Annotated in this window: 54 protein-coding genes and 3 pseudogenes (2 of these 57 cut by a window edge); 21 read left to right on the top strand and 36 right to left on the bottom strand. The window is 57.7% G+C overall.

Features of this window, described 5'->3' with window-relative positions:
- From G9Q84_RS01045 to G9Q84_RS01020, 6 genes are all read right to left on the bottom strand, one after another.
- Nucleotides 1-335, bottom strand: partial view of an amino acid ABC transporter permease gene (locus G9Q84_RS01045; RefSeq protein ID WP_032891809.1) — the beginning only. It extends 412 nt beyond the left edge of the window; the window shows 335 of its 747 coding nt (coding positions 1-335); it begins with the start codon at nucleotides 333-335; the stop codon falls past the left edge of the window.
- A gap of 193 nt (nucleotides 336-528) precedes the next feature.
- The gene (locus tag G9Q84_RS01040) at nucleotides 529-1455 is read right to left on the bottom strand and encodes a glutamate/aspartate ABC transporter substrate-binding protein (protein WP_032891807.1); all 927 of its coding nucleotides are present in this window, start codon (nucleotides 1453-1455) and stop codon (nucleotides 529-531) included.
- Nucleotides 1456-1769: 314 nt separating this feature from the next.
- The gene (glpD, locus tag G9Q84_RS01035; RefSeq protein WP_095183948.1) at nucleotides 1770-3308 is read right to left on the bottom strand and encodes a glycerol-3-phosphate dehydrogenase; all 1539 of its coding nucleotides are present in this window, start codon (nucleotides 3306-3308) and stop codon (nucleotides 1770-1772) included.
- Nucleotides 3309-3586: 278 nt separating this feature from the next.
- Nucleotides 3587-4342, bottom strand: a complete 756-nt coding sequence (locus G9Q84_RS01030) for a DeoR/GlpR family transcriptional regulator (protein WP_032891803.1) — start codon at nucleotides 4340-4342, stop codon at nucleotides 3587-3589.
- Nucleotides 4343-4425: 83 nt separating this feature from the next.
- Nucleotides 4426-5931, bottom strand: coding sequence for a glycerol kinase GlpK (glpK, locus tag G9Q84_RS01025; protein ID WP_032891801.1), 1506 nt, complete (start codon nucleotides 5929-5931; stop codon nucleotides 4426-4428).
- Nucleotides 5932-6012: 81 nt separating this feature from the next.
- Entirely contained in the window at nucleotides 6013-6867 is an 855-nt protein-coding gene (locus tag G9Q84_RS01020) for an MIP/aquaporin family protein (protein ID WP_032891800.1), read from the bottom strand.
- Between the two features lie 327 nt (nucleotides 6868-7194).
- On the opposite strand from G9Q84_RS01020, the gene ybaK reads away from it, so the two are divergent.
- Complete coding sequence (gene ybaK, locus G9Q84_RS01015) at nucleotides 7195-7665, top strand: Cys-tRNA(Pro) deacylase (protein ID WP_032891799.1); 471 nt, start codon at nucleotides 7195-7197, stop codon at nucleotides 7663-7665.
- 135 nt (nucleotides 7666-7800) lie between these two features.
- Here ybaK and G9Q84_RS01010 read toward each other — a convergent pair whose 3' ends face one another.
- The gene (locus tag G9Q84_RS01010; protein WP_099601217.1) at nucleotides 7801-8910 is read right to left on the bottom strand and encodes an ABC transporter ATP-binding protein; all 1110 of its coding nucleotides are present in this window, start codon (nucleotides 8908-8910) and stop codon (nucleotides 7801-7803) included.
- On the bottom strand, nucleotides 8907-9827 hold the full coding sequence (argF, locus tag G9Q84_RS01005) for an ornithine carbamoyltransferase (protein WP_032891794.1): 921 nt from the start codon (nucleotides 9825-9827) through the stop codon (nucleotides 8907-8909). The genes G9Q84_RS01010 and argF overlap by 4 nt, the downstream gene beginning before the upstream one ends.
- Nucleotides 9828-10260: 433 nt before the next feature.
- Here argF and G9Q84_RS01000 point away from each other — a divergent pair, with 433 nt between their 5' ends.
- The gene (locus G9Q84_RS01000; RefSeq protein WP_181642751.1) at nucleotides 10261-12369 is read left to right on the top strand and encodes a molybdopterin oxidoreductase family protein; all 2109 of its coding nucleotides are present in this window, start codon (nucleotides 10261-10263) and stop codon (nucleotides 12367-12369) included.
- 77 nt (nucleotides 12370-12446) lie between these two features.
- Nucleotides 12447-12785, top strand: coding sequence for a Grx4 family monothiol glutaredoxin (grxD, locus tag G9Q84_RS00995; RefSeq protein ID WP_032891789.1), 339 nt, complete (start codon nucleotides 12447-12449; stop codon nucleotides 12783-12785).
- A 79-nt stretch (nucleotides 12786-12864) separates the two neighbouring features.
- Here grxD and bfr read toward each other — a convergent pair whose 3' ends face one another.
- Nucleotides 12865-13335 (bottom strand): bacterioferritin, encoded by a 471-nt coding sequence (bfr, locus tag G9Q84_RS00990; protein ID WP_017526353.1) that lies wholly within the window; start codon nucleotides 13333-13335, stop codon nucleotides 12865-12867.
- Nucleotides 13336-13536: 201 nt separating this feature from the next.
- Complete coding sequence (locus G9Q84_RS00985; RefSeq protein ID WP_010564137.1) at nucleotides 13537-13755, bottom strand: bacterioferritin-associated ferredoxin; 219 nt, start codon at nucleotides 13753-13755, stop codon at nucleotides 13537-13539.
- 243 nt (nucleotides 13756-13998) lie between these two features.
- Between G9Q84_RS00985 and G9Q84_RS00980 the strand changes: the two genes are divergently transcribed.
- A complete protein-coding gene (locus tag G9Q84_RS00980) occupies nucleotides 13999-14601 on the top strand; it encodes a peroxiredoxin (RefSeq protein WP_003172097.1) in 603 nt (200 codons plus the stop codon).
- A 66-nt stretch (nucleotides 14602-14667) separates the two neighbouring features.
- Here G9Q84_RS00980 and rnt read toward each other — a convergent pair whose 3' ends face one another.
- Nucleotides 14668-15339, bottom strand: a complete 672-nt coding sequence (rnt, locus tag G9Q84_RS00975; RefSeq protein ID WP_032891788.1) for a ribonuclease T — start codon at nucleotides 15337-15339, stop codon at nucleotides 14668-14670.
- Complete coding sequence (gene pyrC / locus G9Q84_RS00970) at nucleotides 15336-16382, bottom strand: dihydroorotase (protein ID WP_032891786.1); 1047 nt, start codon at nucleotides 16380-16382, stop codon at nucleotides 15336-15338. Before pyrC ends, rnt begins: the two co-directional genes overlap by 4 nt.
- A gap of 156 nt (nucleotides 16383-16538) precedes the next feature.
- Between pyrC and G9Q84_RS00965 the strand changes: the two genes are divergently transcribed.
- From G9Q84_RS00965 to G9Q84_RS00955, 3 genes are all read left to right on the top strand, one after another.
- Nucleotides 16539-17447 carry a flagellar protein MotY gene (locus G9Q84_RS00965; protein WP_032891785.1) on the top strand — a complete coding sequence of 303 codons (909 nt, stop codon included), beginning with the start codon at nucleotides 16539-16541 and terminating at the stop codon, nucleotides 17445-17447.
- 129 nt (nucleotides 17448-17576) lie between these two features.
- Complete coding sequence (locus G9Q84_RS00960) at nucleotides 17577-18794, top strand: argininosuccinate synthase (RefSeq protein WP_012722490.1); 1218 nt, start codon at nucleotides 17577-17579, stop codon at nucleotides 18792-18794.
- Nucleotides 18795-19419: 625 nt separating this feature from the next.
- The gene (locus G9Q84_RS00955; protein ID WP_032891784.1) at nucleotides 19420-20052 is read left to right on the top strand and encodes a response regulator transcription factor; all 633 of its coding nucleotides are present in this window, start codon (nucleotides 19420-19422) and stop codon (nucleotides 20050-20052) included.
- An 83-nt stretch (nucleotides 20053-20135) separates the two neighbouring features.
- Here G9Q84_RS00955 and G9Q84_RS00950 read toward each other — a convergent pair whose 3' ends face one another.
- The 5 genes from G9Q84_RS00950 to metG form a co-directional block, all read right to left on the bottom strand.
- The gene (locus tag G9Q84_RS00950; protein ID WP_032891782.1) at nucleotides 20136-20318 is read right to left on the bottom strand and encodes a PA3496 family putative envelope integrity protein; all 183 of its coding nucleotides are present in this window, start codon (nucleotides 20316-20318) and stop codon (nucleotides 20136-20138) included.
- A 107-nt stretch (nucleotides 20319-20425) separates the two neighbouring features.
- Nucleotides 20426-21064 carry an endonuclease III gene (gene nth / locus G9Q84_RS00945; protein ID WP_032891781.1) on the bottom strand — a complete coding sequence of 213 codons (639 nt, stop codon included), beginning with the start codon at nucleotides 21062-21064 and terminating at the stop codon, nucleotides 20426-20428.
- 150 nt (nucleotides 21065-21214) lie between these two features.
- Nucleotides 21215-22171, bottom strand: a complete 957-nt coding sequence (rsxB, locus tag G9Q84_RS00940; protein WP_099601219.1) for an electron transport complex subunit RsxB — start codon at nucleotides 22169-22171, stop codon at nucleotides 21215-21217.
- Nucleotides 22168-22338, bottom strand: a complete 171-nt coding sequence (locus tag G9Q84_RS00935; RefSeq protein ID WP_177434246.1) for a hypothetical protein — start codon at nucleotides 22336-22338, stop codon at nucleotides 22168-22170. The genes rsxB and G9Q84_RS00935 overlap by 4 nt, the downstream gene beginning before the upstream one ends.
- A gap of 117 nt (nucleotides 22339-22455) precedes the next feature.
- On the bottom strand, nucleotides 22456-24507 hold the full coding sequence (gene metG, locus G9Q84_RS00930) for a methionine--tRNA ligase (protein WP_122680286.1): 2052 nt from the start codon (nucleotides 24505-24507) through the stop codon (nucleotides 22456-22458).
- A 172-nt stretch (nucleotides 24508-24679) separates the two neighbouring features.
- Between metG and apbC the strand changes: the two genes are divergently transcribed.
- Nucleotides 24680-25774 (top strand): iron-sulfur cluster carrier protein ApbC, encoded by a 1095-nt coding sequence (gene apbC, locus G9Q84_RS00925; protein WP_099601221.1) that lies wholly within the window; start codon nucleotides 24680-24682, stop codon nucleotides 25772-25774.
- A 497-nt stretch (nucleotides 25775-26271) separates the two neighbouring features.
- Here apbC and fdxA read toward each other — a convergent pair whose 3' ends face one another.
- From fdxA to G9Q84_RS00905, 4 genes are all read right to left on the bottom strand, one after another.
- Nucleotides 26272-26595, bottom strand: coding sequence for a ferredoxin FdxA (fdxA, locus tag G9Q84_RS00920; RefSeq protein WP_095183956.1), 324 nt, complete (start codon nucleotides 26593-26595; stop codon nucleotides 26272-26274).
- A gap of 142 nt (nucleotides 26596-26737) precedes the next feature.
- Complete coding sequence (gene mutS / locus G9Q84_RS00915; RefSeq protein ID WP_181642750.1) at nucleotides 26738-29329, bottom strand: DNA mismatch repair protein MutS; 2592 nt, start codon at nucleotides 29327-29329, stop codon at nucleotides 26738-26740.
- Nucleotides 29330-29536: 207 nt separating this feature from the next.
- Nucleotides 29537-29863: a DUF2388 domain-containing protein gene (locus G9Q84_RS00910; RefSeq protein WP_032891774.1), complete on the bottom strand. Its 327-nt coding sequence runs from the start codon at nucleotides 29861-29863 to the stop codon at nucleotides 29537-29539.
- Between the two features lie 466 nt (nucleotides 29864-30329).
- The gene (locus G9Q84_RS00905) at nucleotides 30330-31244 is read right to left on the bottom strand and encodes an FkbM family methyltransferase (RefSeq protein ID WP_181642749.1); all 915 of its coding nucleotides are present in this window, start codon (nucleotides 31242-31244) and stop codon (nucleotides 30330-30332) included.
- Nucleotides 31245-31484: 240 nt separating this feature from the next.
- Between G9Q84_RS00905 and G9Q84_RS00900 the strand changes: the two genes are divergently transcribed.
- From G9Q84_RS00900 to recX, 6 genes are all read left to right on the top strand, one after another.
- A complete protein-coding gene (locus G9Q84_RS00900) occupies nucleotides 31485-32219 on the top strand; it encodes a LexA family transcriptional regulator (protein WP_095184318.1) in 735 nt (244 codons plus the stop codon).
- Nucleotides 32220-32813: 594 nt separating this feature from the next.
- Nucleotides 32814-33158: a phage holin family protein gene (locus G9Q84_RS00895; RefSeq protein ID WP_032891769.1), complete on the top strand. Its 345-nt coding sequence runs from the start codon at nucleotides 32814-32816 to the stop codon at nucleotides 33156-33158.
- 21 nt (nucleotides 33159-33179) lie between these two features.
- Nucleotides 33180-33626, top strand: a complete 447-nt coding sequence (locus tag G9Q84_RS00890) for a hypothetical protein (RefSeq protein ID WP_242461382.1) — start codon at nucleotides 33180-33182, stop codon at nucleotides 33624-33626.
- A gap of 188 nt (nucleotides 33627-33814) precedes the next feature.
- A complete protein-coding gene (locus tag G9Q84_RS00885) occupies nucleotides 33815-34315 on the top strand; it encodes a CinA family protein (protein ID WP_032891768.1) in 501 nt (166 codons plus the stop codon).
- Between the two features lie 84 nt (nucleotides 34316-34399).
- Nucleotides 34400-35458, top strand: coding sequence for a recombinase RecA (recA, locus tag G9Q84_RS00880; RefSeq protein WP_032891767.1), 1059 nt, complete (start codon nucleotides 34400-34402; stop codon nucleotides 35456-35458).
- A gap of 8 nt (nucleotides 35459-35466) precedes the next feature.
- Nucleotides 35467-35934 (top strand): recombination regulator RecX, encoded by a 468-nt coding sequence (gene recX, locus G9Q84_RS00875; RefSeq protein WP_181642748.1) that lies wholly within the window; start codon nucleotides 35467-35469, stop codon nucleotides 35932-35934.
- 210 nt (nucleotides 35935-36144) lie between these two features.
- Here the strand turns inward: recX and G9Q84_RS00870 are convergent, their stop codons facing one another.
- Together G9Q84_RS00870 and G9Q84_RS00865 are read right to left on the bottom strand one after the other, a co-directional pair.
- A complete protein-coding gene (locus tag G9Q84_RS00870) occupies nucleotides 36145-37257 on the bottom strand; it encodes an LOG family protein (protein WP_181642747.1) in 1113 nt (370 codons plus the stop codon).
- A gap of 291 nt (nucleotides 37258-37548) precedes the next feature.
- Nucleotides 37549-37983: a PA3611 family quorum-sensing-regulated virulence factor gene (locus G9Q84_RS00865; protein WP_032891764.1), complete on the bottom strand. Its 435-nt coding sequence runs from the start codon at nucleotides 37981-37983 to the stop codon at nucleotides 37549-37551.
- A gap of 179 nt (nucleotides 37984-38162) precedes the next feature.
- On the opposite strand from G9Q84_RS00865, the gene G9Q84_RS00860 reads away from it, so the two are divergent.
- The 3 genes from G9Q84_RS00860 to G9Q84_RS00850 all read left to right on the top strand — a co-directional run bounded on the left by G9Q84_RS00860 (nucleotide 38163) and on the right by G9Q84_RS00850 (nucleotide 40223).
- Nucleotides 38163-38882 carry a tRNA-uridine aminocarboxypropyltransferase gene (locus G9Q84_RS00860; RefSeq protein WP_032891762.1) on the top strand — a complete coding sequence of 240 codons (720 nt, stop codon included), beginning with the start codon at nucleotides 38163-38165 and terminating at the stop codon, nucleotides 38880-38882.
- Between the two features lie 252 nt (nucleotides 38883-39134).
- A complete protein-coding gene (gene erdR, locus G9Q84_RS00855) occupies nucleotides 39135-39785 on the top strand; it encodes a response regulator transcription factor ErdR (RefSeq protein ID WP_032891760.1) in 651 nt (216 codons plus the stop codon).
- A 75-nt stretch (nucleotides 39786-39860) separates the two neighbouring features.
- On the top strand, nucleotides 39861-40223 hold the full coding sequence (locus G9Q84_RS00850; protein WP_032891758.1) for a diacylglycerol kinase: 363 nt from the start codon (nucleotides 39861-39863) through the stop codon (nucleotides 40221-40223).
- Between the two features lie 3 nt (nucleotides 40224-40226).
- On the opposite strand, the gene G9Q84_RS00845 is transcribed toward G9Q84_RS00850, so the two are convergent.
- The gene (locus G9Q84_RS00845) at nucleotides 40227-41153 is read right to left on the bottom strand and encodes a LysR family transcriptional regulator (protein WP_026013711.1); all 927 of its coding nucleotides are present in this window, start codon (nucleotides 41151-41153) and stop codon (nucleotides 40227-40229) included.
- Nucleotides 41154-41276: 123 nt separating this feature from the next.
- On the opposite strand from G9Q84_RS00845, the gene fpr reads away from it, so the two are divergent.
- On the top strand, nucleotides 41277-42056 hold the full coding sequence (fpr, locus tag G9Q84_RS00840; protein WP_003189055.1) for a ferredoxin-NADP reductase: 780 nt from the start codon (nucleotides 41277-41279) through the stop codon (nucleotides 42054-42056).
- A gap of 150 nt (nucleotides 42057-42206) precedes the next feature.
- Here the strand turns inward: fpr and tsaA are convergent, their stop codons facing one another.
- From tsaA to G9Q84_RS00810, 6 genes are all read right to left on the bottom strand, one after another.
- On the bottom strand, nucleotides 42207-42902 hold the full coding sequence (gene tsaA, locus G9Q84_RS00835) for a tRNA (N6-threonylcarbamoyladenosine(37)-N6)-methyltransferase TrmO (protein ID WP_032891757.1): 696 nt from the start codon (nucleotides 42900-42902) through the stop codon (nucleotides 42207-42209).
- Nucleotides 42903-42905: 3 nt separating this feature from the next.
- Nucleotides 42906-43367, bottom strand: coding sequence for a YehS family protein (locus G9Q84_RS00830; protein WP_032891756.1), 462 nt, complete (start codon nucleotides 43365-43367; stop codon nucleotides 42906-42908).
- A gap of 67 nt (nucleotides 43368-43434) precedes the next feature.
- Complete coding sequence (locus G9Q84_RS00825) at nucleotides 43435-44145, bottom strand: rRNA pseudouridine synthase (protein ID WP_032891755.1); 711 nt, start codon at nucleotides 44143-44145, stop codon at nucleotides 43435-43437.
- 71 nt (nucleotides 44146-44216) lie between these two features.
- Nucleotides 44217-44690 (bottom strand): GNAT family N-acetyltransferase, encoded by a 474-nt coding sequence (locus tag G9Q84_RS00820; protein ID WP_032891753.1) that lies wholly within the window; start codon nucleotides 44688-44690, stop codon nucleotides 44217-44219.
- Between the two features lie 103 nt (nucleotides 44691-44793).
- Nucleotides 44794-46134, bottom strand: coding sequence for a 30S ribosomal protein S12 methylthiotransferase RimO (gene rimO, locus G9Q84_RS00815; RefSeq protein ID WP_046384502.1), 1341 nt, complete (start codon nucleotides 46132-46134; stop codon nucleotides 44794-44796).
- A gap of 195 nt (nucleotides 46135-46329) precedes the next feature.
- The gene (locus G9Q84_RS00810; protein WP_095183977.1) at nucleotides 46330-46707 is read right to left on the bottom strand and encodes a c-type cytochrome; all 378 of its coding nucleotides are present in this window, start codon (nucleotides 46705-46707) and stop codon (nucleotides 46330-46332) included.
- 356 nt (nucleotides 46708-47063) lie between these two features.
- Between G9Q84_RS00810 and G9Q84_RS00805 the strand changes: the two genes are divergently transcribed.
- The 3 genes from G9Q84_RS00805 to G9Q84_RS00795 all read left to right on the top strand — a co-directional run bounded on the left by G9Q84_RS00805 (nucleotide 47064) and on the right by G9Q84_RS00795 (nucleotide 50654).
- Nucleotides 47064-48965: a potassium transporter Kup gene (locus G9Q84_RS00805; protein WP_032891749.1), complete on the top strand. Its 1902-nt coding sequence runs from the start codon at nucleotides 47064-47066 to the stop codon at nucleotides 48963-48965.
- A 125-nt stretch (nucleotides 48966-49090) separates the two neighbouring features.
- The gene (locus G9Q84_RS00800; RefSeq protein ID WP_032891746.1) at nucleotides 49091-50197 is read left to right on the top strand and encodes an NADH:flavin oxidoreductase/NADH oxidase; all 1107 of its coding nucleotides are present in this window, start codon (nucleotides 49091-49093) and stop codon (nucleotides 50195-50197) included.
- Nucleotides 50198-50468: 271 nt separating this feature from the next.
- Nucleotides 50469-50654 (top strand): hypothetical protein, encoded by a 186-nt coding sequence (locus tag G9Q84_RS00795; protein WP_032891743.1) that lies wholly within the window; start codon nucleotides 50469-50471, stop codon nucleotides 50652-50654.
- Nucleotides 50655-50705: 51 nt separating this feature from the next.
- Here G9Q84_RS00795 and G9Q84_RS00790 read toward each other — a convergent pair whose 3' ends face one another.
- The 6 genes and pseudogenes from G9Q84_RS00790 to G9Q84_RS00780 all read right to left on the bottom strand — a co-directional run.
- The gene (locus G9Q84_RS00790) at nucleotides 50706-52331 is read right to left on the bottom strand and encodes a glucan biosynthesis protein D (RefSeq protein WP_032891741.1); all 1626 of its coding nucleotides are present in this window, start codon (nucleotides 52329-52331) and stop codon (nucleotides 50706-50708) included.
- A gap of 363 nt (nucleotides 52332-52694) precedes the next feature.
- Nucleotides 52695-52841: pseudogene (locus tag G9Q84_RS29680) on the bottom strand (hypothetical protein); the annotation flags it as partial.
- 192 nt (nucleotides 52842-53033) lie between these two features.
- A pseudogene (locus G9Q84_RS29675) lies at nucleotides 53034-53162 on the bottom strand (hypothetical protein); the annotation flags it as partial.
- A 202-nt stretch (nucleotides 53163-53364) separates the two neighbouring features.
- Nucleotides 53365-53502 (bottom strand): annotated as a pseudogene (locus G9Q84_RS29670) (hypothetical protein); the annotation flags it as partial.
- 522 nt (nucleotides 53503-54024) lie between these two features.
- A complete protein-coding gene (locus tag G9Q84_RS00785; protein WP_181642746.1) occupies nucleotides 54025-55887 on the bottom strand; it encodes a flavin monoamine oxidase family protein in 1863 nt (620 codons plus the stop codon).
- A 68-nt stretch (nucleotides 55888-55955) separates the two neighbouring features.
- Nucleotides 55956-56118 carry the end of a gamma-aminobutyraldehyde dehydrogenase gene (locus tag G9Q84_RS00780; RefSeq protein ID WP_181642745.1) on the bottom strand. Its footprint extends 1262 nt past the window's final position, so the window shows 163 of its 1425 coding nt (coding positions 1263-1425); its start codon lies off the right edge, out of view; its stop codon occupies nucleotides 55956-55958.

Raw genomic sequence — 56118 nt, 5'->3', positions numbered from 1 at the left:
AGGTAGGCCGAGGTGGTCGGGTTCAGGTCTTGTTTGTACCAGTCCTGCAGGTTTTGCGGCAGCAGGTCGGGTATCAGGAAATACCAGATGAACAGCTGAACCAGCAGCGGCACGTTACGAAACAGTTCCACGTAGCAGGTCGCGATGCCCGATACGAGGCGGTTTGGCACAGTGCGCATGACCCCCAGAATGGAGCCCAGCAGCAAGGCGATAATCCATGCCACGACAGCGATGGCAATGGTCCAGCCCAAGCCGGCGATGTACCAGTCGAGATAAGTCTCGCTGCCCACGCCGGTGGACTTGAAGAACACGCCCCAGTCCCAGTTGTAATTCATTAGGGTCTCCCCTCGAGATCGATCGATGTACAAGCACCCGCTTGGGGAAAATCCATTCCCTCCTGGCGATGAACGCCAGGCACACACGATCGGCTCGAAAACCGCCAGGTCGAGTGTTCCAAGTTAAATCCAGCAGGTAATTACAGACGCCTGAGGGAGGGTTGCTCCCTCAGGAGATAAGGTTAGATCAGTGTCAGATTTTTACGTCAGGCGCTGGCTTGTCGCTTGGGTTGGCGATCAGCTCTTTAACCTTGTCACTCATTGGGAAGTTCAGGTTCAGGCCTTTAGGTGGAATCGGGCTCTCGAACCATTTGCTGTAGATCTTGTTGATTTCACCGGATTTGTACAGGGCGGTGATGGCGCCATCTACGGCTTTCTTGAAGTCTGGATCGCCTTTGCGAACCATGCAGGCGTAGGCTTCGAAGGACTGTGGAGTACCGGTGATTACCCAATCATCCGGCTTCTTCGCCTTGGCTTCTTCGCCGGCCAGCAGGGCGTCATCCATCATGAACGCAACGGCGCGGCCGCTTTCGAGCATTTGGAAGGATTCGCCGTGGTCTTTGGCGGAAATGACGTTCATGCCCATCTGCTTGTCAGCGTTCATCGCTTTGATGATGCGCTCGGACGTGGTGCCAGCGGTGGTCACGACGTTCTTGCCTTTCAGGTCGGCAAAGTCGGCGTAAGACGGCTTGCCGTCCTTGTCTTTCTTGACCAGTAGGCGGGTGCCGATTTCGAAGATGTTGACGGTGAAGTCGACTTGCTGAGCGCGCTCGGCATTGTTGGTGGTGGAGCCGCACTCAAGGTCCGCAGTGCCGTTCTGGATCAGCGGAATACGAGTTTGCGAGGTGACCAGGTTGTACTTGGTCTTCAGGTCGGGCTTGTTCAGGTCTTTTTTCAGTTGCTCGACGACAGCTACTTGGATGTCGTGGGAGTAGCCAACCGGTTTGCCCGAACCATCCGCGATGTAGGAAAACGGAATGGAGCTGTCGCGGTGCGCGAGGGTGATGGTGCCGGAGTCGTTGATTTTCTTCAGTGTGCCGGTGAGTTCGGCGGCAAAAACTGGAGTGCTGATCAGAGCAGCAGCGATAGCTGCGCCCAGGATATGGGGAACGATGCGCATCAATACTTCCTCGACATTTGTTTTTTTTATGAAGCCAGTTAGACGGCTCTCTTGTACAGCGAATGCCCGTGACGGCTCCTGAGGCGTCCCAGGCAATCGTCCAAGAGTGTAGAGCATGAGTCGTGCCAGGCCAGGGCTAAATGGCTAACCGTATGATTTATATGATGATTAACTTTGTGTGACGGTAAATATGTAACTGTACGGTCCGGCAAACCGAATAGCTTGGAGTGTTGCGTTCGGAAAACCGAATGACCTGGCGCGCATAAAAAAGCCCCTGGGCCTCGCGGCGCAGGGGCATTTGTATGAAGAGTCTGTCAGGCCGCCTGAGTCTTGCTGCGGTTCTGCTCAACTTGGGACAGGTAACGTTGCAGGTTGTCCTGTTCTTCCGGTGTGGTGAACAGGCCAAGCTTGGTACGGCGCCACAGCACGTCCTGAGGTTGGGTCACCCATTCTTCGGCGCACAGGTAGTCGACTTCTCGGGTATACAGGCCACCACCCAAGTGGTCGCCCAGGTCGGCCAGCGATTGCACGCCTTCCAGCAGGCGCCATGTGCGGCTGCCATAGGTGGTGGACCAACGGCGTGCGATTTCGCTCGGCACCCAGTCGAATTTGTGGCGAATGGCTTCGGCCAGGGCTTCTGGTGAGGTCATGTCTTCGCCACCCGGCAGGCTGGCCTTGGCGGTCCAGCTTGGGCGCATTTGGGTGAAATACGGGGCCAATTGCGCCATCGCCGACTCGGCGAGCTTGCGATAGGTGGTCAGCTTGCCGCCGAACACCGACAGAATCGGTGCCTCGCCTGCGCCGCCCGACACCGACAGGGTGTAATCGCGGGTGATCGCTGATGGGTTATCCGACTCGTCGTTGCACAGCGGTCGTACGCCGGAGTAGGTGTGGACGATGTCATCGCGGCTCAGTTGTTTCTTGAAGTGCGCGTTTACCACGTTGAGCATGTAGTCGGTTTCACCTTCGGTGATCGCCACTTTCGCCGGATCGCCGGTGTATTCGCGGTCGGTGGTGCCGATGATGGTCAGGTGGTTCAGGTACGGAATGGTGAAGACGATGCGCTGGTCTTCATTCTGCAGGATGTGCGCGTGGGCGCCTTCGTACAGTTTCGGCACGATCAGGTGGCTGCCCTGGATTAAGCGGATGCCGTAGGGCGAATCCAGCTTCAGGTCTTCCTTGATGAACTTGGCGACCCACGGGCCGGCGGCATTCACCAAAGCGCGGGCGCGGATCGAGAACAGGCTGCCGTCGGCGCGTTCCATGTTCATATCCCACATACCGTTGCTGCGGTGCGCGCTGATGCAGCGGGTCTGGGTGTGAATGTGCGCGCCTTTTTCGCGAGCGGCCATGGCGTTGAGCACCACCAGGCGGGCGTCATCGACCCAGCAGTCGGAGTATTCGAAACCCTTGGTGATTTCGCTTTTCAGCGGGCTGTCAGCGCCAAACTTGAGGCTTTTGGAACCGGCGAGCTTTTCGCGTTTGCCCAAGTGGTCATACAGGAACAGACCTGCGCGGATCATCCACGCCGGGCGCAGGTGCGGGCGGTGCGGCAATACAAAACGCATCTGCTTGACGATGTGCGGGGCCTTGGCCAGCAGCACTTCGCGTTCGGCCAATGCTTCACGCACCAAGCGGAACTCGTAATGTTCGAGGTAGCGCAGGCCGCCGTGGATCAGCTTGCTGCTGGCGGAGGAGGTGTGGCTGGCCAGGTCGTCCTTTTCGCAAAGGAATACTGACAAACCGCGACCGGCTGCGTCTGCTGCAATGCCGACGCCGTTGATCCCGCCACCGATTACGGCAACGTCATAGACTTCGGCAAGCGGTGATGCAGGCAAGGTGGAAGGGTTCATCGGCTGGCCTCGCGATTTTTTCGTCTTGGAATTCGAACATTAATGTTCATTTGCGAAAATGGTAGCTGATAAACGCGCGCACAGCCACTCGACTTTGATTGAAAAAACTCATCAAAGGGTGGGGAAAGGAAGAATTGTGAACATGAGCCTTGGAAAGGCTTGAGGAAAAGGGTGTGTGATGGCGCGCCATTGTGGGAGTAAGCCCCTTCCCACATTCGAGCGTATTCACAGCTCGAAGGGTGGGAGGGGGCTTGCCCCCGATGACGTCAGTGCAGACGCTATACGACTTCCAGGCGAACCTTATGGTCATTCAGCAACTGCACCAGCGCCGGCACCGGCTGCTGATCCGTCACCAGGCAGTCCACCAGGCTGATCGGCCCTAAACGAATCATGGCATTGCGCCCAAATTTGCTCGAGTCCGCCGCCAGGATCACTTTGCGGGCATTGGCGATGATCGCCTGGGAAACCCTGACTTCCTGGTAATCGAAATCCAACAAGCTGCCATCTTCATCAATGCCGCTAATACCCACCAAGGCAAAGTCGACCTTGAACTGGTTGATGAAGTCCACGCTGGCCTGGCCCACCACACCGCCGTCACGCCGCACGTTGCCGCCGGTCAGCAGCACGTCAAAGTCATCCTTGGCACTGAGCATGGTGGCGACGTTGAGGTTGTTGGTGATGATTTTCAGGTGGTTGTGATTCAGCAGCGCACGGGCGATTGACTCGGTGGTGGTGCCGATATTGATGAACAGCGAGGCGTGGTCGGGGATTTGCGCGGCAATGGCCTCGCCGATGCGCTGTTTCTCGTCGCGCATCTGGTCGGCACGCATGGCGTACGCGGTGTTTTCGACACTGGAGTCATAGGCCGCGCCGCCGTGGTAGCGGCGCAGCAAATTGGCGTCCGCCAGCTGATTGATATCGCGGCGGATGGTTTGCGGGGTGACAACAAATAGCTGCGCCATTTCCTCGATACTGACGTAGCCGCGCTCGCGGACCAGTTCGAGGATTTGTTGTTGGCGGGGAGGCAGATTCATGGGGCGTCCTTTGGGCTGCCATACAAAAGTGGCCCATGATGACGCAGGAATCCGCTCCCGGCCAGTTACAACCGGAGCTTGGCTTATTCGGCGCCTTCGTGCGGTTCCCAGTCGCGGGTGCGGCTGACAGCTTTTTGCCAGCCAGCGTAGAGTTTTTCTTTGGCTGCTTCATCGAGCTGTGGTTCGAATTCGCGCTCGATCACTGCCTTGCCTCGCAACTCGTCCAGGCTGCCCCAGAATCCACAGGCCAGGCCGGCCAGATAGGCGGCGCCCAATGCCGTGGTCTCGCGCATTTGCGGGCGCTCGACCTGGGTGCCGAGGATATCGGCCTGGAACTGCATCAGGAAGTTGTTGGCTACCGCGCCGCCGTCCACACGCAGGGCCTTGAGGCGTTCGCCGGAGTCCTGCTGCATGGCATCGAGAACGTCACGGGTTTGGTAGGCAATCGACTCCAGGGCTGCACGAATAATGTGATCCACGCGTACGCCACGGGTCAGGCCGAACAGTGCGCCACGGGCGTAGGGGTCCCAGTACGGAGCGCCCAGGCCGGTGAAGGCGGGGACCAGGTACACGCCATTGCTGTCCTTGACCTTGCCGGCGAAGTATTCGGTGTCGGTGGCGTCGGCGATGATCTTCAACTCGTCACGCAGCCACTGCACAGTGGAGCCGCCGTTGAAGACCGCGCCTTCGAGTGCGTAGGCCACTTCGCCACGCGGGCCGCAGGCGATGGTGGTGAGCATGCCGTGCTTGGATTTCACCGCTTTGTCGCCGGTGTTCATCAGCAAGAAGCAGCCGGTGCCGTAGGTGTTCTTGGCCTGGCCGGCTTCCACGCACATCTGGCCGAACAGCGCCGCTTGCTGGTCACCGGCGATACCGCCGATGGCGATGCCGCTCTTGGTGCGGCCGTAGATCTCCGAAGAGGACTTCACTTCCGGCAGCATTTCGCGAGGAACGTCGAGGATCTCCAGCATCTTCGCATCCCACTCCAAGGTGTGGATGTTGAAGAGCATGGTGCGCGAGGCGTTGGTGTAATCGGTGACGTGGGTTTTGCCGCCGGTAAATTTCCAAATCAGCCAGCTGTCCACGGTGCCGAACAGCAGTTCGCCGTTGCGCGCGCGCTCACGGCTGCCTTCGACGTTATCGAGGATCCACTTGAGCTTGGTACCGGAAAAGTACGGGTCGGTGACCAGGCCGGTGGTGTCGTTGATGTATTGCTCGTGGCCATCACGCTTGAGCTGCTGGCAGATCTCGGTGCTGCGGCGGCACTGCCACACGATGGCGTTGTAGATCGGGCGGCCGGTGATTTTGTCCCACACTACGGTGGTTTCACGCTGGTTGGTGATACCGATGGCGGCGACCTGGTCGTGGTGCAGGCCGGCTTGTGCCAGGGCTTCGACCATCACCGCGCTCTGGGTAGCGAAGATTTCCATCGGGTCATGTTCAACCCACCCTGGCTGTGGGTAGTGCTGAGTGAACTCACGCTGGGCGGTGCAGACCACGTTGGCGTCACGATCGAAGATGATTGCCCGGGAACTGGTGGTGCCCTGATCAAGGGCAATGATGTAGTTCTTATTCTGAATGTCGGTCATGTCGATTGCCTTGGACGAGAAATAAGGGAGTGGATCAACAGCCTGGGCCACTAGAAGGGCAGTAGGGACCAGGCGGTATTATCAGGAAATACGGGTTTCGCCAGTGACGGCGGTGTCTTGGGTTTCGGCGACAGCAGGTGCGGCGCTCGGCAGATGACGGGCAATCAGCCCGCGATAGGCCGCAGCACCCAGGCATGCGCCGACAATCGGCGCGAAAATCGGCACCAGGAAGTAAGGAATATCGCGGCCGCCAGTGAAGGCCATTTCACCCCAACCAGCGAAAAAGGTCATCAGCTTGGGCCCGAAATCCCGTGCCGGGTTCATCGCAAAGCCGGTCAACGGGCCCATGGCGCTGCCAATTACCGCAATCAGCAGGCCGATCAGCAGTGGCGCCAACGGGCCGCGTGGCAGGCCGTTATTGTCATCGGTCAGGGCCATGATCACGCCCATCAGAATCGCCGTAATGACCATTTCCACCAGGAAAGCCTGTGCAGTGCTCAGCAGGGCATGAGGGTAGGTGGAGAACACCGACGCCAATTCCAGGCTGGCTTGAGTGCCGCGTACCAGATGATGGGTTTGTTCGTAATCGAAAAACAGATTGCTATAGAGCGTGTACACCAGCGCCGCTGAGCAGAATGCGCCGGCCACTTGGGCGAGGATGTAGAAGGGCAGTTTGCGCTTTTCGAAATCGGCGAAAAGGCATAGAGCGATGCTGACTGCTGGGTTGAGGTGAGCCCCGGAAATACCGGCGCTCAGGTAGATCGCCATGCTGACGCCGATACCCCAGATGATGCTGATTTCCCATAACCCAAAGCTGGCACCCGCGACCTTGAGGGCAGCGACACATCCTGTACCGAAGAAGATCAGAAGCGCAGTCCCCAGGAACTCGGCCATGCATTGGCTCGAAAGTGAAGGCTGTTGAAGAGCAGTTGTCATGGAAAACCTCAATTGTTGTTCTTGTCTGGCGCACTGCCTCAACGGGCGGTGGCGCGATTTTCACCGTGACGAGGATCCCCATCCAAGGCACGGCTTACTGCTGGAATACTGTAGGTGTATTACTACAGTGTTCGTAAGCGAAAAAATATAGACAAGAATGACCGCTGTCAAAGGTCGAAAGTGAACGGTCAGTCACTTTCGAACTATGGGTTTGATGAATGATCATGCTTGCCCTACGGAGTATGGTTTGAAGAGAGGTGCGCATTAGAGCGTTTTACGCGGGCTTGGCCTAGAATTGGCCACCTGTTTGCCACCGCCGGAGACGCCATGACCCCCGCATTGGATTTGTTGAAAAAAGTTCGCGCCGAACATCGCATCCACAGTTATGAACACGATCCCAAGGCCGCCTCATATGGCCTGGAGGCCGCAGAAAAGTTGAGCCTCGACCCGGCGCAGGTGTTCAAGACCTTGTTGGCCAGCAGCGAAAAAGGCGAATTGTTGGTGGCTGTGGTGCCGGTCGTCGGAAGTCTGGACTTGAAAGCCCTGGCGCACGCGGCGGGGGTGAAAAAAGTAGAAATGGCCGACCCCGCCGCGGCGCAGCGTTCTACCGGTTATCTTTTAGGTGGCATCAGTCCGTTGGGGCAGAAGAAGCGTTTGCGCACGTTTATCGATGTGACGGCGCAGCCGTTCACGACGATTTTTGTCAGTGCGGGGAGACGGGGTTTGGAAGTGGAGTTGTCGGCAGCGGTGCTGGCGGAGCACACCCAGGCCATATTCGCAGAAATTGGTCGGGCGTAATCCCAGGCGCCTGGAGAACCCATGTGGGAGGGCGCTTGCTCACTATCGCTGTAGGTCAGCCGGTGTATCTACAGCTGACCCACTGCCATCGGGAGCAAGCTCCCTCCCACATGATGACCAGTATTCTTCAAATACTCAGTGTGCCGGGTTGTAGCGCCGTACGCCCGACTCGGATCGAGGGATCTGCGCCGCGGTGCTGCCCGAAGCCTGAAACAGCACCAGATGCTCAGCGGCTACACGAATCCCCACATCCGACCCCACCTGATGGTCGGCATGACTGGGGAAAATCGATTCCAGTTGCGCGCCGGTCGGCAACTGCAGACGGTACAAGGTGGATGCACCGAGGAACGTCTTACCGACGATCCGGGCTTTCAATGCACTGTCCGGCGCGTAGACGATGTCATCCGGGCGTAGCAACACATCCACCGCACCACCGGTCGGCCAGGTGTAGGCGCGATTGCCGCGCAGGTCACCCAGTTCGGTGCTGACGGACTCGGGCGAGCTCAACTGACCACGAATGAAATAACCCTGGCCGATAAAGCTGGCGACGTAGGGTGTCTGAGGTTCGTGATAGAGGTTGTAGGGCGTGTCCCACTGCTCCAGACGGCCCTCCTTGAAGACGCCGACCTGATCACTCACGGCAAACGCTTCTTCCTGGTCATGGGTGACCAGGATCGCACTGGTGCCGCGCGCCTTTAGAATGTCGCGCACCTCATGGCTGAGCTTGCGCCGCAGTTCGCCATCAAGGTTGGAGAAGGGTTCGTCCAGCAGCAACAGTTGCGGCTCCGGCGCCAGGGCGCGGGCGAGGGCGACACGTTGCTGCTGGCCGCCGGACAGTTCGTGAGGGAAGCGCTTGCCCAGATTCTTCAGGTTTACCAGTTCCAGCAACTCGGTAACCACGCGATCCTTTTGTGGATGCTTGCGGATGCCGAACGCGATGTTGTCGGCCACGCTGAGGTGGGGAAACAGCGCGTAGTCCTGGAACACCATGCCGATGCGACGCTTCTCCGGTGCCAGGGTGAAACCGGCACTGGAGATCACTTCTCCTGCCAGGCTGATTTCGCCTTCATGCACCGGCTCAAAACCGGCAATCGCGCGCAGAGTGGTGGTTTTACCGCAGCCTGATGAGCCGAGCAGGCAGCCGATATCGCCCGCGTTCAGGTGCAGATTGAGGTTCTGCACCACCCGTTGATCTTGATAGCCGCATGCCAGATTGCGCAGGTTCAGCAGAAGTGGCTGGCTCATGCGTGGTGGTACGAAGGCGGGACGAGGAATTCGAGCAGAGCCTTCTGAGCGTGCAGGCGGTTTTCGGCCTGGTCCCAGGCGACCGAGCGCTCATCGTCAAGCAGGTCGAGGCTAATTTCTTCGCCGCGGTGAGCGGGCAGGCAGTGCATGAACAGCACATCCGGTGCAGCCAGGTCGAGCAGGGCCCGATTTACCTGGTACGGCGCGAACAGGGCCAGGCGCTGGGCGGTTTCGTCTTCCTGGCCCATGGAGGTCCAGACGTCGGTGCTGACGAGGTGCGCGCCCAGCACGGCGTCACGTGGGTCACGCACCAGGGTGACGCGATCGCCGGCCTGTGCCAGGAAGCGCGCGTCAGGCTCGTAGCCTTGCGGGCAAGCAATGCGCAGTTGGAAGTCGAATTGGATCGCCGCTTCTATATAGCTGTTGCACATGTTGTTGCCGTCACCGATCCAGGCCACGGTCTTGCCTTGGATGGAGCCACGGTGCTCAAGGAAGGTTTGCATGTCAGCCAGCAACTGGCACGGGTGCAGGTCATCGGACAGGCCGTTGATCACCGGAACTCGTGAGTTGGCGGAAAATTCGGTGACGGTGCTGTGGGCAAAGGTACGGATCATCACCGCATCCAGCATGCGCGACATGACGCGGGCGCTGTCGGCGACAGGCTCGCCACGACCCAGTTGAGTGTCGCGCGAAGACAGGAAGATGGCTTGGCCACCTAGTTGGATCATGCCGGCTTCAAAAGACACACGGGTGCGGGTCGACGACTTCTCGAAAATCATGCCGAGGACGCGGTTTTTCAAAGGCTCGAACAGTACGCCGCGGTTACGCAGGTCTTTAAGCTCAATGCCTCGACGGATCACGCTGACCAGCTCTTCGGGCGTGCAATCCATCAGGGAGAGAAAGTGCCTTGCGCTCATCATTAACTACCTTTTTGCAACAGACCGCAGATACTCAAAGCCTTGTTTATTGTGACAACGGGCGAGACCTGCGGCGAAAGCCGCACGGGGCGACGAAATAGGGGAAGGCGCGATATTGACATTAAATGTCGCGTCTTACCAATAGGGCTACGTTTTTAGGGGTGTTCAAGAAGGGCGCGAGAGCGCTTTTGAAGACGATTTCCTGACGGCAGCGGGCCATTTGTACACTGGCGTCGCAACCTTTTGCAATGCGCGGGGGCGGGCTCGGATCAGGCTGCGTCGGTTTCCGGGGCTGTATACAGGGTTTTGTAACATTTGCTCATGCTTGGTCATGGCCTGGCCTAATGCTCGCCGATTCACAGGACGAACGATACTGGCGTCTGTCATGGTCGCGGCCCATAGTCAGACCAAAGCCCCTATAAAGAGACTGGCCATGACCAAGACTCTCCATCACCGTGCGTGCCATCTATGTGAAGCCATCTGTGGCTTGACCCTGGAAACTACCCAAGCCGAAGACGGCAGCCTGGCGATTACCTCGATCAAGGGCGACGCGTTGGACACCTTCAGCCGTGGTCATATCTGCCCAAAGGCGGTGGCGTTGCAGGATATCCAGAATGACCCGGACCGCCTCCACCAGCCGATGTTGCGAACGGGCAGCGAATGGCGAGCGATCCCGTGGGACGAAGCGTTTTCCTTGGTCGCCGAGCGGCTGTCGGGTATCCAGGCCCGGCACGGGCAGAATGCGGTGGCGGTGTATCAGGGCAACCCCAGCGTGCACAACTATGGGCTGATGACTCACAGCAACTACTTCCTCGGCCTGCTCAAGACGCGCAATCGGTATTCCGCGACCTCTGTGGATCAGTTGCCTCATCACCTCACCAGCCACTTGATGTACGGCCATGGTCTGCTGCTGCCGATCCCGGACATCGATCACACCGACTTTATGCTGATCCTGGGTGGCAACCCGCTGGCTTCCAACGGCAGCATTATGACCGTGCCAGATGTGGAGAAGCGCCTTAAGGCCATTCAGTCCCGGGGCGGCAAAGTGGTGGTGGTAGACCCTCGGCGCAGTGAAACGGCGGCGATTGCTGATCAACACCTATTCGTGCGGCCGGGTGGGGATGCGGCGCTGTTGTTCGGTGTGCTCAACACCTTGTTTACCGAAAACCTGACACGCCCCAGTCATTTACCGGTAGACGGTCTTGAGGACGTTCGCCGTGCTATCGCAGGCTTTACTGCCGAGGCCATGAGCCGCCAGTGTGCGGTGCCTGCCGAACAGATCCGCCAATTAGCGCGGGACTTTGCCGCAGCGGACAAGGCTGTGTGTTATGGGCGTATGGGTGTGTCGACCCAGGCGTTTGGCACGCTCTGCCATTGGTTGGTGCAGTTGATCAACCTGGTCACCGGCAACCTGGACCGGGTTGGCGGCGCCTTGTGCACTACGCCCGCGGTGGACCTGGTGGCGTCGACCGGCGGGGGGCATTTCAACCGCTGGCAAAGCCGGGTTTCCGGGCGTCCGGAGTACGGCGGCGAGTTGCCGGTGTCGGCCCTGGCTGAAGAAATGCTTACTGAAGGCGAAGGGCAGATTCGCGCATTGGTCACGGTAGCGGGCAATCCTGTGCTGTCGACCCCTAACGGTCGCCAGTTGGAGCAGGCGCTGGATGGGTTGGAGTTCATGGTCAGTATCGATCTTTACATCAACGAGACCACTCGGTACGCCGATCTGATTTTGCCGTCCACCTCGGCCCTGGAAAACGATCACTACGACACCACCTTCAACATGTTTGCGGTGCGTAACGTCACCCGTTTCAACCGCGCGATCTTGCCCAAGCCCGAAGGGGCCTTGCATGACTGGGAAATTTTCGTCGGTCTGGCCACCGCCTTTGCGGCGCAGACCGGTGTTGTGCTTAAACCGACGATGCCGCCGGCCAAGATGATCGACTTCGGACTGCGTGCCGGGGCGTATGGTGATGCGTCGAGTCATAAACTGTCGGTTGCGATGCTGGCCGATCACCCCCATGGCGTGGATTTGGGGCCGTTGCAGCCCAATCTTTCTGCGCGCTTGAAAACGGCTGACGGTAAGGTTCAGGCCGCGCCCGCTGTGATTCTTGCCGACCTGGCGCGCTTCGCCGCGCAGCCGCTGCCCATGGCTGACGAACTGCTGCTGATCGGCCGTCGGCATGTGCGCAGCAATAATTCTTGGATGCATAATTATCATCGCTTGGTGAAGGGCAAGCCCCGACATCAATTGCTGATGCATCCCGATGACCTTGTCAGTCGGCAACTGAGTGATGGTCAGCGGGTTCGCGTGAGTTCGCGCATTGGCATGATCGAGGTAGAGGTGCTGGCCAGTCTGGAGATGATGCCCGGGGTCGTCAGCCTGCCCCATGGCTGGGGTCACGCTCGCCCGGGCGTCCAGATGACCATCGCCAGCGGGCAACCGGGGGCGAGCGCGAATGACTTGACCGACGAGCGGCAGTTGGATGAGCTATCGGGGAACGCTGCGCTCAATGGCGTTCCGGTCCAGGTAGCAGCGGCCTGAGCACCCGGCTGGAATTTTGCGTTACAATGCGCCACCGTGCCGACCTGTGAGTCGCAAAGTTCCAGCCGAGGTGTTCCATGGATATCATCGAAACGATCAAAGAGCAGATTGCCAATAACACCATTCTGCTTTACATGAAGGGCGCCCCTAACGCTCCTCAGTGCGGTTTCTCCGCGAAGGCTTCCCAGGCTGTTATGCAGTGTGGCGAGAAGTTCGCTTACGTGGATATCCTGCAAAACCCGGAAATCCGCGCCAACCTGCCGAAGTACGCCAACTGGCCGACTTTCCCACAGCTGTGGGTAGCCGGTGAGCTGGTTGGCGGTAGCGATATCATCACTGAAATGGCAGCTGATGGTTCGTTGCAGACGCTGATCAAAGACGCAGCGGCAAATGCGGCGGCCAAGACTGACGCTTGATTCGCCTGCAATAAAAAGCCCCGCTTCTCGTGAGAGAGCGGGGCTTTTTTGTGGGGTTTTACCGGCAAGCCGATAAGGCTTATTCGCCCATCTGCGATTGCAGGTAATTTTCCAGGGTGACCTTGTCGATCAGGCCCAATTGGGTTTCCAGCCAGTCGATGTGTTCTTCCTGATCTTCCAGGATATCTTCCAGCAATTCGCGGCTGCCGAAATCGCCTTGGGCTTCGCAGTGAGCGATTGCTGCCTTGAGGTCGCTGTGGCTCTTGCGTTCAAAGCCCAGGTCGCTGCCGATCATTTCCTGGGTGTGCTCGCCGATGTTCAGCTTGCCCAGGTCCTGGACGTTCGGTAGGCCTTCCAGGAACAGAATGCGCTTGATCAGCGCGTCTGCATCCTTCATGGCTTTGATGGATTCTTTGTATTCGCGCTTGCCAAGCTTTTCCAGGCCCCAATCGTCGTACATGCGTGCATGCAGAAAGTACTGATTGATCGCGACCAGTTCATTGGCAAGGATTTTGTTGAGTTGCTGGATGACTGAGATGTCGCCTTTCATGACTGGGGTCCTGCCCTGTAATAGCTGTGTATAGGGCGGAGTTTGAGCGGCGAAAACCTCAGTGTCAAACCTAAGTTATTGAATAATAAATGAAAATTAATCGGAATAAGAATGTTTGTGTTCCGCGTCTTGGGGCTAACTAATTGAATTACAGGCATAAAAAAACCGGACACTAAGTCCGGCTCTTTAAAACACGCTCATTTAAGCGTGTGTAAATTCTGCTGAGTAGGGCAGTGCTGCCTGGGCTGTCTGCAGCTGCGTCAGGGTTTCCCGTACCACTTGCTTGGCGAGGCAGGCACATTTGCCACATTGGCTGGCAACGCCGGTGGTTTCACGCACTTCCTTGTAGCTGCAGCAACCTTCATAGATTGCTTCGCGGATTTGTCCGTCGGTGACGCCAGTACAGAGGCACACATACATAGGGAGAACCGTCGCGGGGTTAAGGCTTAAGTGCGATGGATCTTAATGTTAACGAGAATGATTGTCAAAGTAGATTCGTAGGGTATTTGCCCGCACCGCCCTCACGCTGACGAACGGTTTTTTCAGTGTATGATGGTCGGTCTTCACGAAGCGTGACTGCGTCACAGGGCTGTCGCTTGAATGCGGCAGACTCAGGGCCGGTCCTTTTACTTCAATCGTCACCCTTACATCAGGAGATACCTAATGAGCGTACTCGTCGGCAAACAAGCCCCGGATTTCGACGTACCTGCCGTGCTCGGCAATGGCGAAATCGTTGACAGCTTCAAACTGTCTGAAGCCATTAAAGGCAAATACGGCCTGGTGTTCTTCTACCCGCTGGACTTCACTTTCGTCTGCCCTTCGGAGCTGATCGCTCTGGACCACCGCATGGACGATTTCAAGGCGCGTAACGTTGAAGTGGTCGCCGTTTCCATCGACTCCCATTTCACCCACAACGCCTGGCGCAACACTGCCATCAACGATGGCGGCATCGGCAAAGTCAAATACACCATGGCTGCCGACATGAAGCACGACATTGCCAAGGCTTACGACGTTGAGTCCGAAGGCGGCGTGGCTTTCCGTGGCGCGTTCCTGATCGATGACAAAGGCGTTGTCCGCTCGCAGATCATCAACGACCTGCCGCTGGGCCGTAACATGGAAGAGCTGATTCGCCTGGTCGACGCTCTGCAATTCCACGAAGAGCACGGCGAAGTGTGCCCTGCCAACTGGAAGAAGGGCGACAAAGGCATGAACGCTTCGCCAGAAGGCGTTGCGGCTTACCTGACCGAGAACGCTGGCAAGCTGTAAGCCAGAATCGAGGTACAAAAAAACCGGCCTGTGACAGGCCGGTTTTTTTATAGGCGGGATTTGAACTCAGTCGCCGAAGTCTTCCCAGCCGCCCATCTGCTTCCAGCGGTTGACGATGCCGCAGAACAGATCAGCTGTCTTTTCTGTGTCGTATCGGGCCGAGTGGGCTTCGCGACCGTCGAAATCGATACCGGCGGCCTGGCAGGCTTTGGCCAATACGGTCTGACCGTAGGCGAGGCCGGCAAGGGTTGCGGTGTCGAAGCTGGAGAACGGGTGAAACGGGTTGCGCTTCATGTCCAACCGCGCCACGGCTGCGTTCAGGAAACCCAGGTCGAAGCTGCTGTTATGCCCGACCAGGATCGCGCGTTTGCAGCCATTGGCCTTCAACGCCTTGCGCACTCCACGGAAGATATCGGTCAGCGCTGCTTCTTCACTCACCGCCATGCGCAGTGGGTGATCAAGCTTGATCCCTGTGAACTCCAGGGCTGCCGCTTCAATGTTGGCACCTTCAAACGGCTCGACGCGGAAGAAGTGGGTGTGTTCTGGATACACAAAGCCCTGTTCGTCCATGCCGATGGTCGTCGCGGCAATTTCCAGCAGCGCGTCGGTGGCGCAATTGAAACCGCCGGTTTCTACGTCGATAACGACAGGCAGATAGCCACGGAAACGTTCGGCCATCGGGTGGCGCGAACCGCCACCGCCGTGTTCCTGGTCGTCATCGTAATGGTCTTCACTCACTTGCTTTCCTCCAGCAGGCGCCAGCGCAGTGTTTCACCGGCGCGCAGCGGGATAACGGTCAGCTCGCCAAATGGCAGGCTGGCAGGGGCGGTCCAGTCTTCACGGACCAGGGTAATGCGGTCGGTATTCGCCGGCAGGCCATAGAAACGTGGGCCGTTGAGGCTGGCGAAACCCTCGAGTTTGTCCAAGGCGTTGCGTTGTTCGAACGCTTCTGCGTACAGCTCGATGGCGGCATAAGCGGTGTAGCAACCGGCACAGCCGCACGCGGCTTCCTTGGCGTGCTGGGCGTGAGGCGCGGAGTCGGTGCCGAGGAAAAACTTCGGATTACCGCTGGTCGCGGCATCCAGCAAGGCCACCTGGTGGGTATTGCGCTTGAGGATTGGCAGGCAATAGAAGTGCGGCCGAATCCCGCCCACCAGCATGTGGTTGCGGTTGTACAGCAGGTGATGGGCGGTGATGGTTGCGCCTACGTTGGCCGAGGCCTCGGTGACGAACTGCACGGCATCGGCCGTGGTGATGTGCTCGAACACCACCTTGAGGGTCGGGAATAGCTCGACCACGCGGCGCATGTGCTCGTCGATGAAGATCTTCTCGCGATCGAACACGTCCACGTCGCCACGGGTAACTTCACCGTGGATCAGCAGCGGCATGCCCACTTCGGCCATGGCTTCGATGGCGGGCAGGATCTTGTCGATACTGGTCACGCCGGAGTCGGAGTTGGTGGTCGCGCCAGCAGGGTACAGCTTGGCGGCGTGCACATAACCGCTGGCTTTGGCCTCGCGAATTTCTTCGGGCTGGGTGCGGTCGGTGAGGTAGAGCACCATCAACGGTTCGAAGCGGCTGCCGGCCGGTCGTGCAGCGAGGATACGCTGGCGATAGGCATCGGCTTCAGCGGCGTTACGCACCGGTGGTACCAGGTTAGGCATGATGATGGCGCGGCCAAACGTACGCGCTACATCGGCCACGGTTTGGGGCAACGCAGCACCATCGCGAAGATGAATATGCCAGTCGTCGGGACGCAGCAGGGTCAGGCGGTCGGACATTGGGGATTCCAGGCGGGTCAATCTGGTGGGAATGCTACCGGAAAAGACTCTTGCAGGCACTCGCTATCAAGTTTTGCAGGATGCATCCGATAGCCTTTCGTATGCCTTATCGATGTATGACGCTTTGAAGTGTTGTAGAAACCAGTGGAGCCTCCCGTGCGCCAGCATTATCTAGCCCTGCTCAGTGTGTTCGCCAGCCTGCCTGCGATGGCCCTCACGTTCCAGACACGTCTGGAGAATATTGAGTGGAAAGTAGAGGGCGACAAGTTCGAGTGCCGCCTAACCCAACCGATCACCGATTTCGGTTCGGGTGAGTTCGTGCGCCGGGCGGGTGAGCAGGCGACGTTCCGTCTGAAAGCCTATAACGGCTCGCTGGGCGCAGGATCGGCCACCTTGTTGGCTGCCGCTGCCCCTTGGCAGCCCGGTCGGGGTGACATCAACCTCGGTGCCGTACGTGCTGGCAGCGGTGATGTGCTGTTCAACAGCTCTCAAGCCCAGGCTGGGCGTCTGTTCAACGGTTTGCTCGATGGCCGCTCGCCCACCGTGCGGCACTATGGGCGTGAGGGCGGCTATTCAGAAATTCGCCTGCTGCCGGTGAAATTCAACAAGGCCTACAGCGACTATCAGCTGTGCACGGCCAAGTTGTTGCCGATGAATTACGATCAGGTCAAGCAGACTGAAGTCGGCTTCCCTGGGGGGGGCATTGAGCTCGACGCCGCGGCCAAGCAGAAGCTGGCAGTGATTCTCGAATTCATGAAAGCGGATCCTACCGTCAACCATGTCGAATTGAATGGCCATTCGGACAACAGTGGCAATCGCCTGAGCAATCGCGATGTTTCACGCCGCCGCGCGCTGGCGGTGATGGACTACTTCAAGGCCAATGGTATCCAGGAGTCCCAGATTACCCTGCGTTTCCATGGCGAAAGTTACCCCTTGGCGCCCAATACCAATGCCGCCAACCGGGCCCGCAACCGCCGTGTGAATATTCAGCTCGAACGTGTGGCTGTCCCCGAGAAACCGGCGCCCCAGGCGGCGGGGCCGAGCAACCCTGCACACACCTCCTGACGTGCGACCATCGGTCGCTCGCTCGACATAATCTGTCGCTTTATCTTCATTTGCTGTCGCGCCCCTGTAAATCCACGGTTTTGATCGGTAGAATCGACGCCTTTCCGTACAACCCCGTGGAGTGATGGCATGGCCGACGTAAACAAGGTCGTTCTCGCGTATTCCGGCGGCCTGGACACTTCGGTGATCCTCAAGTGGCTGCAGGATACTTATAACTGTGAAGTGGTGACCTTCACCGCTGACCTGGGTCAGGGCGAAGAGGTCGAACCTGCACGTGCCAAGGCGCAAGCCATGGGCGTGAAAGAGATCTACATTGACGACCTGCGCGAAGAATTCGTCCGCGATTTCGTCTTCCCGATGTTTCGCGCCAACACCGTCTATGAAGGCGAGTACCTGCTGGGTACCTCCATCGCACGTCCGCTGATCGCCAAGCGCCTGATCGAAATCGCCAACGAAACCGGCGCTGACGCCATTTCCCATGGCGCTACCGGCAAGGGCAACGACCAGGTACGTTTCGAGCTGGGTGCCTACGCGCTCAAGCCCGGCGTGAAAGTGATTGCCCCTTGGCGCGAATGGGACCTGCTGTCCCGTGAAAAGCTGATGGATTACGCTGAAAAGCATGCAATCCCGATCGAGCGTCATGGCAAGAAGAAATCCCCGTACTCGATGGACGCCAACCTGCTGCACATCTCCTATGAAGGCGGCGTGCTGGAAGACACCTGGACCGAGCACGAAGAAGACATGTGGAAATGGACCGTCTCCCCGGAGAACGCTCCAGACAAGCCGCAGTACCTGGAGCTCACCTACCGCAACGGCGACATCGTCGCACTGGACGGCGTCGAAATGACCCCGGCCACTGTGTTGGCGACCCTGAACCGTATCGGTGGCGAACACGGTATCGGCCGTCTCGACATCGTAGAGAACCGCTATGTGGGCATGAAGTCCCGTGGCTGCTACGAAACCCCAGGCGGCACCATCATGCTGCGCGCTCACCGCGCCATCGAGTCCATTACCCTGGACCGCGAAGTGGCTCACCTCAAAGACGAGCTGATGCCCAAGTACGCCAGCCTGATCTACACCGGCTACTGGTGGAGCCCAGAGCGTCTGATGCTGCAACAGATGATCGACGCCTCCCAGGCTCACGTGAACGGCGTTGTGCGCCTGAAACTGTACAAGGGTAATGTGATCGTTACCGGCCGCAAGTCTGATGATTCGTTGTTCGATGCCAACATCGCCACCTTCGAAGAAGATGGCGGCGCTTACAACCAGGCTGACGCAGCAGGCTTTATCAAGTTGAACGCACTGCGCATGCGCATTGCCGCTAATAAAGGCCGCTCGTTATTCTGAGTGTTTAGCTTGTTTTGAAGAATGGCCCCTTGTTCAAGGGGCCATTTTTTTTGCCTGAGTATTCTAAATAGATCGGTGTTGTTTAACGTTGTTTAATTAGTGTTCAAACTTATTCGAATAATGTGTTTTTTTCTCGATTGCTGTGTGCTGTCTGCGATTGTTTGTAGGGGGGAATGAATTTTTTACATCTGCATAGGAACTAGTCTTACAGATAATTCACTCAGTGGGTGCGGGAGAACATGTGAGAGACCTAAGACTCTGTAGTAAATAGGGATGTAAAAAAATATGTTAAATGGAACTGAAACTACCGACTTTTCTCCACCAGCTCCAGTATCCGTAGTCGAAAGACAAGGGGCATTTCCTGATAGTTGTGTGGGGCTCGTTCACGTTCTGCCCTTGGTAACCTGGAAATTTTACTCAAAATGTGTGATGGGACGGAAAGGTCTGAAAGGCTCCATAAAACCGGAAACATTCGAATCGGTGTTTTTTTGTAGGGCGTTTCCTTTATCGCTGTGGGTTGGGTCTCTGCTTGCTGTTGCTCGGGGGGGGACGCTATGCCAACTATGAAACGACTAGGCTATTGTGCTTGCTCTAAATAATTCGAACAGCGAAATTGGACTTTCTCATGAATAAAGTGCTGATCGTGGATGATCATCCCGTCATTCGTCTTGCTGTGCGTATGCTAATGGAGCGTCATGGTTATGAGGTCGTTGCCGAGACCAATAACGGTGTCGATGCGTTGCAACTTGCGCGGGAGCATATGCCGGACATTGTCATATTGGATATTGGGATTCCCAAACTCGATGGCCTGGAAGTTATTTGCCGGTTGTCGTCTGCCAAACAACCTATACCCTTCAAGGTGCTAGTGCTCACATCCCAGGCCCCAGGTCACTTTTCCATGCGTTGTATGCAGGCGGGCGCTGCGGGTTATGTGTGCAAACAGCAGGACCTGACCGAATTGCTGAGTGCGATCAAAGCGGTTTTGTCGGGTTACAGCTACTTTCCAAACCAGGCACTCAACTCGGTACGCTCCACCATGGGCAACGCCAGTGAGGCTGATATGGTCGAGCGGTTGTCAGGCCGGGAAATGATGGTCTTGCAGCAACTGGCTCGGGGTCGGACGAACAAGGAAATCGCCGACGGTATGTTCCTCAGCAACAAGACAGTCAGCACCTACAAGACTCGCTTGTTGCTTAAGCTCAATGCTCGTTCCCTAGTGGATTTGATCGAACTGGCCCAGCGCAACGGCTTGGTATAGAAGACTTGCAGGCTGCACCTAGCCCAGCATAGTCCGCAGAAAAAAGCCTCCGTAAGGGAGGCTTCCGGCCCTCGACCGCTGGCTTAGAGATCGAAGTCGTAGTCGGCCAGTTGTTTTTGCAAGCGTCGTTCTTCCAGAAGATTGTCGATAGTACGGCGTTTGCTCAGATTGGTCTTGGCGACCTCTATCACGGGAGCCTCTGCACCATCATCATCCGACTCAACGAGGTCGTCTTCCACATCCAACTGTTCTTTGTCAGTGCTCATAACGTTAACTCCGGAGTAAGACTGCCGTTGGCGCTCCTTATAACGATAATCCATGAACGGGTAAAAAAGATTTTTTCAATCGACTGATCGAGAAAACTAATGCCCCCTCAATCGTCCGACGTTTTGTCCTTGTATTCGCACAGGTCTTCGATGCGGCAGCTGCCGCAGCGTGGCTTGCGTGCCTGGCAAACGTAGCGCCCGTGCAGGATCAGCCAATGGTGGGAGTCGAGCAAGTAGGGCTTTGGCACGAACTTCATCAACTGCTTTTCTACCTCAACCACGTTCTTGCCACGTGCAATGCCCGTTCGGTTGCTGACCCGGAAGATATGAGTGTCCACGGCCATGGTCAGTTGCCGGAATGCAGTGTTGAGCACGACGTTGGCGGTTTTGCGGCCCACACCCGGCAAGGCTTCCAATGCTTCACGGGTTTGCGGCACTTCGCTTCCATGCAGCTCTACCAGCAGGCGGCAGGTCTCAATGACGTTTTTGGCCTTACTGTTGTAGAGGCCAATGGTCTTGATGTATTCCGACAACCCATCCACGCCTAACGCATAAATCGCCTCTGGCGTGTTTGCCACGGGATACAGCTTGGCCGTGGCCTTGTTGACGCCAACGTCCGTGGATTGGGCCGACAGGATCACCGCAATCAGCAACTCGAACGGCGAGGAGTATGCCAGTTCGGTCTTGGGTTCCGGATTGTCTTCGTGAAGTCTGCGGAAAATTTCCAGGCGTTTTGCGGCGTTCATGAGGCAGAAGATTCCTTGTTGGCGAGCAACGTGGTTTCGAATAGTGGGCCCAAGCCTGGAACCCTGCTACCAGTCACCGCGAAGTCTGAATTCCGAGCGCCCATCGATAGCGTGAGTACAACCATACTTGGCGGCGTGCCCAGCCACACGTCAAGCACCATGGGCATCTACCTGACGCTGGGCTTCATCGAGCTTGTTTTGCGCATCGGCCAATTGTTGTGCATCGGCCTGTTGATCCTGGGCTTTCTTCAATTCGGCGCGGCGCATCGCCAGTTGGATTTTGGCGCGCTTGAGGCCAGCGGTGTTGCTCACAGGCGCTGCGGGAATGTTGGCGGGTTCAAGTTTGGCCAGTGCCTGCTCAGCTGCCTCAAACTGTTGTTGTAGGACGATCAACTGGGATTGCTGGTCAAACGTCGGCGGATGCCCGAAGGCTTTCAATGATTTATGCAACTGAGCGCGGCTCATCGCGACATTGACTTTGGCTTTTTTCACCGCCGCGTCCTGTGCGGCCTGTGCTCCATCCAGCGGCACAGGCGTCACCTGCGCTGGACGTTTGGCCCGCGCCAGACGTTCTGCGAGCTTGTGGTCCTCTTCCCGTTGCAGGCGCGCGTTACGTTGCTCGAAGCGCCAACGTGCGCGATTGCGCTTGATATCACGTTCATGCCGCTCTTCGTCGTTGGCCGCCAAGCCACCTACGATAGGCAGTACGGTGATCGGAGGACGCATCTCGATGCAGTCTACCGGGCAGGGCGCGACGCAGAGGTCACAGCCCGTGCACTCGTCGATAATCACTGTGTGCATAAACTTGGCAGCGCCGACGATGGCATCCACCGGGCAGGCCTGGATGCACTTGGTGCACCCGATGCACTCGGCCTCGCGGATATACGCAACCTGCGCAGGTGCCTCGCCACGGGTGGTGTCCAGTTCCAGCAGCGGCAGGCTCAGCAACTGCGCCAGGCCCGCAATCGTTTCATACCCACCCGGCGGGCACTTATTGATGGCCTCGCCCTGGGCGATGCCCTCGGCGTAAGGCTTGCACCCTGGGTGTCCGCACTTGCCGCATTGGGTCTGCGGCAGCAGTGCGTCGATACGTTGAATCAGGCTCATGTTTTGATCATTGCATTGAAGCCCCGGAATGCCAGCGCCATCAGCTCGACCGGTAGGCCGCGAAAAGGTAGGAAAATGTCATTGCCCGCGATCTGCTGGCGTAAGTCGCTGAACAGTCTCAGCAACGGCCAAAAACCGAGACCGGTGTCCAGGCTCATCGCGAACATGTGAGGTAGGACCTTTGCGTGTGAGTCCACAGCAATACCAGGCCCAACACGCCCGCGTCATCCAGCCATAAGCTATCTATAGCCCTGTCGCCGAGACGACAGGGCTGTATTGCAGCGTTACTTGATGCGCTGACCCGGCTTGGCGCCGCTATCAGGGCTCAGCAGGTAGATCTCTTCACCCCCAGGGCCGGCCGCCATCACCATGCCTTCGGAGATACCGAACTTCATTTTTCGAGGCTTGAGGTTGGCGATCATCATGGTCAGGCGACCATCGAGCTTGGACGGATCCGGATAAGCGCTTTTGATCCCGGAAAACACATTGCGTTGCTCGTCACCGATATCCAGCGTCAGGCGCAGCAGTTTGTCGGCACCTTCTACGGCTTCCGCCTTGATGATAAGCGCAACACGGAGGTCAACGGCGGCAAAGGCGTCAAACTCGATTTCCGGAGAAAGTGGGTCTTTGGCCAATTCACCATTGCCTGTTGGTGCAGTCGAACCGGTGTCGGTCTGGCTAGCAACGAGGTCTTCTTTCGAAGCGTCGGTCATGGCTTGGACTTTCACGGGATCGATGCGGGTCATCAGCGGCTTGAACTCGTTCAACTGGTGGTTGCTGAGCAAGGTGGTGTGGTCGTTCCAGGTCAGTGGCGCAACATTGAGGAACGCCTCCGCGTCGGCTGCCAGCAACGGCAGAACCGGTTTGAGGAAGATCACCAACTGGCGGAACAGATTGACACCTGTGGCGCAGATCGCCTGCACTTCCGCCTGCTTGCCTTCCTGCTTGTTCAACGACCACGGGGCCTTATCGGCGATCCAGGCGTTGGCGCGGTCGGCCAGGCCCATGATCTCGCGCATCGCGCGGGCAAAGTCGCGGGCTTCATAGGCGTCGGCGATGCTTGGCGCGGCGGCCCGGAACGCATCGGTCAGTTCCGGTGCGGCATTTTCTGCCACCAGTAAGCCGGCGTTGCCCTTGTGGATAAATCCGGCGCAACGGCTGGCGATGTTCACGACTTTGCCCACAAGGTCCGAGTTGACCTTCTGTACGAAGTCTTCCAGGTTCAGGTCGAGGTCGTCGACGCCACGGCCCAATTTGGATGCGTAGTAGTAGCGCAGGTATTCCGGGGACAGGTGGTCCAGGTAGGTGCGCGCCTTGATGAATGTGCCACGGGACTTGGACATCTTCTGCCCGTTGACCGTCAGGTAGCCGTGCACGGCAATGCCAGTAGGCTTGCGGTAGCCCGAACCTTCGAGCATCGCTGGCCAGAACAGTGCGTGGAAATTGACGATGTCCTTGCCGATGAAGTGGTACAGCTCGGCGGTGGAGTCCTTGCCCCAGAACGCGTCGAAGTCCAGCTCCGGCGTACGGTCGCAGAGGTTCTTGAAACTGGCCATGTAGCCGATCGGTGCGTCCAGCCACACATAGAAGTACTTGCCTGGCTCGTCTGGGATCTCGAAGCCGAAGTACGGCGCGTCGCGCGAGATGTCCCACTGTTGCAGGCCCGCATCCAGCCATTCGGCGATCTTGTTGGCCACGGCATCCTGAAGGGTGCCGCTGCGGGTCCAGGTTTGCAGCATCTGCTGGAAATCCGGGAGCTTGAAGAAGAAGTGTTGGGAATCCTTGAGCACCGGTGTGGCGCCGGAGATGGCCGACTTCGGATCCTTCAGATCGGTGGGCGCATAGGTCGCACCGCATTTTTCGCAGTTGTCGCCGTACTGGTCTTCGGTGCCGCATTTCGGGCAGGTGCCCTTGATGAAGCGATCGGCCAGGAACATTTTCTTTTCCGGGTCGAAATACTGTGTGATCGAACGCTGGGCAATGTGCCCGGCGTCGCGCAGCCGCAGGTAGATCTGGTTCGACAGTTCGCGGTTTTCTTCAGCGTGAGTCGAGTGGAAGTTATCGAAATCCACCAGGAACTCGGCAAAGTCGGCGCTGTGTTCAGCCTGCACATTGGCGATCAGTTGTTCCGGGGTGATGCCTTCCTTTTCGGCGCGCAGCATGATGGCCGAACCGTGGGCGTCGTCCGCGCAGACATAAATGCATTGGTTGCCGCGATGCTTCTGGAAGCGCACCCACATATCGGTCTGGATGTACTCAAGCATATGGCCAAGATGGATAGAACCATTGGCATAGGGCAGGGCGCTGGTGACGAGGATCTTGCGTGGCTCGGACATGGGGCTCGGCTACTTGATGAAACGGAGGTCGGCCACTATAAAGCGCCAGGAAATTTATTTCACCCCGTGGCGCTGTTTCAGCATCTTCCCCATCTTCGAAAGCATGCCGTTAAGCGGCCGGAACGGTTAGGATAGCCGCCTGTTTCAGTCAGTCTTTTTTCGGGAGTAGCCCATGAGCGCCGTGAATCGCGCAGCGGTGGAAGCCGTTCTTCGCCAGTACACCGACCCCTATTTGAATCAGGACCCGGTCAGTGCCGGTTGTGTACGCGCCATTGAGGTCCAGGGCGATCAGGTGTCGGTCCACCTGGAGCTGGGCTATGCCGCCGGTCTGTTCAAGAGTGGCTGGGCGCAGATGCTGCAAATCGCCATTGAAGGTCTGGATGGTGTGGCATCTGCCAAGGTCGACATCCAGTGCGTAATCGCGCCGCACAAGGCTCAGGCGCAGATCCCGGGCCTGGCTAACGTCAAGAATGTAATTGCCGTGGCGTCCGGCAAGGGCGGCGTGGGGAAATCCACCACGGCTGCCAACCTTGCCCTGGCCTTGGCCCGTGAAGGCGCTCGAGTGGGCATTCTAGACGCTGATATCTATGGTCCAAGCCAAGGCGTGATGTTCGGAATTGCAGAAGGCACGCGGCCGAAGGTCAAGGATCAGAAGTGGTTCGTGCCTATCGAATCTCTTGGCGTGGAAGTCATGTCCATGGCGTTCCTGACCGATGACAACACGCCGATGGTATGGCGTGGCCCGATGGTCTCCGGCGCCTTACTGCAATTGGTTACGCAGACCGCCTGGGGCGATTTGGATTACCTGGTCATCGACATGCCGCCAGGCACCGGCGATATCCAACTGACCCTCGCGCAGAAAGTCCCTGTGGCCGGCTCGGTGATCGTGACCACGCCCCAGGACTTGGCGCTGCTCGATGCCAAAAAAGGTGTGGAGATGTTCCGTAAGGTCAACATCCCGGTGCTGGGTGTCGTGGAGAACATGGCCGTGCACATTTGCTCCAACTGCGGCCACGCTGAGCATCTGTTTGGTGAAGGCGGCGGTGAAAAGCTGGCGACCCAGTACGGGGTTGAGTTGCTGGCTTCGTTGCCGTTGTCGATGGCGATTCGAGAACAGGCCGACGGCGGTAAACCTACTGTTGCGGCCGAGCCTGATGGTCAGATCGCCATGGTTTATCAGGAGCTGGCCCGTCACGTGGGTGCGCGGATCGTACTGCAGGAAGCATCAGCACCGGCAATGCCGACGATTACGGTGAGCGAAGACTGAAAAGGTTGCAGCGAAAAAAGCCTCGCGTTGTCGGGGCTTTTTCTTGCTCGCAAAACCGCCCACGAATATTAGTTGCGCATTTACGCAATCAGGCGTGTAAGCAATCGCCTACTTTTGCGTAAGTGTTTGGGTTTTTTACCTGGCGTGTGCGGCTAAAATCGATGAAGGCATTTTCTATCTGTATGAAATATAAAGATTATTTATCGTCGCCAGAGAGCGATCACGTGTCGGTCGGCGATTTGGATCCCATTGAACTTCCCTTGGAACTCTCTAACATCAGTCCTGTGTCCACGGATTGACACAGCCATTAAGGAACGATGGCTCAGGGAACGTCGCAGGATGCGATTCATCAGGATGATGAAAAGGAATAAAGGGACTAGGGAAAAAATGTGGGCGGGTCATACCGCCCCTTTTTTTTGCCTGCAAAAAAGTAAATGCCTGCTCCAGAATGCAAAAAAGCCCCGGAAAGGGGCTTTTTCAGTTGGGCGGCGGCGCTATTAGCGCTCCAGGTGTTTGATCTTGCCTTTTTTACCATCCCAATCTTCTGCGTCAGGCAGCGAGTCTTTCTTCTCAGTGATGTTCGGCCAGATCTCCGCCAGCTCGACGTTCAACTGAATAAATTCCTGCATATCCGCCGGGACTTCATCCTCGGAGAAGATAGCGACGGCCGGGCATTCTGGTTCACACAGGGCGCAATCAATGCACTCATCCGGGTGGATGACCAGGAAATTCGGGCCTTCGTAGAAGCAGTCCACCGGACACACTTCGACGCAGTCGGTGTACTTGCACTTGATGCAGTTGTCGGTAACGACGAAGGTCATTTCTAATTTTCTCCTCAGGCGGCGGCAGCGAAACCCTGTGTGGCAGGGCTCGCGAGGTTCGGGAGCGATAGTCTGCAGGCCAGGCTAAGAGCCCGCAGCATCCCAAACCGCGCGAGAGTCTACCAGCTTGCAAGCGTCTGCGTTATATCCGAACTTGCAGTGCATATAACATTTCGAGCGCTTTACGCGGTGTTAAGCCGTCCAGGTCAAGCTTGGCCAGCTCATCCAGCACGGGGTGTGGCAGGCTGGCGAACATATCGCTTTGGTGAGGCGCGGAAGGTTTGTTGGCGGTCTTGGCTGGGCTGGTAACCACGGTTTCATGGGGCAGAGCCGTGGTTTCCAGGCGACTGAGGTGTTCACGGGCACGCACGATCACGTCGTTCGGCACTCCGGCCAATTGCGCCACCGCCAGTCCGTAACTTTGGCTGGCGGGCCCAGGCAACACATGATGCAGGAACACGATGCGTTCGTTGTGCTCCGTGGCATTGAGGTGCACGTTGGCCACCAGTGGCTCGCTTTCCGGCAGCACCGTCAGTTCGAAGTAGTGGGTGGCAAACAGTGTGTAAGCCCGCAGATGCGCCAATCGCTCGGCGGCTGCCCATGCCAGGGACAGACCGTCGAAGGTGCTGGTGCCGCGACCCACTTCGTCCATCAGCACCAGGCTGCGTTCGGTGGCGTTGTGCAGGATGTTGGCGGTTTCGCTCATTTCCACCATAAAGGTCGAGCGGCCACCGGCGAGGTCATCGCTGGAGCCGATCCGGGTGAAAATCCGGTCGACCAGGGACAGTTCGCAACTGGCCGCCGGCACGAAGCTGCCAATATGCGCCAGCAACACGATTAAAGCGGTCTGGCGCATGTAGGTCGATTTACCACCCATGTTAGGACCGGTGATCACCAGCATGCGTGTATCGTCGTCCAGGGACAGGTCGTTGGCGACGAACGGCGTGGTCAAGACCTGTTCCACCACCGGATGGCGGCCCTGCACGATGCGCATGCACGGTTCGCTGACAAAGCGTGGGCAGTTGAGATCAAGGTTCAACGCACGTTCGGCAAGGTTGCTCAATACATCCAGCTCCGCCAGGGCGGCGGCAGTGTCCTGCAGCGGCGCCAGTTGGCTGATCAAGTCTTCGAGCAAGGCCTCATAAAGCATTTTCTCGCGAGCCAGGGCACGGCTCTTGGCTGACAGCGCCTTGTCTTCGAACTCTTTGAGTTCCGGTGTGATAAAGCGCTCGGCGCCTTTGAGGGTCTGGCGACGTTGATAATCGATCGGTGCCGACTCGGCCTGCTTGCTTGGTAACTCAATAAAGTAGCCGTGCACGCGGTTGTAGCCGACCTTCAGGTTGGCGAGGCCGGTGCGGGCTTTTTCGCGGGCTTCCAGGTCAATCAGGAACTGCCCGGCGTTTTCGCTCAGGGCTTGCAGTTCATCCAGCTCACTGTCGTAACCGGTCTTCAATACACCACCGTCACGGATGATCGCCGGCGGGTTATCGATGATGGCTTTTTCCAGCAACGCGGCCAGTTCCGGGTAGGTGCCCGCCGTGATTGCGAGCTGTTGCAGGTGCGGCGTGTCCAGCTCGGTCATCGCCACTTGCAACTGCGGCAGGGCGCCAAGGGCGTCGCGCAGGCGTGCCAAGTCACGAGGGCGCGCATTTCGCAGTCCAATCCGTGCCAGGATCCGCTCTATGTCACCGATTTCTTTCAGCTGTGGCTGGAGCTTTTCAAAGCGATAGCCATCCAGCAGGCATGTAATAGAGGTTTGACGCGCTTGCAGCACGCTCAGGTCCCGCAGCGGACGATTCAGCCAGCGTGTCAGAAGGCGGCTGCCCATGGCAGTCTGGCAACGGTCGACCACCGATTGCAGCGTGTTGTCACGCCCGCCGGACAGGTTGGTGTCCAGTTCCAGATTGCGACGGCTGGCACCATCGAGCACCACGGTATCGTCCAGGCGCTCATGGCGCAGGCTGCGCAAATGCGGCAGGGCAGTGCGCTGGGTTTCCTTGGCGTAGCTGAGCAGGCAACCGGCGGCGCCGATGGCCAGGGTCAGGGTTTCGCAGCCGAAGCCTTTCAGGTCTTGTACCGAGAACTGCTGGCACAGGCTTTTGAGCGCCGAATCACGCTCGAAATCCCACGGCGCACGGCGCTTGGTCCCACGACGTTTTTCCGCCGGCAGGTCCTTCGGCCAATCGTCCGGGATCAGCAGTTCCACAGGATTGATGCGCTCCAGTTCCGCCAGCAAGTTCTCCCAGCCCTTGATCTCCAGCACGCTGAAATTGCCGCTGGTGATGTCCAGCACGGAAAGGCCGAACAGCCGTTCATCGCCCAACACCGCAGCGATCAGGTTATCGCGACGCTCATCCAGCAGCGCCTCATCACTCACCGTGCCCGGTGTAATGATGCGCACCACCTGACGCTCTACCGGCCCCTTGCTGGTCGCCGGGTCGCCGATCTGCTCACAGATCACCACCGACTCGCCCAGCTTCACCAGCTTGACCAGATAGCCTTCCAACGAATGGTAAGGAATCCCACACATTGGAATTGACTGTCCCGCCGACTGCCCGCGCGCGGTCAAGGTAATGTCCAGCAACTTGGCGGCCTTCTTCGCGTCTTCGTAGAAGATCTCGTAGAAGTCGCCCATGCGATAGAACATCAACTGATCAGGGTGCTGGTTTTTCAGGCGCCAGTATTGCTGCATCATTGGCGTATGGGAGGACAGATCGGAAGTGTGTTTACTCATCAGATAGTTAGCAAATTCGTTGAAAGGAGTGGGGCAAAGGTGGGGCGCTCGGCCCTGCTGATTTTGCAATGGCCGCAAGGTTAACACGCGAGGTCGGCCCTTCGCAGGTCGCAAACGGCCAGGTAAAACGTAAAAAAGGGGCGGCGCATTTATTTAAATGCACCGCCCCTTTTGCCTTTCGGCCTGTGCTGAATATGGACGCCTCTCTCAGTACGAAACGGCGATAGCCTTGGCCAGTTGCATGTCGGACATAAGCGGCGCGGGGTAGGTCGAATGATAGTACCGAGATGCCCGTTCAAACTCGGCCCCGCGGATTTCGCCGTCCGAACCGATAAACGCAAGGGCGTCGGTTTTCGATGATGTAAAAAGCTTTGGCGCTTCGGTCGTGAGAGAAGTAGTACCTGCAACCAAGATGGTTGGCACGAACGTGGAGTACATCAGCGCTTTATCGAAGGGGTTGGCATTTTCTGCCGCCACTGCCTGATTGCCCATCAGCACCATGACAGCGATTGTCAGCGTTTTCCATGAGTCCATTCGTCGATGTTTCCATTTTGATTTAAGGGCGGGACGATATCAGGGCCGGCCATTCCCCGCGGTCACCTCATCCGGGCGAAGCATAGAAGTGGTTGAGCACTGCCAGCTCAATCCCAGCCACTATTGCGCAGAGCACAACGAAGCCTCGGCTGAAGACCCGCTTACTATTGGATGAGGCTCCTTCTATCCAGTGCGCGTCGGTGTAGCTTGTGAACATCCCAATGAGCGCCAGTAGGGTGCATGTCTGCACCTTGCTCCAGAAGCTCTGATCTCGCCATGAAGTCATCCGTGTTATTCCATATCGCACATTGCCTAGCCAATCTTCGCTTTACTACTGCTCGCTGAGCTGAAGGCTGCAGGCCTGTTCGCCAAGCAGGTAATCGCAGATTTATAAGGTTGGCATCTATAGTCGCAGACAGCCGGAGTTGGATTGTAGGCGCTCATGCTTGGGGATATCTACAAATGGTCAGGTTAAAGGGGAAGTGTATTCTTCAAGAACCTTGTTTATGAGCGAAGAGTCCTCTTTGTGGACTGCCAAAATGTCGTAGTAGTAAATTGTTCGTGTAGAGCGTCCAGTGTTTTGCTGCCAGATGTAGTTTATGAGCTGGACGATAATGCTCATCTCGCCTGTGCGAATGACGATTTCGCCAAAGTTGTCAAAAATCACCCAATCACAATAGCCTGCGTGCTGAAGCGCGCTGAGCGTTTTTAAATAGCCTGCTTTTTGGTATTCGTGATCGTATTGGCATTCAAAGAAAAGAATTGGGTTGTGTTTTTTTATAACTACCATGGAAGAATCAAGTACATCGTAATCGAACCCGTCAACGTCACTTTTCAAGATGCGTATGTTGGATTCATTGGGGATCAGCTCATCCAGTGGCGACGATTTTAGGCCGCCCTCATTTTGTAATATCGCGTGTTTTGTCCCGTTTTGTCCGTCAAGTGAGACGTTGGAGATGTTTTTTCCTACCAGGGCTTTTATTGTAGTGACTTTTAAGTGGTTTATTGAAGTTTTTATTCTTTTGACATTATCTTCTAAGTGCCTGTAAAAAGAATCATCAGCTTCAATGCAGATATAATTAGCAGTGGTGTTCTGTTCAGCCATGCCTGCTAATGAATCTCCGATATTGGCACCTATATCTATGATGGTTTCCGAGTCATTGATATAGCGTGTTAAGTGTGGCAAGAACCTATCATATTTTGGGTGTTGTTTTTGAAAGTCAGGTAACAGGTGGTGTGCCGGCAAGTTTATTGAAAAGCTTCTGTATTTATAGCTTATAGGTAACTTTGAGTATTTTCGAAGTTTTCTGATGATTCTTGATGTTAATTTTGAGATCAAACTTAAATTTCCTTGAGTAGTTTTTATTTTCCTAGCGTGCATTTAGGTATCCATTGACAGATTCTTCCTTTTGTATCTGTTATGCACGACTTGGTATCAAGGATCTTACGTTTAGAAATAGCCTAAGGGAATCCGCTTTCGAGGGCGGAACGATGATGACGGGAGTCTCGCCACTGGGATGAGTCCGTTTAGGCGGTAAAAAGGGTGTCAAATGCATAAAAATGCATCATTTATGCGATTAAGCATTTGCCATTCTCCAAGTCTCCCGTCACTATCCGCGTCATGCAAAAACGCAATGTTTCTATCGTTTTAAGAGAGCTGCTGGACCGCGACCGGATCTCTCCCACGGAGCTTCACCGGCGCACCGGTGTGCCTCAATCCACGTTGTCCCGGATCCTCAGCGGCAAGATCGCTGACCCGTCGGACAAGCACATTTCCCGTATTGCCGAATACTTCCGCATCAGCACCGACCAGCTGCGCGGGCGCGTGGCGGTGGGCGTTTCGCGAGATGACGAGCGAGATCCAATGCATTCGGAACTCAAGGACATTAGCCTTTGGGACGACGACACCCCCGTTAATGAGGACGAGGTGTCGATCCCCTTTCTGCGCGAGGTTGAATTGGCCGCTGGATCAGGAAGATTCGTCATCGAGGAAAGCGAGAAAGCAAGCCTGCGTTTTGGAAAGCGCAGCTTGCGGCATAACGGCGTGCAGTTCGACCAGGCCAAATGCGTAACGGTGCGTGGCAACAGTATGTTGCCGGTATTGCGCGATGGCGCGACGGTCGGGGTGAATGCCGGTAAGAGTGGCATTGGCGATATCGTGGATGGCGACCTGTATGCCATCAATCACAACGGGCAACTGCGGGTTAAACAGCTCTACCGCTTGCCTTCCGGGATTCGTCTGCGCAGCTTTAATCGTGATGAGCATCCTGATGAGGACTACAGTTTCCAGGATATCCAGGATGAGCAGATCAGAATCCTTGGCCACGTGTTCTGGTGGGGCATGTACGCTCGTTAACTCCCTTAAGTAAGACAAAACCCGCCGATGTGCGGGTTTTTTTTCCGTTTGCCAAAAGTCGTCAAGCCCTTTGCCCACGGGGCTATAAATGCATTAGCGCATTCATACTTTGAAAATAAATGCATTAATGCATTGACTGGATATCCATCCAGTCATACTCTTCATCTCAAGCCAGCCAACGAGGTCTGGTGGAGGCGGCAAGGATGCTGCTAAGGAAGACAAGGAAGGCATGCAATATTGGCAAGGACGCCACAAAAGCGATGGCAGGGATGCCAGGCAACACCGGCAAGGACGCCGACGCTTTTTAGTGACATCGCTTCAACAAGACAAGCAGAGATAGGCCGGCCTTAAAGGTTCAGAGAGTTGGCAACTGGTCCGGGTGTGCAGCGTAAAGCCCGAAGCAGTTCTCCCGCAGACATGGATCATGGTCGGAAAAACATCGAGGAAAAATCCGTACCGCGCAAGCAGCGCCGAAGGGTTGAGGAGGTTATTACTGAAAAGCCTGGGCAATCGGGCTTTTTGGAATGCCTACCGACACATGGAGTTACCCGAACGCCGGCACGTTGCCGGCATTGATCAGCCAGGAGGCGTGAAATGACAAACGAGCTGCAAGTGTTGGCGGAAATGCCTATCTGGCTGGTGATCGTACTGGCCCTGATCGGAGGTGTATCCGGCGAAATGTGGCGTGCCGATAAGGAGGGCGCCCGCGGTTGGTCCCTGATGCGGCGCCTGGCGCTGCGGTCCGGCGCGTGCATGGTCTGCGGGGTTTCGGCACTGATGCTGTGCTACGCCGCCGGCATGTCGATCTGGACCGCCGGCGCCATTGGTTGCCTTACCGCCATGGCGGGGGCTGACGTGGCAATCGGGCTTTATGAACGTTGGGCGGCAAAGCGCATCGGGGTCAACGAAGTGCCGCCCTCTGGGCCTGATCAGCATTAACTGTTGCAAGGACGCAATGTAATGACACTTCTCAAAAATACGCCTCAACTGCCTGTGGCGATCGGGGACGCGCTGAAGGGCGCCTTTCCACGGTTGCGTGTAGGCAATCGCCATACCTTGACCGATGCCGAGAATAGGGCGCGCGTGTTGATCAGCGTGGAACGTAATGGCCCCGGTGAGCGTTCTCTTGAGGGGCGCAAGGCACAGGCCTTGTCGGTCTCACTCAGGGCCACGGTTGCGAGCGTGTCGTCGCCCTTTGACGCCTGTGATTTGGCCAGCCAACTGATGGATCTGGCCTTGGATAACCGCTGGGGCTTTGCGCCTGATCAGTGCGACTTGCCTACGTCGATCGTCGCCGCGCCGTCCCCACTCAGTGGTGCCGAAACGGACTACATCAGTTGGACCGTATCCTTCACTCAAACCCTCTACCTCGGCCCTGGTGTCGACATCGCGTCTTTTTCAGGATGAAACTGATGGTGATCACGCTGCCCCAACCCGCTCAAATCGTGCCGGGAGCCCGCCTTGGAGCAGGCATTTCTTTGCCCGTTTCAAGTATGCGCGCCGTCGCCCGCTAGTCTCTCGATTCAGTCTGTCGCTTGCACGGGGTATTTGCTCCTGTAGGGTAGGCCAATGCCCGCTAACTTCTGGAGACGACCGTGAAGGAAATCACTCAATTGGCCGCCGAACTGGGTCGCCGTTTACAGGTGCTCAATGCTCACGTCACCACGGCGGAGTCCTGCACCGGTGGCGGGATTGCGGAAGCTATTACGCGGATCCCCGGGAGTTCGGCGTGGTTCGAGGCCGGATACGTCACTTACTCTAATCGTCAGAAGACCCGGCAGTTGAATGTGCCGGAAACATTGTTTCCGAAAGTGGGCGCCGTCAGCCAGGAAGTGGTGGAGGCCATGGTGCGCGGTGCGCAGGAAAAAAGCCTGTCGCGATTCGCTGTGGCAGTCAGCGGCGTGGCGGGGCCTGACGGCGGTTCGCCGGACAAACCGGTAGGCACTGTCTGGCTGGCCTTTGGTGTGGGTGATGAGGTCACGGCCGAGCTCGCGCACTTCCCGGGCAACCGCGATGAGGTCCGCCGACAAACGGTAAAGGCCGCGCTTGAGGGCTTGTTGCGACGAGCTGCAGCAGAAATAGAAAATCAGGGGTAGGCGATCTCCAATCTTTGTGGAACAATACTGTCTACTTATACAGGTGTTGGCCGCCCCGGCCTTATTGATTACGTGAGGACTTTAATGGACGACAACAAGAAGAAAGCCTTGGCTGCGGCCCTGGGTCAGATCGAACGTCAATTCGGCAAGGGTGCCGTAATGCGTATGGGCGATCACGACCGTCAGGCGATCCCGGCTATCTCCACTGGCTCTCTGGGTCTGGACATCGCACTCGGCATTGGCGGCCTGCCAAAAGGCCGTATCGTTGAAATCTACGGTCCTGAATCTTCCGGTAAAACTACCCTGACCCTGTCGGTGATTGCTCAAGCGCAAAAAATGGGCGCCACCTGCGCGTTCGTCGACGCCGAGCACGCCCTGGACCCTGAATACGCCGGCAAGTTGGGTGTCAATGTTGATGACCTGCTGGTATCTCAGCCGGACACCGGTGAGCAAGCCCTGGAAATCACCGACATGCTGGTGCGCTCCAACGCCATCGACGTGATCGTGGTCGACTCCGTGGCTGCTTTGGTTCCCAAGGCTGAAATCGAAGGCGAAATGGGTGATATGCACGTGGGCTTGCAAGCCCGTCTGATGTCTCAGGCGCTGCGTAAAATCACCGGTAACATCAAGAACGCCAACTGCCTGGTGATCTTCATCAACCAGATCCGTATGAAGATCGGCGTGATGTTCGGTAGCCCGGAAACCACCACCGGTGGTAACGCGTTGAAGTTCTACGCTTCGGTCCGTCTGGACATCCGCCGTACTGGTGCGGTGAAGGAAGGCGACGAGGTTGTCGGTAGCGAAACCCGCGTTAAAGTCGTTAAGAACAAAGTGGCCCCGCCTTTCCGTCAGGCTGAATTCCAGATTTTGTACGGTAAGGGTATTTACCTGAACGGCGAAATGATCGACCTGGGCGTGCTGCACGGTTTCGTCGAGAAGTCCGGTGCATGGTATGCCTACAACGGCAGCAAGATTGGTCAAGGCAAGGCTAACTCGGCCAAGTTCCTGGCAGATAACCCGGATATCGCCGCCACACTTGAGAAGCAGATCCGCGACAAGTTGCTGACTGCAGCTCCCGACGTGAAAGCTGCTGCCAACCGCGAGCCGGTTGCAGAAGTGGAAGAAGCCGACACTGACGTCTGAAGCAAACGATGACTGTTGTGCTGGATACACTCGTCGCCGTTCGGCGCACTGCTATGGACCTGCTCGCTCGACGCGAGCATGGTCGAGTCGAGCTGACGCGCAAACTGCGTCAGCGCGGCGCAGACCCTGAGATGATCGACACGGCCCTTGACCGTTTGACGGAAGAAGGGCTGCTGTCGGAATCCCGTTACCTCGAAAGTTTTGTCTCCTACCGAGCCCGTTCCGGCTATGGCCCTGCGCGTATTCGCGAAGAGCTGAGCCAGCGTGGCCTGCAGCGTACCGATATCGACCTTGCGTTGCGTGAGTGCGGGATTAGTTGGCAGTCGCAGTTGGAAGATACTTGGCGTCGCAAGTTCTCCGGCCATCTGCCTATTGATGCCCGGGAGCGTGCGAAGCAAGGCCGCTTCTTGAGTTACCGCGGGTTTTCGATGGAAATGATCAACCGTTTGTTCAGCGGTCGAGATCTGGACGGCTGAAACTGTGTTGAGCGTGCTTGTCATTTTTGCGGTTTTGTATTGGTGAGCAGGTTTTTTGTGTAGAGCAAGCATGTTGTGGTGAGCGGGCTTGCCCAGCGCTGGGCTGCGCATCAGCCCCAATCACCGCAATCGCTCGCCTCCCATTTCCACTGAAACACCACCAAAAAAGGCTCACTATGAAAATAGTGGGCCTTTTTTTGCTCTAAAAAATCAAGCCGGCTCTGGCGCCACTCGCTGCTGCGTCTTCCCCTGAGCCTGCGCCCAGTTCTCCGGCAAATTGATGTAATCCACCAACTCCCGCAGTCTGCCTTGGTCTCGTCCATTAAAGTTGAACACCAGTCGCGTCAAATGGCTGAACCTCGCTTCATCATGCTCCTCACCGGTATACGCGAGTTGCTGAAACTCGCCGCTTAGCCGCAGGCTGGCAAACTCACTTTGCAAGTGGGCCAGCGCCCGATCACTGAGCGGGTGATTCATACGCACCACAAACTCGCGCTTTAACCAGCGCGTGGAATGGAAATTGGCATAAAACTGATTGATCTCCTCCACTGCTTCTTCAGCGCTGTACACCAGCCGCACCAGCTTGAGGTCGGTAGGCAAGATATAGCGATTGGCTTCCAACTGGCTGCGGATAAAATCCAGGGCGCCTTGCCAAAATCCTCCACCGGGTGCATCCAGTAACACCACCGGTACCAGTGGGCTCTTGCCGGTCTGGATCAGTGTCAGCACTTCCAGTGCTTCATCGAGGGTGCCGAAGCCGCCTGGGCATAGCACCAGTCCATCGGCTTCCTTGACGAAGAACAGTTTGCGGGTAAAAAAGAAGTGAAAGGACAACAGGTTCTCGGTCCCATCAATGGTCGGGTTGGCGTGCTGTTCGAACGGTAAGGTGATATTGAACCCCAGGCTGTGCTCCAGGCCGGCGCCTTCGTGTGCCGCGGCCATGATGCCGCCACCTCCACCGGTAATCACCATCAAGTCCGAGCGCGCCAGTGCTGCGCCTACTTCCCGGGCTAATGCATACAGGGGGCTTTCCACAGGGGTACGTGCCGAGCCAAATACGGTGACCTTGCGTCGGCCCTTGAACTGTTCGAGCACACGGAAGGCGTTGTCCAGTTCACGTATGGCTTGCAAGGTGATCTTGGCATTCCAGCGATTGCGGTCATCCTGTGCCATGCGCAGCACGGTGAGGATCATGTCGCGATACAGAGGGATATTCGGGCTGTCGGGGGCGATCAGTTGGAGTTGGGCTTCGACCTGCTGCGTGAGGTCGGCCCCATTTTTTTCAAAATGCTGGAGCAGGCTGTCATTCGGTTCGTAAGGCATTCAACTTCTCCTTCTTGCAGGGCCGGGTAACCGACGAGATGTTCGCCGGAGGCTACGACACTGCATGTGTCGCTGCTTGCCGCAGGAGGCAACCTTCTTTTGCCCTGAAAATGTTACAGAACAGCATCAGAAATGCTGTGAGCGAGCGGTCGGGATGGCTTGATCATGGGCCGAAAAACCCTTGGCTGGCAACCGCTTATTGGTTGCTCAACAGTGAGTCTAGCCGTCTGAGGGGCGTTGCAGCGGGGGAGTGCGCGCCACTGAATAGCAGCGCGCGAAGGTCAGGTTGAATTACTTCTTCTTCTTCGCCGGAGCCGGGCAATCCGTTTCCACGAACTTTACCGAAGCCACAGGGCGGTTGGTTTTGTTTTCGGTGATTTCATAGCGCATCACGGCGCCTTTGGCCATCAGCTCGCGGTAGCCTTTGTTCAGGCACACGCTTTGCCCCAGTTGGAAATACACAGCCTTGGGGTTGGCGCGCATTTGCTCGGCACGGTCGGACATGACGCTCAGGTGATCGATCAACTGCATGCCTTCAACGGTGTAGGCCACTTCCAGGGTTTTTTCATCGATTTCCCGGGGCAGATCCTTGTTGCTTTCTGCCGCGACGCTTTGCAGTTTCCTGTTCATCTGGGCCTCCAGCAGCGAGGCCGCATGTGCGCCCACAGGCAATACCAGCGCAAGTGCGATGGATGGGACGACAAGGCGCAGCATGGAACGCAGCATGAAACTCTCCTGATTCGGTTACTGGTGCATAGACCAGCCACTGCGCTGTGCGTTCAGTGGCGCGCAATTATAGGTGACCCCTTGCCACTACAGCCAGGCGTATCGCTGGTAAACTGCGGCCATCTCAGCCTTTCACGAGTTCTATCCGTGTCGATTTACCCGTTCCTGCGGCGCATCCGATGAGCCATGCCGTTTCCCGTCTGCGTACCCAGCGTCTGGCGCGCGCCATTAAGCCCTTCGTCAACCGAGGCTCCCGTGCCGAACGCTGCCCTGGCTGCCGGGTGATTCCCGAGTACTGTCTCTGTGCCTGGCGCCCGAAAGTCGAGGCCCGGTCCGCGATGTGCCTGCTGATGCACGATGTTGAACCGATGAAACCCAGTAACACCGGCTGGCTGATCGCCGACGTCATCGACGACACCACTGCCTTCGCTTGGGCTCGCACCGAAGTCGAGCCGGATTTGCTCACCCTGCTCGCTGACCCGCAATGGCAGCCGTATATTGTATTTCCCGGTGAATTTGTGGCGCCGGAACGGGTGGTCAACGAAGTCATCGTGACGCAGGGCAAGCGTCCATTGTTCATCCTGCTCGATGGCACCTGGAGTGAGGCGCGCAAGATGTTCCGCAAAAGCCCGTATCTGGAGCACTTACCCGTTCTGAGCCTGGCGCCCGAGCAGCTCTCACGCTACAAACTGCGCCGCTCCAAACGTGATGATCATTTCTGTACCGCCGAAGTCGCAGCGCTCTGCCTGGAGTTGGCTGGCGATGGGGTTGCCAGCGAAGTGCTGGATGCCTACCTCGATGTGTTCAGCACCCATTACCTGGCCGCCAAGTTCCAGATGCCTTTGGATGCGACCGATGCCGTCCATACCCGTCTTGCGCCCTATATACCCGCGGTATAGCCAGGCGACGTTGGCATGATGGCACTGTAAGCCTGCACCCCGCTAAAATGCCCTCGGGCGTAGTGCTTGACCCCCTAGGCTACGCTGGGCATGCTGGGCGCCGATTGGGGCGCAACCGTGAATTTTCGACGTCGTATCACGTGCTTTTGACGTTGAACGTGCCCTGTGGCGATGGCTGCCTGGCCGTTGCCTTGTGTACTGGCGAACCTTGAACCCATCAAGGCAGCCATAAAAAACAGGATCATTTAATCAATGGCCACATACGAAATCCTGATAGCCGATGACCACCCGCTGTTTCGCAGTGCGCTGCATCAGGCCGTAACGCTGGGCCTTGGCCCGGATGTGCGTCTGGTTGAAGTGGCCAGCATTGCCGAACTGGAAGTCCGCCTCACCGAAAAATCCGACTGGGACTTGGTGCTGCTCGACCTGAACATGCCTGGCGCCTACGGTTTCTCGGGGCTGGTGCTGCTGCGTGGGCAATACCCGCAAATTCCCGTGGTGATGGTCTCGGCGCAGGAAGACGCTGACGTGGTGGTTCGCTCCAAGGAGTTTGGCGCCAGTGGCTTTATCCCCAAGTCCAGCGCCATGGAAGATATCCAGAGCGCCGTACGTAAGGTGCTGGACGGTGATGTGTCCTGGCCGCCGCAAGCGTTTGAAGAAATTAACGTGTCTGACGAAGCCAAGGCTGCCCGTGATGGCTTGGCGAGTCTTACGCCCCAGCAGTTCCGAGTGTTGACCATGGTCTGTGAAGGCCTGTTGAACAAGCAGATTGCCTATGAGCTGAGCGTGTCGGAAGCGACCATCAAGGCCCATGTGACCGCGATCTTCCGGAAGTTGGGGGTGCGCACGCGGACCCAGGCGGCGCTGCTCTTGCAACAACTTGAGTCAATTTCGCAGCATTGAGCTGTTATCGATTCACGCTTTTTTGACTTTGCGTGATCTAGTTTCCCCACTTCTTTGGTTCAGTTGCCTACGTCTATGTCGCCTTTCAAGGGTCAAACCGGTATCAAACGTATCTTCAATGCTGGGGGATATTCCCTGGATGGCCTGCGCGCAGCGTTCACTGGCGAGGCCGCGTTCCGGCAGTTGGTGTTGCTGAATGTCATCCTTGTCCCGCTAAGCTTTTTCCTGAACGTCAGTCGTGTCGAACGGGCGCTGCTGATTGCAGTGTGCCTGCTGGCCTTGATCGTCGAATTGCTCAACTCGGCCGTAGAAGCAGCCATCGACCGCATTTCCCTGGACCGCCATCCACTGTCGAAAAACGCCAAGGACATGGGCAGCGCCGCGCAATTTGTGGCACTGACCATGATTACCCTGGTGTGGGCCGTGATCCTGATCTAACGATCAAGCGATGTTCGGCAGCACGATCTCGTCGCTGCGCTGAACCCCAGCGGTGAATGCGCGGCACAGCTCCAGAAACTCGCGCATCGCCGAGGTCTGGTATTTTTGTTTATGCCAGATGAAGTAAAACTGCCGCGCAAGGTCCAGGTCAGGGGTTTCAACCGGCACCAGGCTGCCACGGCGGAACGCGTCGCGCAGTGCCAAGCGCGAGATGCAGCCAATTCCCAATCCCGACTCCACGGCGCGCTTGATTGCCTCGGTGTGCTCAAGCTCCAAGCGGATGTTCAGCGCGCTGCGGTGATGACGCATGGCCTGGTCGAAGGTCAGGCGTGTGCCTGAGCCCTGTTCGCGCAGAATCCACGCCTCGTGGGTCAGCTCCTCCATGGTGGCCACTCCGCGCTTGGCTAGGTGATGCTGAGGCGCACAAAACACCACCAGCTCATCCTCCACCCAGGTTTGCACCTCGATATCGGGGTGGCTGCAGTCGCCTTCGATTAGACCCAGGTCAATTTCGTAGTGCGCAACCTGATGCACGATATTGGCAGTGTTCTGCACATGCAGCTTTACCTGGCTCTCGGGGTGCTGCTGCATGAAGCTGCCGATCAGCAGGGTGGCCAGGTAATTACCGATGGTCAGGGTCGCGCCGACGGCCAGAGAGCCGAAGCCGGACTTGCCGTTGAGCAGGTCTTCGATCTCCTTGGCTTGGTCCAGCAGCGCTACTGCCTGGGGCAGAAGCTGATGGCCCAGGGCGTTGAGGCTCAGGCGTTTACCGGCGCGGTCGAATAATTGGCAGCTGGATTGACGCTCCAGCTCCGTAATCGAGGTGCTGGCTGCCGATTGAGATAAGGCCAGAAGGCCAGCAGCGCGCGAGACGCTTTCCTGCTGGGCGACGGCGACGAAGACTTGCAGTTGACGGAGAGTAAATCGCATATCTATATAACCGATAACCCTTATCTTAATAATCCAGTTAACAGATATTGTCGCCGCCATTAGAATGCTGTGCAATTGCGCAGCTACATTTGGCGCAGACCCATTTCCAGGAGTTACCCGTACATGAGCAACATGAACCACGAGCGTGTCCTCAGTGTTCATCACTGGAACGACACTCTGTTCAGCTTCAAGTGCACCCGCGATCCGGGCCTGCGCTTCGAGAACGGTCAGTTCGTGATGATCGGCCTGCAACAGCCCAACGGCCGCCCGCTCATGCGCGCTTACTCCATCGCCAGCCCGAACTGGGAAGAGCATCTGGAGTTCTTCAGCATCAAGGTGCCGGATGGCCCGCTGACTTCCCAATTGCAGCACTTGAAGGAAGGCGACGAGATCATCATCAGCAAAAAACCGACAGGTACCTTGGTGCTTGACGATTTGAAGCCAGGCAAACACCTGTACCTGCTCAGCACCGGTACTGGCCTTGCTCCGTTCATGAGCGTGATCCAGGACCCGGAAACCTACGAGCGTTTCGAAAAAGTGATCCTGTGCCACGGCGTGCGTTACGTCAACGAAGTCGCCTACCGCGAGTTCATCACCGAGCACCTGCCGCAGAACGAATTCTTCGGCGAGGCCCTGCGTGACAAGTTGATCTACTACCCTACCGTGACCCGCGAGCCATTCGAAAACGAAGGCCGCCTGACCGATCTGATGCGCAGCGGCAAGCTGTTCAGCGACATCGGTCTGCCGCCGATCAACCCCGAGGATGACCGCGCCATGCTGTGCGGCAGCCCGAGCATGTTGGATGAAACCAGCGAAGTGTTGAACAGCTTCGGCCTGAAAGTTTCTCCGCGCATGCGTGAGCCGGGTGATTACTTGATCGAGCGTGCGTTCGTCGAGAAGTAATCCCGTCAGCCCATGTGCTGACCAAGCAACAAAGAAGATCCAAATGTGGGAGGGGGCTTGCCCCCGATGAGCGAGTGTCAGTTGATACATCTCTGACTGACACACCGCTATCGGGGGCAAGCCCCCTCTCACATTTTGCTTCCGGTTTATTCAGTTGGCTGGGAGTACTTCCAGCACACAAATCATCCCCGCCTCGGGATAGTGCCAGCGCACATCCACGTCCCAGAACTGCGCGCCATATTCGCGCTCAGGCCCAGGCTTTTGGTACGCCGGTCGTGGATCCTGCGCCAAGCACTGATCAATCAACTCCACCAGAGGCTCTCCCAGGCGTTGAGCGTGGTCTTGTGCTTGCAGCAGGGCGGTCTTCAGCCATTGCACGCCAATCAGGTTCGGCGCATCACTGGCGATGCCATTGGTGGCGTCCGCGACACTATCGGCATATGGCACATACGGCTTGATATCCAACACCGGCGTGCCATCGAGCAAATCAATCCCGGAAATCCACAGTCGGCCCGGTTCCACCTTGTCCAGCTTCACCACCGACTGGCCGATGCCATTGGGCCGATGGGTCGCACGGGTGGCAAACACGCCCATGGACGTGTTGCCGCCCAGGCGTGGCGGGCGCACTTTGAGGCGTGGTTTGTCTTCCAGGGCCTGGTGAAACAGGAACAACAGCCACACGTGGCTGACCTGCTCCAGGCCCTGCACTGCTTCACCCTGGTCAAACGGCGCCACCAGTTCCAGCACGCCTCGGGCCGCTGGCGCCAGTTGTGGTTGGCGCGGAATGGCGAACTTCTCCTTAAAGCAGGAGCGTACGAAGCCGACGGGTGAGACCTGATAGCTCATGGCTTACGCACGAACCCGCAGGGTCAGGCCCTTGAGGAAGTTGCGCAGCAACTGGTCGCCACAGGTACGGTAGTTGGTGTGGCCGAACTTGCGGAACAGCGCGCTCAGCTCCGGCTTGGACACCGGAAACTCGGCAGCCTTGAGGATGGCGTGCATATCGTCTTCCTTCAGTTCGAAGGCTACACGCAGCTTTTTCAGGATGATGTTGTTGGTCACCGGGGTTTCGATCGGCTGCGGCGGACGGCTTTCGTCCTTGCCACGCTTGAAGATCACCAGACCATCGAGGAAGTACGCCATGACCTCATCCGGGCAGAACACGAAGCCTTCTTCCTCATCTTTCTTGAGGTAGGTCAGCAGGTCTTCCTTGGTTACGTCCATGCCGCCGAGCTTGATGATCTCGACCATCTTGTTGTCGCTGATGTCGAGCATGTAGCGCACGCTGCGCAGTACGTCGTTGTGAATCATGGTGGGCAGTCCTGGTATTCAACTGAGGACACCGCCCATCAGGCGGTGTCGAGAAAAGGGGAGCGGCTTAGAACTTCTCTTTGCCGGACAAGTAACGCCATTGACCGACCGGCACCTTGCCGATGGACACGCCGCCGATACGGATGCGGCGGATCGCCACGACCTTCAGGCCAACGGCTTCACAGAACAGCGCGATCACGCCTGGCTGCGGGTTTTTCATCGCGAAACGCAGGCGGTTTTCGTTCTGCCAGCTGGCTTTAACTGCTGGCAGCTCCTTGCCCTTGTAGGTAAGACCGTGATTGAGGCGGTTGAGGCCGTGAGCAACCATGTCGCCCTCGACCTCTACCACGTATTCCTGCTCGATCTTGGTGGCATCGGCGGTCAACTTGCGCAGAATCTTCCAGTCCTGGGTAAACACCAACAGGCCGCTGGCCTTGGCTTGCAGGTCGGCGCTGGCGGTCAGGCGCAGGAAGTGACCTTTGAGCGGGCGCTTGCTGAAACGGTGCTCTTCGGAGAGCGTTTCGGCGCTGATCGAGGCCATGGCTGTCTCGGCATCCACGCCAGCGGGGGCGTGCAGCAGGATGGTCACCGGTTCAGGCACTGTCGCCTTGGCGTCCGGGTCGAGTTCGACTTTCTGGGTCGTGACCTTGAACTGCGGCTCGTCGATCACTTCACCGTCCACCGAGACCCAGCCGCCTTCGATAAACAGCTCAGCCTCCCGACGGGAGCAACCGACCAGTTCGATAAGGCGTTTGGAGAGGCGTATGGGGTCAGTCATGACAAGGGCCGTAACAAAAGGGGGCGGCTATTGTACCTGTGTGGGCGCGGTTAATCCCGGCCCCATTTCATTTAGCCCTGACGCTCCTGCTGTTGTAGCTGGTGCAAACGCATATGGAGCAACGGATAAGGTTGGCCCAAGCCATCATGCTCCGTGCGTCCGATCACCTCGAACCCGAGTTTCAAGTAAAACCCCAGGGCCTGTGGGTTCTGTTCGTTGACGTCCAGCGCTTGGGCATTCATGTGCTCGATCGCATACCACAGCAGCTGTCGGCCAAGACCCTGACCACGGTGCTGCGGGTCGATAAACAGCATCTCCACCTTGCCCGCCGCAACCCCGGCAAACCCGGTGATGCGCTGGCGTGAGTCTTTGGTGCAGATCAGCATCACCGAGTCCAGGTAGCGGGTCAGCACCAGCCCCTTGAGCAGTACGATGTAACTCTCGGGTAAAAAGTCATGAGTGGCCCGCACCGAATCCTCCCAGATCCGCGCCAACTCCGCGTAGTCGCTGATTTTAGGTGTATGGATAATCGAATGCTGACGCATGCCCGCTGCCCCTTGCTGTGATCGGTGCTGATGGGCAAAACGATAGACGTAAAAAAGCCCCGCATCTTGTCCAGAAGCAGGGCTTTTTTAAATTTTTACAGCGTTAGTCGCGCTTTTCGGCCCACAGGTCGTATTCGTCGGCGTCGGTCACGGTGCACCAGACCTTGTCGCCCGGCTTTAAACCGCTGGCATCGTCGATAAACACGTTACCGTCGATTTCCGGCGCGTCGAAGAAGCAGCGGCCAACCGCGCCTTGCTCGTCGACTTCGTCGATCAGCACTTCGATTTCCTTGCCGATACGCAATTGCAGGCGCGCCGAGCTGATCGCCTGTTGGTGCGCCATGAAACGCTCCCAACGGTCTTGCTTGACGTCGTCTGGCACCACGGCCAGGTCCAGCAGGTTGGCTGGAGCACCTTCCACCGGGGAGTACTGGAAGCAGCCGACGCGATCCAGTTGGGCTTCGGTCAGCCAGTCCAACAGGTACTGGAAGTCTTCTTCGGTTTCGCCGGGGAAGCCGACGATGAAGGTGGAGCGGATGATCAGCTCCGGGCAGATCTCGCGCCAGTTCTTGATGCGCGCCAGGGTCTTGTCTTCGAAGGCTGGGCGTTTCATCGCCTTCAGGACTTTCGGGCTGGCGTGCTGGAACGGGATGTCCAGGTACGGCAGGATCTTGCCGGCAGCCATCAACGGGATCAGTTCGTCTACGTGCGGGTACGGGTAAACGTAATGCAGGCGCACCCACACGCCCAGGCTGCTGAGGGCTTCGCAGAGTTCGGTCATACGGGTTTTCACCGGCGCGCCGTTCCAGAAACCGGTACGGTATTTCACGTCGACGCCGTAGGCGCTGGTGTCCTGAGAGATCACCAACAGCTCTTTCACGCCGGATTTGACCAGGCGCTGGGCTTCGTCGAGCACGTCACCGACCGGGCGGCTGACCAGCTTGCCCCGCATCGACGGGATGATGCAGAAGCTGCAGCTGTGGTTGCAGCCTTCGGAAATCTTCAGGTACGCATAATGGCGCGGGGTCAACTTGATGCCTTGCGGCGGCACCAGGTCGATCAGCGGGTTGTGATCCTGGCGCGGCGGCACTACTTGGTGCACGGCATTGACCACCTGCTCGTACTGCTGCGGACCGGTCACGGCCAGCACGCTCGGGTGCACGTTGCGGATATTGCCTTCTTCCACACCCATGCAGCCGGTCACGATGACCTTGCCGTTTTCCTTGATGGCTTCGCCGATCACTTCCAGGGACTCTGCCTTGGCCGAGTCGATAAAGCCGCAGGTGTTGACCACCACCACGTCGGCGTCCTGGTAAGTGGACACAACGTCATAGCCTTCCATACGCAGTTGCGTGAGGATGCGCTCGGAGTCGACCAGAGCCTTCGGGCAACCCAGGGAAACAAAGCCAACCTTGGGGTTGGCTTTTGCGATGGTGGTGGACATGTCTAACCTCGGTATTGAATGACGCCGCCAGTCGGGCACGACAAGGCGGTGGACGGGCACTTGGTGTGCCTCTGATCAAAAAGTGCGCAATTCTAGCGATGGGCAGCGCACTTGACCAGCTTTATGCGGGGAAATGCGACGAGTGCTCTTTTGCTGGCCGGCGTGTTCTATAAGTGCCCAACGCTTACCTCAAGCTCACCGACTCATTGAAATCACACCCGTCATGTACTGATTCAAATCGCGCAGATCATTAATCCGCCAAGCGAACGGTGGCAGCTTCACACCGTTCTCTCGCAAGGTTTTTGGAATCAGGTCTCCATTGGGTCGAAGTATTATCGACGACACAATTACGCCCGGATAATCCTTAAGTCGTTTCTTGAACGCGGGTGTGGTGAGGTTTGGTGTCGGAGGGTTGCTCTTACTGGCCAAGGGTCCCGTGCCTTTGATGTCCGCTCCGTGGCACATGGCGCATCGCTGTAGGTAGATATTTTTTCCGTTGAGGTTATCCGCGAAGGACAGTGATGTTTGAGCCAGCGATAACACTGCCAGCGAAGCAATAAATACTCTTCTCATAGACGTCCTTGTTGTATCAGCTGGATCTGAATCGAGGGCAAGTTCAGGGTCTGGCGTTGCTGACGGGCAGGGCACGTCCGACCTCTGTATGTGGCCGATCGCGCACGGCCAGGCAGCGGACCAGTGCTGTATGCATATCTGATCGAAAAGAGCGCGATGCTAGCCACGGGCAATTCACTTGACCAGCTTTATGCAGGGAAATGTGAGGAGCGCTGCGCTATGCTTCGCGCCGTTGCGCACGGGTAAAAACCTTGGGTCAATAAAACGTCTGTTACGAGAAGTAAAACAGCGCATGCTAGGGTCAGCTTAGGCGCGTTGTTTATAAGAGACCTCAGGTCAAAGGGCAGGAGTGGTTGATGGGTCACGCGAGTAGTCAGGCAGCAAGTGCCGAGCATTCAAACACCAAGCCGATCGGCATGCTGGTGGCGGCGGTCGGGGTGGTTTACGGCGATATCGGGACCAGTCCGCTCTACACCCTCAAAGAGGTGTTCACCGGGGGGTATGGGGTTCAGGTCAACCATGACGGTGTCTTGGGGATCCTGGCGCTGATCTTCTGGTCGCTGATCTGGGTCGTTTCGATCAAATACATGCTGTTCGTGCTGCGCGCCGACAACCAGGGCGAAGGCGGCATCATGGCCCTGACCGCATTGGCACGTCGGGCAGCGGGGGAACGTAAAAAACTGCGCAGTTTCCTGGTCGTGTGTGGCCTGTGCGGGGCGGCGCTGTTCTACGGTGACAGCATGATCACCCCGGCGATTTCGGTGTTGTCAGCAGTAGAAGGCCTGGAGCTGGCGTTCGACGGCCTGGAAAAATGGGTTGTGCCGATTGCGTTGGTGGTGCTGGTGGCGCTGTTTCTGATCCAGAAACACGGTACCGATCGCATCGGCAAGCTGTTCGGGCCGGTGATGGTGACCTGGTTCCTGGTGCTGGGCGGGCTGGGTATCTATGGCATCAGCCAGCATCCCGAAGTGCTCAAGGCATTGAACCCGATGTGGGCCGTGCGTTTCTTCGAGGCTCATCCAGGCATTGGCGTTGCCATCCTGGGTGCCGTGGTGCTGGCACTGACGGGCGCCGAAGCGCTGTACGCCGACATGGGCCATTTCGGCCGCAAGCCCATCGCCCGCGCCTGGTTCATCCTGGTGTTGCCGGCACTGGTGCTCAACTATTTCGGCCAGGGCGCCATGCTGCTGGGCGATCCTGAAGCCGCGCGCAACCCGTTCTATCTGCTGGCGCCGAGCTGGGCGCTGATCCCGCTGGTGGTTCTGTCGACCCTGGCGACGGTGATTGCTTCCCAGGCGGTGATTTCCGGCGCGTTCTCCTTGACTCGCCAGGCGATCCAACTGGGTTACATCCCGCGCATGCACATTCAACACACCTCCAGTGCCGAACAGGGCCAGATCTATATCGGCGCGGTGAACTGGTCGCTGATGGTCGGCGTGATCCTGCTGGTGCTGGGCTTCGAGTCCTCAAACGCACTGGCCTCGGCCTATGGTGTGGCGGTGACGGGCACCATGTTGATGACCACCATCCTCGTCTCGGCGGTGATGTTGCTGTTGTGGAAATGGCCCCCAGTGCTGGCCGTGCCGGTACTGCTCTGCTGCCTGTTGGTGGATGGGCTGTATTTCGCGGCCAACGTACCGAAAATCATCCAGGGCGGCGCCTTCCCGGTGATCGCGGGGATCGTGCTGTTCGTGTTGATGACCACCTGGAAGCGCGGCAAGCAATTACTGGTGGAACGTCTCGACGAAGGCGGCCTGCCGCTGCCGATCTTTATCAGCAGTATTCGCGTGCAGCCGCCCCATCGGGTTCAGGGCACGGCGGTGTTCCTGACCGCGCGGCCCGATGCCGTGCCCCATGCGCTGTTGCACAACCTGCTGCATAACCAGGTATTGCACGAGCAAGTGGTGCTGCTGACGGTGGTCTATGAAGACATCCCGCGCGTCCCGGCGTCGCGGCGTTTCGAGGTGGATTCCTACGGGGAAGGGTTCTTCCGCGTGATCCTGCACTTCGGCTTCACCGACGAGCCGGATGTGCCCGAAGCGCTGAAGTTGTGCCACTTGGATGATCTGGATTTCAGCCCAATGCGCACCACCTACTTCCTCAGTCGCGAGACGGTGATTGCCTCGAAAATCGAAGGCATGGCGCGCTGGCGCGAAGCCTTGTTTGCATTCATGTTGAAGAATGCCAACGGCAACCTGCGCTTCTTCAAACTTCCGGTAAACCGGGTGATCGAGCTGGGCACCCAGGTCGAGATGTAAGTATCTGCTGCACGGGAGCCGGCAATCGGCTCCCGCTTTCCGTCTGAACCCTGTGCAATCGATCGTTGTCGACTAGGCTCTAAGCACTGTTGAACAGTGCCCATAGAACCCAGAAGAGGTGCGCCATGAGTCAGCTGCTCGAACCCTATACCCTGCGCCAATTGACCCTCCTGAACCGCATTGCCGTCTCGCCGATGTGCCAATACTCCAGTGACGATGGACTGGCCAATGACTGGCATCTGGTGCACCTCGGCAGTCGTGCCGTCGGCGGCGCCGGGCTGATTTTCACCGAGGCCACCGCCGTGACTGCCGATGGCCGCATCACGGCACAGGACTTGGGCTTGTGGAACGACCAACAGATCGAACCGCTGCAACGCATCACCCGTTTTATCGCCGCCCAGGGCGCGGTGGCTGGCATCCAACTGGCCCACGCCGGGCGCAAGGCCAGCACCCATCGGCCGTGGATCGGCAAGCATGGCAGCGTCAAGCCGGAGGACGGTGGTTGGGTACCGGTAGGCCCATCGCCGATTGCCTTTGACCCTCAACACACCCAACCGCGGCAACTGGACGAAGCGCAGATCCAGCAAGTGATCGCTGACTTCGTCGCCGCTGCCAAACGTGCGCTCACCGCGGGTTTCGAGGTGGTGGAAATTCACGCGGCTCACGGTTATCTGTTGCACCAATTCCTGTCACCCATCAGCAATCAGCGGCAGGACCAATACGGCGGCTCCTTTGAAAACCGTATCCGGCTGGTGCTTCAGGTGACCAAGGCCGTGCGCGAAGTCTGGCCCCAGGAGTTGCCGCTGTTCGTACGGGTGTCGGCCACCGACTGGGTGGAGGACGGCTGGAACCCTGATGAAACCGTGGAACTGGCACGCCGCCTCAAAGACCTGGGCGTGGACCTGATCGACGTATCCTCCGGTGGCACCGCCGCCAATGCCGAGATCCCCACCGGGCCGGGCTACCAGACGCGCTTCGCCGAGCGCGTGCGCAAGGAGTCTGGCATCGCCACGGGGACCGTGGGCATGATCACCGAACCGGCTCAGGCCGAGCACATCCTGCGCACTTGCCAGGCCGATATCATCTTCCTGGCTCGTGAACTGCTGCGCGATCCGTACTGGCCGTTGCACGCCGACGATGACTTGGGCGGGCGCAAAGCAATCTGGCCGGCTCAGTACCAACGCGCGACCCATCGGGATCAACCGATTCATGAGTCTGACTTGAGGGATTGATCCTTCGCTGGCTCCATCTAAACCCACCCTGAGCCGGTGGGTTTTTTTTGCCTGTTGCTGTGGGATGGCGCTGTAGGTATTTGTTACCGAAGTAATTTTTTAAGTGAATACTCTAAAAAAATCCCACACGTAACGAGATTGTTTCTACGCTTAGGGTAAGACCGATTTCTGGCCCAGGGAGTCAGTCTGTTTGTCCACGGAGGCATTGCGCTTCACGGGAGATGGTTGATGGGCGCCGGGAGTATTTGATTGATATCAGGAGAAACAGTCCATGGCCAAGTCCTATGGAGTAGCAGGTTTGGTGGCGTCTTTTTTGACCCGCAGGGTGTCCTTGCGTAGCCGCCGGTTGAGTTTGGATGAGGTCGAGTTGCTGGCGCAGTATCGCGCTCTGAACGAGAGCGATCAGGTGGCGATGCGTTATCTGATTGGGGCGATGAAGAGCGTGTCGCGGTTTTAGAGTCGACGTGGAACGCATGTGGGAGGGAGCAAGCCCCCTCCCACAGTTGAATCAGGTGTACTTGCGCTGGTCTGGTGCCGGCGGAAAGTACTGATACAGCCAGGTTTCACTCAAGGTGCGGTCCTGGGTTCGGATAAACAGGCGCAGCTCCACCGGTTCCACGCTGTCGCTGGTCGGGTACCAGTCGAACAGGATGCGGTAGCCCTTGATGTTATCGAGCACCAGCACGCTGAAGTCTTTCACTTCACCATGGGAGCAAGTCACCACGGGCTCAATCCCTGTGCCTGGCGGTAAACGGTCCAAGCCACCGCCCTTGAAGTCCACGGCAAAACGGCGCGCCCACACGTCCGGGTAATGTTCACCCGGCGCCCAACCTTCGGTAAAACCGCCCATGCCGGAACGGGTCGCGTCGACCTGGGCCAATGGTGTGCTCACCGGTGGCAAGGCGCTCCAGTACAGTTTGTAGCCATAGTTCAGCGATTCACCCGCAGCCACCGGCTTCTTCGGGGTCCAGAAGGCCACGATGTTGTCCAGGGTCTCGCCGGTGGTGGGGATCTCCAACAGGTCGATTGAGCCTTCGCCCCAGGCGGTGGTCGGTTCGACCCACAGGCTTGGGCGCTTGCTGTACCAGTCCACAGTGTCCTGATAGCTGGCGAACTCATGGTCGGTCTGCACCAGGCCAAAGCCTTTCGGGTCTTTGTCGGCGAATGCATTGAATTGCAACTTGGCGGGGTTGTTCAGCGGGCGGCAGATCCACTCGCCGTTGCCGCGCCACATCGCCAGGCGGTCCGAGTCGTGGATTTGCGGGTGGATGGTGTCGCACATCCGGCGCTCGTGGGTGCCGCAGCTGAACATGCTGGTCATAGGGGCAATGCCCAGTTGTTCGATGGCAGTACGCGCATTGATATGGGCGTCGATCGCCATCACCACCTGGTTGGCCTGGCAGTCGATATCGAAGCGGTAGGCGCCGGTGGCGCTTGGCGAGTCAAGCAGGGCGTAGACCACAAAACGCGTGGCGTCCTTGTCTGGAGTTTCGAACCAGAACTGGGTGAAATCAGGGAATTCTTCGCGTTTTTTGGCGTAGGTGTCGATGGCCAGGCCTCGGGCCGACAGGCCGTATTGGCCGGTGGAATCCACCGCGCGGAAGTAGCTGGCGCCGAGAAACGACAGCACGTCATGGCGGTCCAGCTCCGGTGCCTTGAACAGCTTGAAGCCGGAGAAACCCAGGTCGCCGGTCAGCTGTTTGGTGTCGACGGTGGTTTTTTCATAGTTGAACAGCGAAGGGCGGAAGTGCACTTCACGGGCTTCACGGGTTTTCGGATCAACGCTGTGCATGCGCACCGGTGTCTTGAAACCCATGCCGACGTGGAAAAACTGCACGTCCAACTGGCCGTTCAACTCTTTCCACAGCGAATGCTTGCCGTCGTAGCCAATGGCGTTGAAATTCTGTGGGGTCATGGTTGCCAGAGTCGGCGGCAGCACCTGTTTGGTGTCTTTATACGCGGTTCCGGCGAGTTGCTTGGCCTGGGCTTTCAGTGCGTCGAAATCGAACGCCACGGCCTTGCCGTCGGCGGCACGGTTCCCGGCCCAGGCCTGCGCGGCCAGTAGGCCGCTGGCCGACAAACCGGTGTAAGCCGCAATGGCCATGGACGCTTTGAGCAAATTCCTGCGGTGCATAGAGACAACCTGTCGTGAGCAAATCCCGCGCCGTTCCTGGCACGTGCTGGATCAGAAATAACGGTTCGGACATGCCTTCGGCCAAACGCAACGGACATTAAACAGACGCCGGATAGCTTAAGCGGTTCGATGGTGTAGGAAAAATGATTGATGGCTGTGTGATGGCGTTGCATATGAAACAAGTTGTGTCGTCAGGTGAGTTGCGTACTGTTGTAGTGAGCGGGCTTGCCCCGCGCTGGGGCGCGAAGCGGCCCCCATGAAAACCACACAGGCCGTCTGAAAACGTGCGGCGTTTGGCTTCAGGGCCGCTTTGCAGCCCAGCGCGGGGCAAGCCCGCTCACCACAAGATTTCTTTTAGCCACACTATTTCGACTTAGCCCACCTCTCTCCTGCCCGAAAAGCCTCATCAATCGCCGCATGGGCGTACGCACTCCACGCCGCATCCGAGTTGGCGATGCTCACAGGCCCTACAGATTTGCGCGCCAGATTCATCAACGCTTCATATGAAGCAAGTTGTGTCGTCAGTGAGTTGCACGCTGTTGTAGTGAGCGGGCTTGCCCCGCGCTGGGGCGCGAAGCGGCCCCCATGAAAACCACACAGGCCGTCTGAAAACGTGCGGCGTTTGGCTTCAGGGCCGCTTCGCAGCCCGGCGCGGGGCAAGCCCGCTCACCACAAGACTTCGTTTAGCCACACTATTTCGACTTAGCCCACCTCTCTCACTGCCCGAAAAGCCTCATCAATCGCCGCATGGGCGTACGCACTCCACGCCGCATCCGAGTTGGCGATGCTCACAGGCCCTACAGATTTGCGCGCCAGATTCATCAACGTTTCATATGAAGCAAGTTGTGTCGTCAAGTGAGTTGCATGCTGTTGTAGTGAGCGGGCTTGCCCCGCGCTGGGGCGCGAAGCGGCCCCCATGAAAACCACGCAGGCCGTCTGAAAACGTGCGGCGTTTGGCTTCAGGGCCGCTTCGCAGCCCTGCGCGGGGCAAGCCCGCTCACCACAAGACTTCGTTTAGCCACATTATTTCGACTTAGCCCACCTCTCTCACTGCCCGAAAAGCCTCATCAATCGCCGCATGGGCGTACGCACTCCATGCCGCATCCGAGTTCGCGATGCTCACAGGCCCTACAGATTTGCGCGCCAGATTCATCAACGCTTCATATGAAGCAAGTTGTGTCGTCAGTGAGTTGCATGCTGTTGTAGTGAGCGGGCTTGCCCCGCGCCGGGGCGCGAAGCGGCCCCCATGAAAACCACGCAGGCCGTCTGAAAACGTGCGGCATTTGGCTTCAGGGCCGCGTCGCAGCCCAGCGCGGGGCAAGCCCGCTCACCACAAGATGTCTTTTAGCCACACTATTTCGACTTAGCCCACCTCTCTCACTGCCCGAAAAGCCTCATCAATCGCCGCATGGGCGTACGCACTGCACGCCGCATCCGAGTTGGCGATGCTCACAGGCCCTACAGGTTTGCGCGCCAGATTCATCAACGCTTCATATGAAGCAAGTTGTGTCGTCAGTGAGTTGCATGCTGTTGTAGTGAGTGTGCTTGCCCCGCGCTGGGGCGCGAAGCGGCCCCCATAAAAAACACACAGGCCGTCTGAAAACGTGCGGCATTTGGCTTCAGGGCCGCTTCGCAGCCCAGCGCGGGGCAAGCCCGCTCACCACAAGACTTCTTTTAGCCACACTATTTCGACTTAGCCCACCTCTCTCACTGCCCGAAAAGCCTCATCAATCGCCGCATGGGCGTACGCACTCCACGCCGCATCCGAGTTGGCGATGCTCACATGGCCTACAGGTTTGCGCGCCAGATTCATCAACGCTTCGCTCTCATCTGCGTCATCAAACAAGCTGTTGGAGAAGCTCGCATACCCGTGTGACCAGCGGTTGACCGTGATCGCCAGAATATCCGTCTCGTGCTTGAACCCACCCGGCCCGAGCATGCGTTGCAGTTGGTCACGCAGTTGCGCCTCCAGTTGCTCGAACGTCTGCCCATACAGCTTGCCCCGCCCAGCGCGTGCCTGGTCGCGGGCGTTCATACCGCTGTTGGGGCTGGTGGGCACGTAGACCATGTGCAGGCCAATCGGCTGCGTCGGGTCCCGTGGGTGATCGTAGTCGCCCATGCTCACCGGGTAGTCCAGCTTGATGCGACTGTACGGTTGGGTCGCCGCGTAAATCTCATGCACCCCCAGTTTTTGGAAGGACTGCCAATTGCGGATTACCACCTTGGTGTACACCAGCGGGTATTTCACGTTCTGGCTCAAGGCATGGGCCTGGGGCGCTGGCAGGTCTTTGAGCAGGTACGGAATCATCATGTTGTAGCACGCCAGGATGCAGCGCTTGCCGCGCACCTGTGCGAGTTGGCCGCCTCGGCTGTAGCCGATATGCACACCGCCATCGACGTTACGCACGCTGACGGCGGTGCTGTTCAAGCGCAGCCGTACCGCCGTCTTGGGTTGGTCGAGCCTGGCGTAGTCAAAGGTAGCCAGCACGATGTCGTCCATGGTGTGCCCCGGTGCTACGCCTGGGATAAGACTACGCACCAGCAACCGCGCCACCGAGGCGTTGCCATCCGGGAAATGGTAGATGTAGGGCTCTTCCATTTCCGCTGCGGCTTCTTCGCTGATCGGTGCCAGGTTCATGCCCGCAAACCCCGGGAAACCTACGCTATAGGCATCGGCCGCTGCCACGGCATCAATGCTCAGCGCCATGAAGTCATTGGTACGGCTTTGGAAGTACTTCACCGCGCCTTCCGATAACCCTACGTCCTTGAGCAGGAAATTGCGGTAGCTGGTCGCCGCCAGATGGTCGGCCTTTTCTTCGGCAGTCTTACCTGGCAAGTAGTCCTTTGGCGCCATGTGCAGGTCTATCAGCGCCTGGCGATCCTCTGCAGGCAGGGGGAAGTCATTGATGAAGTCGCTGATGGACCGCGCATGCAGTTGGTCCGGCGCAATATCGTCGGCCACCATGGGCGTCGGGTCGCCGGTCACCAGTTTGTCTTCGCCGAAGTTTTCCTTGTCGAAAAACACACCGCGCGACAGGCCCAGGTTGGGGTAGAACTGGCGGTCGAAGGCGGTTTCGAAGCGCTTGATATCAACCCCGAGCTTCTTCAACAGCCCGTTCACTTCCTTGCTGTACAGATGGTTCGGCGACTGCAAGGCCTCGCTGCCGCCGTAACCGATGATCATGCGGCCACCGGCCTGGAATTCATTGCGCTTGGCGTGGCCGCCGAAGTCGTCGTGGTTTTCCAGGATCAGGATCTTCGCCTTGGGGTGCTTTTCCCGGTAGAACCATGCCGCCGACAAACCGCTCAAGCCACCCCCGACCACCACCAGGTCGTAATCCTCGGTGATCGGCAATTTCTCGGTGTCGAACACTTTCTTTTCCCAGCCCATCTGGTGAGCCACTTCGAACGAGCCGACATGGCTGCCGCGCAGGCCGGTAAGGGCAGGGGGGTAGTAGCGGCCATCGGGTGCGGCCTGGAGCAGTTGCAGTGGGGTCATGCCTGCGGCAACGGTAATGGCGACGCCGTTGAGGAAGTCGCGGCGGGTGATGTCCATTGGTGGGAACCTGAGATTTTATTGTTGTAGGACCCGGCACCCAAGGCAGGTGCCGGGGAGGCGCTTAATCAGTGCTTGAACATCACATGGCGAACGGTGGTGTAGTCCTCCAGCCCATACATGGACATGTCCTTGCCATAACCCGACAGTTTCTGACCGCCATGGGGCATTTCGCTGACCAGCATGAAGTGGGTATTCACCCATGTGCAGCCATACTGCAACCGCGCGGCC

Origin of the sequence: Pseudomonas sivasensis (assembly GCF_013778505.1) — a bacterium.
Taxonomy (GTDB): domain Bacteria; phylum Pseudomonadota; class Gammaproteobacteria; order Pseudomonadales; family Pseudomonadaceae; genus Aquipseudomonas; species Aquipseudomonas sivasensis.
This window is presented reverse-complemented; position numbering and strand designations above follow the sequence as displayed.

Bases quoted from the DNA above. Each gene is read 5' to 3' on its own strand.
- G9Q84_RS00985 (WP_010564137.1), bottom strand. From the start codon at position 13,755: ATGTATGTGTGCCTCTGTACTGGCGTCACCGACGGACAAATCCGCGAA.
- G9Q84_RS01020 (WP_032891800.1), bottom strand. From the start codon at position 6,867: ATGACAACTGCTCTTCAACAGCCTTCACTTTCGAGCCAATGCATGGCC.
- G9Q84_RS00870 (WP_181642747.1), bottom strand. From the start codon at position 37,257: ATGCCTTACGAACCGAATGACAGCCTGCTCCAGCATTTTGAAAAAAAT.
- G9Q84_RS00900 (WP_095184318.1), top strand. From the start codon at position 31,485: ATGCAAAAACGCAATGTTTCTATCGTTTTAAGAGAGCTGCTGGACCGC.
- recA (WP_032891767.1), top strand. From the start codon at position 34,400: ATGGACGACAACAAGAAGAAAGCCTTGGCTGCGGCCCTGGGTCAGATC.
- G9Q84_RS00785 (WP_181642746.1), bottom strand. From the start codon at position 55,887: ATGGACATCACCCGCCGCGACTTCCTCAACGGCGTCGCCATTACCGTT.
- erdR (WP_032891760.1), top strand. From the start codon at position 39,135: ATGGCCACATACGAAATCCTGATAGCCGATGACCACCCGCTGTTTCGC.
- G9Q84_RS00845 (WP_026013711.1), bottom strand. From the start codon at position 41,153: ATGCGATTTACTCTCCGTCAACTGCAAGTCTTCGTCGCCGTCGCCCAG.
- fpr (WP_003189055.1), top strand. From the start codon at position 41,277: ATGAGCAACATGAACCACGAGCGTGTCCTCAGTGTTCATCACTGGAAC.
- G9Q84_RS00805 (WP_032891749.1), top strand. From the start codon at position 47,064: ATGGGTCACGCGAGTAGTCAGGCAGCAAGTGCCGAGCATTCAAACACC.
- G9Q84_RS00810 (WP_095183977.1), bottom strand. From the start codon at position 46,707: ATGAGAAGAGTATTTATTGCTTCGCTGGCAGTGTTATCGCTGGCTCAA.
- G9Q84_RS01040 (WP_032891807.1), bottom strand. From the start codon at position 1,455: ATGCGCATCGTTCCCCATATCCTGGGCGCAGCTATCGCTGCTGCTCTG.
- fdxA (WP_095183956.1), bottom strand. From the start codon at position 26,595: ATGACCTTCGTCGTTACCGACAACTGCATCAAGTGCAAGTACACCGAC.
- apbC (WP_099601221.1), top strand. From the start codon at position 24,680: ATGAGCGCCGTGAATCGCGCAGCGGTGGAAGCCGTTCTTCGCCAGTAC.
- recX (WP_181642748.1), top strand. From the start codon at position 35,467: ATGACTGTTGTGCTGGATACACTCGTCGCCGTTCGGCGCACTGCTATG.
- argF (WP_032891794.1), bottom strand. From the start codon at position 9,827: ATGAGCGCAAGGCACTTTCTCTCCCTGATGGATTGCACGCCCGAAGAG.
- grxD (WP_032891789.1), top strand. From the start codon at position 12,447: ATGGATATCATCGAAACGATCAAAGAGCAGATTGCCAATAACACCATT.
- rimO (WP_046384502.1), bottom strand. From the start codon at position 46,134: ATGTCCACCACCATCGCAAAAGCCAACCCCAAGGTTGGCTTTGTTTCC.
- G9Q84_RS01030 (WP_032891803.1), bottom strand. From the start codon at position 4,342: ATGAATCTGCCTCCCCGCCAACAACAAATCCTCGAACTGGTCCGCGAG.
- pyrC (WP_032891786.1), bottom strand. From the start codon at position 16,382: ATGTCCGACCGCCTGACCCTGCTGCGTCCCGACGACTGGCATATTCAT.
- G9Q84_RS00960 (WP_012722490.1), top strand. From the start codon at position 17,577: ATGGCCGACGTAAACAAGGTCGTTCTCGCGTATTCCGGCGGCCTGGAC.
- G9Q84_RS00905 (WP_181642749.1), bottom strand. From the start codon at position 31,244: ATGCACGCTAGGAAAATAAAAACTACTCAAGGAAATTTAAGTTTGATC.
- G9Q84_RS00790 (WP_032891741.1), bottom strand. From the start codon at position 52,331: ATGCACCGCAGGAATTTGCTCAAAGCGTCCATGGCCATTGCGGCTTAC.
- nth (WP_032891781.1), bottom strand. From the start codon at position 21,064: ATGAACGCCGCAAAACGCCTGGAAATTTTCCGCAGACTTCACGAAGAC.
- glpK (WP_032891801.1), bottom strand. From the start codon at position 5,931: ATGACCGACATTCAGAATAAGAACTACATCATTGCCCTTGATCAGGGC.
- G9Q84_RS00910 (WP_032891774.1), bottom strand. From the start codon at position 29,863: ATGGACTCATGGAAAACGCTGACAATCGCTGTCATGGTGCTGATGGGC.
- G9Q84_RS00865 (WP_032891764.1), bottom strand. From the start codon at position 37,983: ATGCTGCGTTCCATGCTGCGCCTTGTCGTCCCATCCATCGCACTTGCG.
- G9Q84_RS00955 (WP_032891784.1), top strand. From the start codon at position 19,420: ATGAATAAAGTGCTGATCGTGGATGATCATCCCGTCATTCGTCTTGCT.
- G9Q84_RS00850 (WP_032891758.1), top strand. From the start codon at position 39,861: ATGTCGCCTTTCAAGGGTCAAACCGGTATCAAACGTATCTTCAATGCT.
- G9Q84_RS01000 (WP_181642751.1), top strand. From the start codon at position 10,261: ATGACCAAGACTCTCCATCACCGTGCGTGCCATCTATGTGAAGCCATC.
- rsxB (WP_099601219.1), bottom strand. From the start codon at position 22,171: ATGAGCCTGATTCAACGTATCGACGCACTGCTGCCGCAGACCCAATGC.
- G9Q84_RS00820 (WP_032891753.1), bottom strand. From the start codon at position 44,690: ATGCGTCAGCATTCGATTATCCATACACCTAAAATCAGCGACTACGCG.
- G9Q84_RS00935 (WP_177434246.1), bottom strand. From the start codon at position 22,338: ATGTTCGCGATGAGCCTGGACACCGGTCTCGGTTTTTGGCCGTTGCTG.
- glpD (WP_095183948.1), bottom strand. From the start codon at position 3,308: ATGAACCCTTCCACCTTGCCTGCATCACCGCTTGCCGAAGTCTATGAC.
- G9Q84_RS00825 (WP_032891755.1), bottom strand. From the start codon at position 44,145: ATGACTGACCCCATACGCCTCTCCAAACGCCTTATCGAACTGGTCGGT.
- tsaA (WP_032891757.1), bottom strand. From the start codon at position 42,902: ATGAGCTATCAGGTCTCACCCGTCGGCTTCGTACGCTCCTGCTTTAAG.
- bfr (WP_017526353.1), bottom strand. From the start codon at position 13,335: ATGAAAGGCGACATCTCAGTCATCCAGCAACTCAACAAAATCCTTGCC.
- G9Q84_RS00980 (WP_003172097.1), top strand. From the start codon at position 13,999: ATGAGCGTACTCGTCGGCAAACAAGCCCCGGATTTCGACGTACCTGCC.
- G9Q84_RS00890 (WP_242461382.1), top strand. From the start codon at position 33,180: ATGACACTTCTCAAAAATACGCCTCAACTGCCTGTGGCGATCGGGGAC.
- G9Q84_RS00800 (WP_032891746.1), top strand. From the start codon at position 49,091: ATGAGTCAGCTGCTCGAACCCTATACCCTGCGCCAATTGACCCTCCTG.
- G9Q84_RS00950 (WP_032891782.1), bottom strand. From the start codon at position 20,318: ATGAGCACTGACAAAGAACAGTTGGATGTGGAAGACGACCTCGTTGAG.
- G9Q84_RS00895 (WP_032891769.1), top strand. From the start codon at position 32,814: ATGACAAACGAGCTGCAAGTGTTGGCGGAAATGCCTATCTGGCTGGTG.
- metG (WP_122680286.1), bottom strand. From the start codon at position 24,507: ATGTCCGAGCCACGCAAGATCCTCGTCACCAGCGCCCTGCCCTATGCC.
- G9Q84_RS00830 (WP_032891756.1), bottom strand. From the start codon at position 43,367: ATGATTCACAACGACGTACTGCGCAGCGTGCGCTACATGCTCGACATC.
- G9Q84_RS00860 (WP_032891762.1), top strand. From the start codon at position 38,163: ATGAGCCATGCCGTTTCCCGTCTGCGTACCCAGCGTCTGGCGCGCGCC.
- G9Q84_RS00795 (WP_032891743.1), top strand. From the start codon at position 50,469: ATGGCCAAGTCCTATGGAGTAGCAGGTTTGGTGGCGTCTTTTTTGACC.
- ybaK (WP_032891799.1), top strand. From the start codon at position 7,195: ATGACCCCCGCATTGGATTTGTTGAAAAAAGTTCGCGCCGAACATCGC.
- mutS (WP_181642750.1), bottom strand. From the start codon at position 29,329: ATGAGTAAACACACTTCCGATCTGTCCTCCCATACGCCAATGATGCAG.
- G9Q84_RS01010 (WP_099601217.1), bottom strand. From the start codon at position 8,910: ATGAGCCAGCCACTTCTGCTGAACCTGCGCAATCTGGCATGCGGCTAT.